This window comes from Brevibacterium album DSM 18261 (assembly GCF_000426445.1).
GTDB classification, from domain to species: domain Bacteria; phylum Actinomycetota; class Actinomycetes; order Actinomycetales; family Brevibacteriaceae; genus Brevibacterium; species Brevibacterium album.
In genome coordinates, this window is sequence record NZ_AUFJ01000013.1 from 170,869 (window position 1) to 227,845 (window position 56,977).

43 protein-coding genes and 1 pseudogene (1 of these 44 cut by a window edge) are annotated in these 56,977 nt (G+C 71.3%); 22 read left to right on the forward strand and 22 right to left on the reverse strand.

The window, feature by feature from the left end; genetic code table 11:
- The 4 genes from K318_RS0111060 to K318_RS0111075 form a co-directional block, all read right to left on the reverse strand.
- Window positions 1-469 carry the 5' portion of a family 1 encapsulin nanocompartment shell protein gene (locus K318_RS0111060; protein ID WP_029089534.1) on the reverse strand. 341 nt of this gene lie to the left of the window's left edge, so the window shows 469 of its 810 coding nt (coding positions 1-469); the start codon lies at window positions 467-469; its stop codon lies beyond the left edge, outside the window.
- Between the two features lie 12 nt (window positions 470-481).
- Window positions 482-1,624, reverse strand: coding sequence for a Dyp-type peroxidase (locus K318_RS0111065; protein ID WP_029089535.1), 1,143 nt, complete (start codon window positions 1,622-1,624; stop codon window positions 482-484).
- A gap of 69 nt (window positions 1,625-1,693) precedes the next feature.
- Window positions 1,694-2,659 (reverse strand): CPBP family intramembrane glutamic endopeptidase, encoded by a 966-nt coding sequence (locus K318_RS21230; RefSeq protein WP_051297892.1) that lies wholly within the window; start codon window positions 2,657-2,659, stop codon window positions 1,694-1,696.
- A gap of 91 nt (window positions 2,660-2,750) precedes the next feature.
- The gene (locus K318_RS0111075; RefSeq protein ID WP_051297893.1) at window positions 2,751-3,560 is read right to left on the reverse strand and encodes a TetR/AcrR family transcriptional regulator; all 810 of its coding nucleotides are present in this window, start codon (window positions 3,558-3,560) and stop codon (window positions 2,751-2,753) included.
- A 173-nt stretch (window positions 3,561-3,733) separates the two neighbouring features.
- Here K318_RS0111075 and K318_RS21235 point away from each other — a divergent pair, with 173 nt between their 5' ends.
- The 4 genes from K318_RS21235 (at window position 3,734) to trxA (ending at window position 8,965) form a co-directional block, all read left to right on the forward strand.
- The gene (locus tag K318_RS21235; RefSeq protein ID WP_084500070.1) at window positions 3,734-4,927 is read left to right on the forward strand and encodes an ATP-binding cassette domain-containing protein; all 1,194 of its coding nucleotides are present in this window, start codon (window positions 3,734-3,736) and stop codon (window positions 4,925-4,927) included.
- On the forward strand, window positions 4,924-5,793 hold the full coding sequence (locus K318_RS0111085) for an ABC transporter permease (RefSeq protein WP_029089537.1): 870 nt from the start codon (window positions 4,924-4,926) through the stop codon (window positions 5,791-5,793). The genes K318_RS21235 and K318_RS0111085 overlap by 4 nt, the downstream gene beginning before the upstream one ends.
- 114 nt (window positions 5,794-5,907) lie before the next feature.
- On the forward strand, window positions 5,908-8,286 hold the full coding sequence (locus tag K318_RS21240; RefSeq protein WP_051297894.1) for a thioredoxin domain-containing protein: 2,379 nt from the start codon (window positions 5,908-5,910) through the stop codon (window positions 8,284-8,286).
- Between the two features lie 232 nt (window positions 8,287-8,518).
- A complete protein-coding gene (gene trxA, locus K318_RS21245; RefSeq protein ID WP_084500072.1) occupies window positions 8,519-8,965 on the forward strand; it encodes a thioredoxin in 447 nt (148 codons plus the stop codon).
- Between the two features lie 340 nt (window positions 8,966-9,305).
- Here the strand turns inward: trxA and K318_RS0111100 are convergent, their stop codons facing one another.
- Window positions 9,306-10,778, reverse strand: a complete 1,473-nt coding sequence (locus K318_RS0111100) for a M18 family aminopeptidase (RefSeq protein ID WP_051297895.1) — start codon at window positions 10,776-10,778, stop codon at window positions 9,306-9,308.
- Window positions 10,779-10,967: 189 nt separating this feature from the next.
- Between K318_RS0111100 and K318_RS25255 the strand changes: the two genes are divergently transcribed.
- Window positions 10,968-12,485: a DUF1684 domain-containing protein gene (locus tag K318_RS25255; RefSeq protein WP_029089539.1), complete on the forward strand. Its 1,518-nt coding sequence runs from the start codon at window positions 10,968-10,970 to the stop codon at window positions 12,483-12,485.
- Between the two features lie 110 nt (window positions 12,486-12,595).
- On the opposite strand, the gene K318_RS0111110 is transcribed toward K318_RS25255, so the two are convergent.
- Window positions 12,596-14,551, reverse strand: a complete 1,956-nt coding sequence (locus tag K318_RS0111110; protein ID WP_029089540.1) for a M13 family metallopeptidase — start codon at window positions 14,549-14,551, stop codon at window positions 12,596-12,598.
- 209 nt (window positions 14,552-14,760) lie between these two features.
- Between K318_RS0111110 and K318_RS0111115 the strand changes: the two genes are divergently transcribed.
- Window positions 14,761-15,405: a copper resistance CopC family protein gene (locus K318_RS0111115; RefSeq protein ID WP_245579869.1), complete on the forward strand. Its 645-nt coding sequence runs from the start codon at window positions 14,761-14,763 to the stop codon at window positions 15,403-15,405.
- 154 nt (window positions 15,406-15,559) lie between these two features.
- Here K318_RS0111115 and K318_RS0111120 read toward each other — a convergent pair whose 3' ends face one another.
- The 9 genes from K318_RS0111120 to K318_RS0111160 all read right to left on the reverse strand — a co-directional run bounded on the left by K318_RS0111120 (window position 15,560) and on the right by K318_RS0111160 (window position 27,615).
- Complete coding sequence (locus K318_RS0111120; protein ID WP_156913937.1) at window positions 15,560-16,684, reverse strand: glycerate kinase; 1,125 nt, start codon at window positions 16,682-16,684, stop codon at window positions 15,560-15,562.
- Window positions 16,685-16,842: 158 nt separating this feature from the next.
- Window positions 16,843-18,102 carry an MFS transporter gene (locus tag K318_RS21250; RefSeq protein WP_051297896.1) on the reverse strand — a complete coding sequence of 420 codons (1,260 nt, stop codon included), beginning with the start codon at window positions 18,100-18,102 and terminating at the stop codon, window positions 16,843-16,845.
- Between the two features lie 102 nt (window positions 18,103-18,204).
- Window positions 18,205-19,845, reverse strand: coding sequence for a phosphoglucomutase (alpha-D-glucose-1,6-bisphosphate-dependent) (pgm, locus tag K318_RS0111130; RefSeq protein ID WP_029089543.1), 1,641 nt, complete (start codon window positions 19,843-19,845; stop codon window positions 18,205-18,207).
- A gap of 153 nt (window positions 19,846-19,998) precedes the next feature.
- Window positions 19,999-21,405: a hypothetical protein gene (locus K318_RS0111135; RefSeq protein WP_029089544.1), complete on the reverse strand. Its 1,407-nt coding sequence runs from the start codon at window positions 21,403-21,405 to the stop codon at window positions 19,999-20,001.
- On the reverse strand, window positions 21,402-21,728 hold the full coding sequence (locus tag K318_RS0111140; protein WP_029089545.1) for a rhodanese-like domain-containing protein: 327 nt from the start codon (window positions 21,726-21,728) through the stop codon (window positions 21,402-21,404). Before K318_RS0111140 ends, K318_RS0111135 begins: the two co-directional genes overlap by 4 nt.
- Window positions 21,729-21,902: 174 nt before the next feature.
- A complete protein-coding gene (locus K318_RS25030; protein ID WP_051297897.1) occupies window positions 21,903-23,789 on the reverse strand; it encodes a class I adenylate-forming enzyme family protein in 1,887 nt (628 codons plus the stop codon).
- Window positions 23,790-23,870: 81 nt separating this feature from the next.
- Entirely contained in the window at window positions 23,871-25,376 is a 1,506-nt protein-coding gene (gene scpC, locus K318_RS0111150) for a succinyl-CoA:acetate CoA-transferase ScpC (RefSeq protein WP_029089547.1), read from the reverse strand.
- A gap of 120 nt (window positions 25,377-25,496) precedes the next feature.
- The gene (locus tag K318_RS0111155; protein ID WP_029089548.1) at window positions 25,497-26,294 is read right to left on the reverse strand and encodes a crotonase/enoyl-CoA hydratase family protein; all 798 of its coding nucleotides are present in this window, start codon (window positions 26,292-26,294) and stop codon (window positions 25,497-25,499) included.
- Between the two features lie 151 nt (window positions 26,295-26,445).
- Window positions 26,446-27,615, reverse strand: a complete 1,170-nt coding sequence (locus tag K318_RS0111160) for an acyl-CoA dehydrogenase family protein (RefSeq protein WP_029089549.1) — start codon at window positions 27,613-27,615, stop codon at window positions 26,446-26,448.
- A gap of 194 nt (window positions 27,616-27,809) precedes the next feature.
- On the opposite strand from K318_RS0111160, the gene K318_RS0111165 reads away from it, so the two are divergent.
- From K318_RS0111165 to K318_RS21255, 4 genes are all read left to right on the forward strand, one after another.
- Window positions 27,810-28,976, forward strand: a complete 1,167-nt coding sequence (locus tag K318_RS0111165) for a thiolase family protein (protein ID WP_029089550.1) — start codon at window positions 27,810-27,812, stop codon at window positions 28,974-28,976.
- A complete protein-coding gene (locus tag K318_RS0111170) occupies window positions 28,973-30,607 on the forward strand; it encodes an AMP-binding protein (RefSeq protein WP_029089551.1) in 1,635 nt (544 codons plus the stop codon). The genes K318_RS0111165 and K318_RS0111170 overlap by 4 nt, the downstream gene beginning before the upstream one ends.
- Before the next feature lie 741 nt (window positions 30,608-31,348).
- The gene (locus tag K318_RS25895) at window positions 31,349-31,861 is read left to right on the forward strand and encodes an RES family NAD+ phosphorylase (RefSeq protein WP_425393442.1); all 513 of its coding nucleotides are present in this window, start codon (window positions 31,349-31,351) and stop codon (window positions 31,859-31,861) included.
- A 459-nt stretch (window positions 31,862-32,320) separates the two neighbouring features.
- On the forward strand, window positions 32,321-33,259 hold the full coding sequence (locus K318_RS21255; protein ID WP_051297898.1) for an HTD2 family dehydratase: 939 nt from the start codon (window positions 32,321-32,323) through the stop codon (window positions 33,257-33,259).
- A gap of 52 nt (window positions 33,260-33,311) precedes the next feature.
- On the opposite strand, the gene K318_RS21260 is transcribed toward K318_RS21255, so the two are convergent.
- The 4 genes from K318_RS21260 to K318_RS21270 form a co-directional block, all read right to left on the reverse strand.
- Window positions 33,312-35,039, reverse strand: a complete 1,728-nt coding sequence (locus K318_RS21260; protein WP_035281583.1) for a class I adenylate-forming enzyme family protein — start codon at window positions 35,037-35,039, stop codon at window positions 33,312-33,314.
- Between the two features lie 158 nt (window positions 35,040-35,197).
- Window positions 35,198-37,210, reverse strand: a complete 2,013-nt coding sequence (locus K318_RS24370; protein WP_084500076.1) for an acyl-CoA dehydrogenase family protein — start codon at window positions 37,208-37,210, stop codon at window positions 35,198-35,200.
- Between the two features lie 116 nt (window positions 37,211-37,326).
- Window positions 37,327-38,142 carry an enoyl-CoA hydratase/isomerase family protein gene (locus tag K318_RS0111195; protein ID WP_029089552.1) on the reverse strand — a complete coding sequence of 272 codons (816 nt, stop codon included), beginning with the start codon at window positions 38,140-38,142 and terminating at the stop codon, window positions 37,327-37,329.
- Window positions 38,143-38,229: 87 nt separating this feature from the next.
- On the reverse strand, window positions 38,230-38,898 hold the full coding sequence (locus K318_RS21270) for a TetR/AcrR family transcriptional regulator (RefSeq protein WP_051297899.1): 669 nt from the start codon (window positions 38,896-38,898) through the stop codon (window positions 38,230-38,232).
- 224 nt (window positions 38,899-39,122) lie between these two features.
- Here K318_RS21270 and K318_RS0111205 point away from each other — a divergent pair, with 224 nt between their 5' ends.
- Window positions 39,123-40,193: an NAD(P)-dependent alcohol dehydrogenase gene (locus tag K318_RS0111205; RefSeq protein WP_029089553.1), complete on the forward strand. Its 1,071-nt coding sequence runs from the start codon at window positions 39,123-39,125 to the stop codon at window positions 40,191-40,193.
- 217 nt (window positions 40,194-40,410) lie between these two features.
- On the opposite strand, the gene K318_RS0111210 is transcribed toward K318_RS0111205, so the two are convergent.
- On the reverse strand, window positions 40,411-41,775 hold the full coding sequence (locus K318_RS0111210) for a D-arabinono-1,4-lactone oxidase (protein ID WP_029089554.1): 1,365 nt from the start codon (window positions 41,773-41,775) through the stop codon (window positions 40,411-40,413).
- A 230-nt stretch (window positions 41,776-42,005) separates the two neighbouring features.
- Window positions 42,006-43,292, reverse strand: coding sequence for an alanine racemase (locus K318_RS0111215; RefSeq protein WP_029089555.1), 1,287 nt, complete (start codon window positions 43,290-43,292; stop codon window positions 42,006-42,008).
- Window positions 43,293-43,524: 232 nt separating this feature from the next.
- Between K318_RS0111215 and K318_RS0111220 the strand changes: the two genes are divergently transcribed.
- The 11 genes and pseudogenes from K318_RS0111220 (at window position 43,525) to K318_RS23765 (ending at window position 56,595) form a co-directional block, all read left to right on the forward strand.
- Window positions 43,525-44,955, forward strand: coding sequence for an amidase (locus tag K318_RS0111220; protein WP_029089556.1), 1,431 nt, complete (start codon window positions 43,525-43,527; stop codon window positions 44,953-44,955).
- Window positions 44,956-45,057: 102 nt separating this feature from the next.
- Window positions 45,058-45,927 (forward strand): transketolase, encoded by an 870-nt coding sequence (locus K318_RS0111225; protein WP_029089557.1) that lies wholly within the window; start codon window positions 45,058-45,060, stop codon window positions 45,925-45,927.
- Entirely contained in the window at window positions 45,924-46,970 is a 1,047-nt protein-coding gene (locus tag K318_RS0111230; RefSeq protein ID WP_029089558.1) for a transketolase family protein, read from the forward strand. Before K318_RS0111225 ends, K318_RS0111230 begins: the two co-directional genes overlap by 4 nt.
- The gene (locus tag K318_RS0111235; RefSeq protein ID WP_029089559.1) at window positions 46,967-48,199 is read left to right on the forward strand and encodes an aminotransferase class III-fold pyridoxal phosphate-dependent enzyme; all 1,233 of its coding nucleotides are present in this window, start codon (window positions 46,967-46,969) and stop codon (window positions 48,197-48,199) included. The genes K318_RS0111230 and K318_RS0111235 overlap by 4 nt, the downstream gene beginning before the upstream one ends.
- Window positions 48,200-48,287: 88 nt before the next feature.
- Window positions 48,288-50,093 (forward strand): dipeptide ABC transporter ATP-binding protein, encoded by a 1,806-nt coding sequence (locus K318_RS0111240; RefSeq protein WP_029089560.1) that lies wholly within the window; start codon window positions 48,288-48,290, stop codon window positions 50,091-50,093.
- An 86-nt stretch (window positions 50,094-50,179) separates the two neighbouring features.
- Window positions 50,180-51,784 (forward strand): ABC transporter substrate-binding protein, encoded by a 1,605-nt coding sequence (locus tag K318_RS0111245; protein WP_029089561.1) that lies wholly within the window; start codon window positions 50,180-50,182, stop codon window positions 51,782-51,784.
- A gap of 3 nt (window positions 51,785-51,787) precedes the next feature.
- Window positions 51,788-52,729, forward strand: coding sequence for an ABC transporter permease (locus K318_RS0111250; RefSeq protein ID WP_029089562.1), 942 nt, complete (start codon window positions 51,788-51,790; stop codon window positions 52,727-52,729).
- A complete protein-coding gene (locus K318_RS21275) occupies window positions 52,729-53,745 on the forward strand; it encodes an ABC transporter permease (RefSeq protein WP_051297900.1) in 1,017 nt (338 codons plus the stop codon). The genes K318_RS0111250 and K318_RS21275 overlap by 1 nt, the downstream gene beginning before the upstream one ends.
- Window positions 53,746-53,791: 46 nt before the next feature.
- Window positions 53,792-56,008 (forward strand): penicillin acylase family protein, encoded by a 2,217-nt coding sequence (locus K318_RS21280; RefSeq protein WP_051297901.1) that lies wholly within the window; start codon window positions 53,792-53,794, stop codon window positions 56,006-56,008.
- Window positions 56,009-56,010: 2 nt separating this feature from the next.
- Window positions 56,011-56,172, forward strand: a pseudogene (locus K318_RS25900) (TetR family transcriptional regulator); the annotation flags it as partial.
- A 6-nt stretch (window positions 56,173-56,178) separates the two neighbouring features.
- Entirely contained in the window at window positions 56,179-56,595 is a 417-nt protein-coding gene (locus K318_RS23765; protein ID WP_245579871.1) for a TetR family transcriptional regulator C-terminal domain-containing protein, read from the forward strand.
- 118 nt (window positions 56,596-56,713) lie between these two features.
- On the opposite strand, the gene K318_RS0111270 is transcribed toward K318_RS23765, so the two are convergent.
- On the reverse strand, window positions 56,714-56,977 hold a 264-nt coding region (locus K318_RS0111270; RefSeq protein ID WP_029089563.1), incomplete at its 5' end, for an aldehyde dehydrogenase family protein.

The following is a 56,977-nucleotide window of genomic DNA, read 5'->3' on the forward strand; positions in this document are numbered from 1 at the left end:
CCACGGCCGAGGGCAGCTCCGTGATGTCGCCGGGCAGCTGGATGGGCTTGTGCGGGCTGTCCGCGATCACGCCCTGGAAGCCGATGCCCTCACGGGTCCCGGAGAACGCGGCGCCGTCCTCGGCCTTCGCCATGAGCTTGGCCGCCTCCTTGGCCGCGTCCCAGTCGGGGTTGGGGTTGCCGCGCGTGACGGAGTCGGCCTCGCTCCGGCTCACGGAGAAGGGCACCCGCAGCTCCACGACGGGCAGCGAGGTGCGGCTGAGGCCGCGCACCTCGGGGACGCCCGTCTGCGTGTGCGCGGTGCGGCCCGTGGTGAGCGCGGAGAAGTCGAACCCGCGCGGCTCCGGCATGTCGAAGATGCGGCGGCCGGCGATGTGCTTCTTGAAGGTCTCGGCGATCTCGCCCTCGAGGTCGGACCAGGCGGCCTCGGAGAGGGGAGCGAGCTCGCGGTGGAGGTTGTTGGCAGTCATGGTGCGTTCTCCTTAGCTGGGTGTGCGGGCGGTGGTCCTGAGGCTGCCGATGCCGAGGCTGCCGGCACCGGCCTCGGCCGGGAGCGAGGGGGAGACCGGCCGGGGCGCGGCGGGTGCCTCGTCTGCGGCGGGTGCGGAGGGGCCTGCCGGAGATGCCGCCGAGGCGGGCTCAGGGGCGGCTTCCGGGGCCGGCCCCAGGGCGGCGGCAGCGGCGGGCGGGAGGTCCGTGAACGCCTCGAGCAGGGCGGTGGGCGGCACGAAGAACATCGCGCCGGTGACCGCGGTCGAGAAGTCGAGGATGCGGTCGTGATTGCCCGGCGGCTTGCCGATGAACATGTTCTCCAGCATCTCCTCGGTGTCCGCGGGATCCCCGGAATAGCCGATGAAATACGTGCCGAACTCGTCCTCCCCCAGCGTGCCGAAGGGCATGTTGTGACGGAAGATCTCCCGCGGTGTGCCGTCCGGGCGGTCGTCGAGGTCGTTGAGCGCCACATGCGAGTTGGCGGGCTTGACCTCGTCGTCCAGTTCGACGTCGTCGAGCTTGGTCCGGCCGATCACCCGCTCCTGCTCCTCCGTGCTCAGCTCTCCCCATGCGTGCAGGTCGTGGAGGTACTTCTGCACGTGCACGAAGCTGCCGCCGGCATACGCGGCCTGCGCGGGGTCCTCGGACTCCGGGATCCGCACGGCGACCTCGGCGTCCTCGTCCTCCGGGTTCTCCGTGCCGTCGACGAACCCGAGCAGATCGCGGACCTCGAAGTAGCGGAAGCCGTGGACCTCGTCCTCGACTTCCACCGCATCGCCGAGGGCGTCGAGGGCCAGCCGGGCGAACTCGAAGCAGAGGTCGAGGCGGTCCGCCCGCAGGTGCAGGAGGAGATCGCCGGGGGTCGAGGGAGCCGAGTGGACGGCGCCGACGAGGGCGGGGAAGGGGTGGAGGCCCTCCGGCCGCGGCGCGGAGGTGAGCCGGTCCCAGGCGGCGGCGCCGATGCCCGTCACGGTGACGAGATGGGCCTCCGAGGCGCGGAAGCCCACACTGCGGGTGAGCCCCGGGATGCCGGTGAGCACCTCGCGGACCCGTCCCTCACCACCGGGGCGGAGGGTGAGGACGAGGAACAGGGACGCCGGCGGCGGGGGCGTGACGATCTTCTGCACGACCACCTGTCTTCTCCTTCTTTTGACTGATTCGAGTCTATGGAGTGCCCGGGCGATGCGCCAGGGAGGACGCACTCAGTGTGGTGAGCCGATCCCAACTCCCGCAGGGGTCTGCTCACCCGCGGTGACGGTCGTGAGCCCCCGTCGCCGCGCCAGGCGCGCGAGGACGAGCACGACGACCGCGAGCAGCGCGATGGGCACGAGCAGGATGGGTCCGCCGACCCCTGCGGAGCGGTCGAAGCCGGCGTCCATCTCGCCCGTCACGGAGGCCAGGAGCAGGAGGAACAGGTTGTTGGCCAGATGGACCGCGATGCCCGCCTCGAGCCCGCCGGTGAGATGGGCGAGGAGTGAGAGGCCCACTCCGAAGGCGAAGTAGTAGCCGATGAGCCAGGGATCGGCGGCGAAATGGGCGATCGAGAAGAGCACGGCGCTCACCAGCGCGCCGATGACGAGGGAGGCCGTGCCGCTCCGCACCCAGGAGCCGGCGGCCCGCTGGACGACCCCGCGGAACATGTACTCCTCCGCCGCGGCCTGCAGCGGGGTCGTGAGGACGACGACGGCGAGGAAGCCGAGGGCCTTCGGATCGAGCGCGAAGTCGCGGTAGGCGGGATCGAGGAGGCTCGAGGCCGCGAAGAGGAGGTAGACCGGTGCCGCCACCGCCAGGGAGGTCAGGAGCCACGGCATCCGCAGCCCGGGGCCGAGCGAGTGGAACCAGCTCACGCGCAGTCCGCAGAGGAAGCGGTGGAGCAGGAGTGCGATGCCGCCGGCCGCGATGAGCGAGAGGTTGGTGGCCAGGAGCAGCAGGGGAGTCATCCGGAGTGCGCCCCCAGGTCCGAGGACCTGTATGCCGGTGACCATGTCGAGCGTGACCGCGATCATCGAGAAGGCGGTCGAGAGCACGAACACGGACGCGAGGATCAGCACGATGCCGATGGCGCCCTTCCACCACCGGGCGCGCGGCGTGCGGTAGCTCGAGGACCAGCGCAGACCGGGCGGAGGTGCGAGCGGATCCGGATGGGAGCTGGCGTGCGGACTGTTCACGCCACTCAGCCTAGGCGCAGGCACGGACGTGCGGCCCGGTGACCCGGCCGGAGTTCGCAGAAGGTTCGCTGTGTGGGCGCCGTCCGTGCCCCTAGCAGTCCTCGTTGCCGACCGCGCGCCTGCGTGCCACGGTCTGCTCCACTCCGTCCAGGAGCAGTGCAAGGCCGAAGTCGAAGTCGTCCTCCCAGGTGAGGTCGAACGTGTCATCGGACAACTGGGCCATCTCCGGGAAGCGGCCCGAGGCCATGGCCGCCGACAGTGCCGGAATCTGGTGGCGCCAGAACTCGTCGTCGGTCATGCCGCTGTCCTCGGCAGCGCTCTGCCACTGGATCTCCTGGCGCAGGGCTCCCATGACATAGGAGTCGACCGCGGAGAGGATGCCCATCTTCTCCTGATCGCTCATGGGCAGCCCGCGCAGACCGGCGAGCCTGCGGTCGAGGCCGGTGAGGGCATTGGGCCCCAGGACGGGGCGCATCCAGGTGGCCTGCATCGTCCAGGGATGGGCGAGGTAGAGCCTGCGCGCGCTCTGGGCGGCCTCCTCGAGCGAGCGGCGCCAGTGCGTGTCCGCGTCTCCGGCGGCCGGGACCGCTGCCGTCTCAGCGGCAGGATGCCCGTCCGCCGGATCGGCCACGACGGCATCGAGCATGAGGTTGAGCAGCTCGGTCTTCGAGGGCACATAGCGGTACAGCGACATCGTGCCGACGCCCAGCTCCCGCGCCAGCGCACGCATCGAGAGGGCCTCGAGTCCTTCGCCGTCCGCGAGGACGACGGCCGCCTCGACGATCTGGGCGAGGGTGAGCCGAGGCCTGGGGCCCCTGTCCGACTCCGGCAGTCCATGCCACAGGAGCTGCAGGCTGGGCGCCAGCGGGTTCTGCTCGCTCACCGGGTTCTGCTCGCTCACATCGGCTCCTGGAGACGGGAACTTGTCTATTGCGGACACTGTACGCTAAGTTTACTGCGTGCGGTGTACCGAGAAGGGTGCGCGGGGACGCGGAGGCGTCCGTGCCGGTGGTGATCCCACTGCTTCCGGTTCCGGATCGCACCTGAGCTGATGCACGAGGAGAGGGGAACCCGATGAGCGCACACAGCGCACCCGGCACCGAACTTGCGGTCGAGACCCACGGCCTGGTCAAACGCTTCGGAGACAACACCGCCGTCGACGGCGTGGACCTCTCCATCGCCCGGGGCGGCATCTACGGCGTCCTGGGCCCCAACGGTGCGGGCAAGACCACTGTCATCCGCATGCTCGCGACGCTGCTGCGGCCGGACGGCGGGCAGGCCCGCGTGCTCGGCCACGACGTCTTCGCCGAGGCCGGGGCGATCCGGGAGAGGATCGCCCTCACCGGTCAGTTCGCCTCGCTCGACGAGGACCTCACCGGCATCGAGAACCTCGTGCTGCTGGGGCGGCTGCTGGGCTTCTCCGGCCGTGCGGCCCGGCGCCGCGGCATGGACCTCATGGAGGCGTTCGGCCTCAGCGAGGCGGCGGGCAGGCAGGTGAAGAAGTACTCGGGCGGTATGCGGCGCAGGCTCGACATCGCGGGATCGCTGCTGGTCACGCCGGAGCTGATCTTCCTGGACGAGCCGACGACCGGCGTGGATCCGCGCAGCCGCAACCAGGTGTGGGACATCATCCGGACCCTCGTGGACGGCGGCACGACGGTGCTGCTGACGACCCAGTACCTCGAGGAAGCGGATCAGCTGGCGGACCGGCTCGCCGTGATCGACCACGGGAAGGTGATCGCCGAGGGCACGCCCGGCCGGCTCAAGGCGCAGGTGGGCTCCGGCGCGCTCAAGGTGAGGGTCGCCGATCCCGCGGACCGCGAACGCGCCGCCGGGCTCATGGGCTCCGCACTGGGTGCGGACGTGATCCGCGAGCCGGACGCCGCGGCGCTCACGGCCCGGCTCTCGGAGGGCCAGGCCGCCGGTCCCGTGCTCGCCGCGCTCGAGGGCGCCGGCGTCGAGGTCGAGACCTTCGCGCTGGGCCAGCCCAGCCTCGACGAGGTGTTCCTCGCCCTCACGGGCCGGCCGGCCGAACCGGAGCAGGGCGAGGGCGAAGAGGGCACCGTGCCCGAGGCGGGCTCCGGTGGCACGGGCGCGGCCGGTGCCGCTGCCGGGGCAGCGGGAGCCGCCGCGGCGGGCGACGCCGGCGCAGATGCGAGGAGCACAGACGAGGACGCAGGCCGGGCGAGGGGAGCCGTGCAGGCTGCCGCAGCCTCGGCGACGGTGTCCGCCAGGGCGGCGGGCGAGAACGGGGGAGAGGGACGATGACCGCACAGACAGCCATGAGGGAGACGGGATCCGCGGGGATCCGCGGCGTGCTGCTGCCGCGCGAGGAGCGGCCCAGCCCCTCGAACCCCCTGAGCGCCTCGCTCACCTACGGGTGGAGGGCGCTGCTGAAGATCAAGCACATCCCGGAGCAGCTCTTCGACGTCACGGTCTTCCCGATCATGATGACGGTGATGATGACGTACGTCTTCGGCGGATCGATCGGGGCGGCGGTCTCCGATGCGCAGATGGGCGGCGATGCCGTGGGCGCCTATGTGCAGTGGCTGATCCCCGGCGTGTTCGCGCAGACGCTGGTGATGATCACGATGTACACGGGGCTGACGCTCAACCGGGACATCTCCAAGGGCATCTTCGACCGCTTCCGCTCGCTGCCGGTCTGGCGGCCGGCCCAGCTGGTGGGCGCGCTGCTGGGGGACCAGGTGCGGTTCACGCTCGCGGGCGTGATCATCCTCGTGGTCGGCTTCATCATGGGCTTCCGGCCCGAGGGCGGTGTGACGGGGGTGCTCGCGGCCTTCGTGCTGCTGCTCGTGTTCAGCTTCTGCCTGTCCTGGGTGTGGACCTCGGTGGCGCTGCTCATGCGCACCGAGCAGGCGGCGATGGGCGTGTCGATGTTCATCCTCATGCCGCTCACCTTCGTCTCCAACATCTTCGCCCCGACGGAGACGATGCCCGGCCCCATCCGCGCGTTCGCGGAGTTCAACCCGGTCTCCACGGTGGTGGGATGCATCCGCGAGCTCATGGCGGGGACCTTCGACCTCGGCTCGATCACGATGGTGCTCGTCTACTGCGCAGTGCTCGTCGTGGTCTTCGGTCCGATCTCGATGGTGATCTACAACCGCAAGAGCTGAGGTGCGGGCGGGTGCGGGGTGCGTCCGGTGCCGCTGCCGCGGGCGCACCCCTGTTGCCCCGCTGCCGCGGGCGCACCCCTGTTGCCCCGCTGCCGGGTGTGCGACGGTGGACGCATGTCCACACAGACGCCCGAGCCCGGCCAGCGACCCGCCGACAACCGCCTCGGCAGCTCCACCAGCCCCTACCTCCTGCAGCACGCGGACAATCCCGTGGACTGGCGGCAGTGGGGGCCGGAGGCCTTCGCCGAGGCCGCCGAGCGCGATGTGCCCGTCATGGTGAGCATCGGCTACTCGACGTGCCACTGGTGCCATGTCATGGCCGCGGAGTCGTTTTCCGACCCCGTGATCGGCCGGCGGCTGCGCGAGGCGGTGGTCGCCGTCAAAGTCGACCGGGAGGAGCTGCCCGGCGTCGACGCCCACTTCATGGACGCGCTGCTCGCGATGCGCGGTCAGGGCGGCTGGCCGCTCACCGTCTTCACCACCCCGCAGGCCCGCCCCTTCTTCGCGGGGACGTACTTCCCTCCAGAGCCGCGGCAGGGGATGCCCGGCTTCGGTCAGGTCATCGGCGCCGTCTCCCGCACCTGGAGCGAGCAGCGTGAGCGCGCCGAGGAGATCGCCGATTCCCTGCAGGAGCGTCTCAGCCGTGTGAGCCCTCTTGACGTGGGCCTGCCGGTGGGAGCCGGAGGTCGGGGCGCGGCTGGTGCGGGGCTCACTCTGCCCGCTGCGCCGCTGCCGGACCCCGACTCCCTCACCGCGGCCGTCGAGTCGCTGCTCTCCGCGGAGGACACCGTGCACGGGGGATTCGGCACGGCACCCAAGTTCCCTCCCCTCATGGCCCTCATCCAGCTGCTCCGCCGCCGGGAGAGGTTCGCCGGTGGGGCTGCGGGCGAGGGCGGCACAGGTGAGGGCGCCGGCGGAGCTGCGAGCGGTGCCGCGGACGAGGCCGATCAGCTCCTCGGCACCGTGCGGAGGGCGTTCGCAGGCATGGCTTCGGGCGGTCTGCGCGATCACGTGGGCGGCGGCATCGCGCGGTACAGCGTCGATGCGCGCTGGGACGTGCCGCACTTCGAGAAGATGCTCTACGACAATGCCCTCCATCTGCGTGCCGCGGCGGCTTGGCACCGGGCTGAGCGCTCACGTGAGCCCCGCTCCCGCTTCGCCCGGCTGGCCCGCCGCGAGGCATACGACACCGCGGCATTCCTCCTCGCCGAGCTCCGGCTCCCGGACGGCACCTTCGCCGCGGCCCTGGACGCGGACTCACTCGACGACCGCGGCGAGCACTCCGAGGGCGCCTACTATCTGGAGGCCGATCTGCCCGCGGCGCGGTCGCAGGAGGCGGAGGCCGTCGGTGCGGACGCGGGCGGGGCGGACAATGCCGAGGAGCACCCGGTCGAGACGTCGGCCAGTGTCGACACCGCGAGTGCACCGGTCGGCGGGGAGAGAGGACCGGTCTCCCCGTTCGTCCTCCTCGAAGCCGTCGAAGCCGCGGACCCCGCACGCGCGCATCCGGTGGGCGTGCCCGCGATCCGCGACTGGGTGTTCGGGGAGCATACAGCCGGGTCCGCCTCTCGCGACCTCGCCCCGTGGGAGCGTCCGGCGGCCGAATCCGTCCGCCGGGCACTGGCGGTACGGCGGCAGGAGCGCGCCCGTCCGGGCCGCGACGACAAGGCCGTGAGCGAGTGGAACGCCCTCGCCGTGATTGCGCTCGCCGAGGCGGCCGAGGAGTTCGCGGAGCCGGAGTGGGCCTCGGCGGCTGCCCGCGCATGTGCGGCGATCCTCAAGGCCAACACGGATGACGGCGGCCGTCTGCTGCGGAGCAGCACGCACGGTCTGCACGGACCGGGAGCGGCGAGCCTTGCGGACGTCGCGGGCATGCTCGCGGCCTGCCTGACGGTGCTGCGGGCGGGAGGTGAGGCAGGGGGTCGGCCTGCTGGCGTCGCCCCCGCTGGTGGGGGACGGCCTGCTGCCGCCCGGGCCGGCGCTGACACTGCTGCCGGGGACGCCGCTGCCCGGGATGCTGCTGTGGCTGCCCCTGACGGTTCTGTCGGCGGTGAGGGAGTGGCCGGCGCGGACCTGCAGGCGCACGTGGGCCCGCTGCTGCGGCAGGCACTGTCCTTCGTGCAGTCCGCGCGCGCCGAGGACGGTACGCTTCACACGGTGCTGTTCGACTGCGAGGGCGACGGGATCGTGCCCGCCCGCGGCTCCGACCCGCTCGACGGCTCACAGCCCTCGGGGCGTTCGGCGCTGACGGAGGCGCTGCGACTGGTGCTCGTCGCCGAGGCGGACCTCGGCCTGGAAGAGGGAGCTTCAGCCGGGGGTGATTCGGGCCAGGGCGCTCTTGACGGCGGCGGGCTCACGGCCGAGGAGCTCGCACGCCTGCGGCGGCTGCTCGTGTTCTCCGCGGCTCAGGCGATGGCGCAGGCTGCGCGTTCGGCGGCGTGGATGCTCGCCGAGGCGGAGCTGCTCGTCGCCGAACAGCGCAACCCGGACTGAACCCCAACTCACCACCCACCCAACTCACCCACCCGCCCACCGAGTGAGCGGTTTCCGTCGGTTTGCGACGCTCAGACCGACAGGAACCGCTCACCCGATGGATCAGGGACGGTTGCCGGTTCCGGCGGGGCCGCCGGCCGATGCTGCAGCAGGCAGGAGAGCGGAGGCCTCGGTCACGGGAATCCCACGGGACGGTGTGCGCGCACGGAGGGTTCTCGCGTAGCGTGGCCGCATGGCTACTACGACCATCACCACTGACAACCTGCAGTCGACGATCCAGGACAACGACATCGTCGTCCTGGACTTCTGGGCGGAGTGGTGCGGTCCCTGCCGCAGCTTCGCCCCGGTCTTCGAGGCGGCCTCGGAGACCCACGACGACATCGTGTTCGGCAAGATCGACACGGAGGACCAGCAGCAGCTCGCCGGTGCCTTCGGCATCTCCTCGATCCCCACCCTCATGGTCTTCCGTGAGGGCGTGGGCGTGTTCCAGCAGGCGGGGGCGCTCGCGGCACCGCAGCTCGAAGAGCTCATCTCCGGCGTGCGCGGCCTCGACATGGAGGACGTGCACAAGCAGGTCGAGGAGCAGAAGAAGCAGATGGCGCAGGAGCAGGAGCGTCAGCAGTCCGGCACGGCCGGCGAGCCCGGTTCGACTCCCGGCACCTCGCCCGCGGACATCTGAGCAGCTGACCCGCACCGGAATTCCGGCCACAGCGTTCAGCGCCGGGGCTTCACCTCACCTCCGACACTGTGCCTCCGGGGCCCACCTGAACTGCGGGTATGCGCCCGACTGCCGGATCCGCACTGAGCCTCCGCGATCACACCTCACCTCCGGGTGCGCGCACTGATTCTCCGGACCGACATGCTGCAGCGTGTCGATCCGGAGAATCAGTGCTTGGGGCTCGGTGCGCAGATCCGGCGCGCACAGGGACGCCGTGCGGCGGGACGGACCCACCGCCGCGGGCCGTTCACCTCGGCCGCCTCGACCGCGCGCCCACACCGCTCACCCAGCGGCCGCGCTCTCACCCGCGGAGGAACGCCTCCACGGCGTCGCGGAGAGCAGTGAGATCAGCCGTCGCGCACATCTCGCGCGCCGAATGCATGGACCACAGGGCCAGACCCACATCCACCGTGGTCATCCCGAGACGCGTCGCGGTGAGCGGTCCGATCGTCGAGCCGCACGGCACCGTGTTGTTCGAGACGAACTCCTGGCTCCGCACCCCCGCATCCGCGCAGGCGCGCGCCCACACCGCCGCCCCCACCGCATCCGTGGCGTAGCGCTGCTGGGCGTTGATCTTCAGCAGGGGACCCGCGCCCAGCCGCGGGCGGGTCACGGGGTCGTGGTGACCGGGGTAGTTGGGGTGCACCGCGTGGCCGGCATCCGAGGACAGGCACACCGACCCCGCGAGAGCCCGCAGATGGTCCTCCCGCGACGCACCCAGTGCCAGCGAGATGCGTTCGAGCACATCGGAGAGGAACGGGCCCGAGGCGCCCGAGCGGGTCTCAGAGCCCACCTCCTCGTGGTCGAAGGCGGCGAGGACGGCGATGGTCTCGAGCTCGGCCGGATCGAGAGCCTCGAGCGCACTCGTACCCGCCCAGACGGAGGAGAGGTTGTCCAGCCGCGGCGAGGCGAGGAATTCGCTGTGTGTGCCGAACAGCGCAGGCGCCTGCACCGGGAACGTCACCACGTCCGTGCCGGCGATCTCTCCGGGCTCGACGCCCGCCGATTCCGCCAGCAGCCGGAGGACCAGGGACGACGCCCCGGCCTCGGTCTCGCCGCCGTCGGCCGTGTTCACCGACTCCGCCGGTTCGACGGCGAGCATGTCCGCGAGGCCGATGACGGGCTGCGTGTGCCGCTGCCGGTCGAGGGTCAGCCCCTCATTGGCCTTCCGGTCCAGGTGGATCGCCAGCTGCGGAATCCGGGCGATGGGTCCGGTGCGGGCGAGAACGGTGGAGCCGTCGCGGAGCACGAGGCGCCCGGCGAAGCACAGCTCCCGGTCCAGCCACGAGTTGAGCAGGGGGCCGCCGTAGACCTCGACGCCGGCCTGCAGCGCGCCCTCGGCGGTGAAGTCCGGATCGGGGCCCAGCTTGAAGGCGGGCGAGTCCGTGTGCGCACCGAGGACGCGGAACGGCGGCAGCGCCGCGAACCCGGCGGGCGCGGAGTCCGTCTCGGCTGCCTCGGCGGGGTTCGCCGCCGTGTTCCCGCCGGGTGCCTCGCCCCCGTGCACCGCCTCGCCCCCGCCGGCCGCCTCGGGGAGGACGAAGGCGATGACGGCGCCGTCCCGGACCACGGTGTACCGGCCGCCCGGTTCCAGCTTCCAGGGCTCCTCCTCGAGGAGTTCGGCGAAGCCGGCGGCGGACAGCCGCTCCCTGACGGCATAGGCGGCGTGATAGGACGAGGGGGACTCGAGGACGAACTCGGACAGCTCGGCCGCATGCGCGGCTGAGCGCGCGCGGTCGGGACCGGCCGGTGCGTGGACGGAATGCATGCTCATGCGCCCAGCCTACGTGCGGCTGTCCTCGCGCAGCCGGACCTCATCGTGTGCCGATTGCGACGGACCCGCGCCGGACGCGACGGGACCCGCACGACACCGACCGGGCTCTCAGCCGGAGCCAAGGGATTCGCAGCGGCGTGTCCTAGGATGTGAGGCGTCCCGCAGCTTCCCACAGTTCGAGGTTCTTCAGTGGAACAGTTCGAATCAGAATGGCATGCCTGGCACGACGAGCGCCTCTCCGCGCTGGCGACGCCCTTCGGATTCCTCAGCGTCACCGCCCTGCACTGGCTGGAGGAGGGCGGCACGTCGTGGGAGTCCGCCCCCGGCGTCTTCGAGCGCGAGGGCGACCTCATCCGGTTCCGGGTGGATCCCGGCCGGAGCGTGGGCCCCACCGCGGCGACCCTCGACATCCAGCAGGGCGCTTCGGGGCACCCCGACGCGGAGTTCGGGCGGGAGGACGACGGCACCCCGTGGATCAGGGTGCGCTCACGCGGCTTCTCCCATCCGTGGCTCATCGCCGACCACGTCGTCTACGAGGTCCTCGAGCGGGACGGCCGGCTGGGAATCCGCGTGCGCGACTCCAAATCGGAGCTGCTGCAGAACTTCGTCGAGGTGCCCACGTTCCCCCTCGACCCCGCCTGGACGGTGACGGGCACGTTCACCGCGTTCCCCGAGCCCCGCACGGTGCGCATCGCCACCGCCCTGCCCGGCCTGGAGGCCGATGCCGTCACGGTGGGCACGGTCGCCTTCGAACTCGCGGGCCACACCCACCGGCTCACGGTGACCGGCAGCCCCGAGACCGGTCTGCAGGCGGACTTCCACGACTACACCAACGGCGAGTCCACGCCCGCCTGGCGCACCCTCGGCGTGGGGGTGCCGGATGCGCAGGGCAAGGTCATCCTGGACTTCAACCGCACGGTCGTCTACCCCTTCGCGTTCCTCCCGTGGGCCACGTGCCCCGCCCCCGTGCCGGAGAACATGCTCCCCGTGGCCGTCACCGCCGGCGAGCTCACGCCGCTGCGGACCATCGGGGAGTCCGGCATCAACCATCCGGTGGGCCTCGTCTACCTCTCCCGCGGCTTCGGCATGCCCCATGCGCTGGAATGGCTGGCCGACGCCGGTGTCGACGTCATCCCGTTCCAGGTCAACGAGGGGGTGCCGATCCCCGGCCCCATCGCCGCCGCCGCGTTCATCATCACCGGTGTGTCCGGTGTGCCGGACCACGCGGACGAGAACGCCGTGGCCGCGGTGCGCGAGTTCGTCGAGGACGCGCTTGCCGTCGACACGCCCGTGGTGGGCCTCGGCACCTCCGGGGCGGCCGTGGTCCGTGAGGCCGCACTCGCGGCGAGGGGGAGGGCCGCGGGCACAGCGGTCGCCGAGGCGGCCTCGGGCACATCAGCCGCGCCCGGAGCCGGGAGCAAGGGTGCCGGTGAGGCAGCCTCGGGCACGGTCGCCGGAGCCGGAGCCGGAGCCGGAGCCGGAGCCGGAGCCGGACGCGGGGGCGCGGGGGTACCGCCGGTGGTCCTGAGCGAGTGCCTCGCACAGGACCGGCTGCTCGCACCCTACGTCCGGATCGAGGAGGACAGCGGCCTGGGCCGGCTGGACCCGGGAGTGTTTCCCGATCCTTCTGCGGAGCAGGGGGACGGACATCACCGGATGTGGTTCGAGCTCATCGACCGCTTCGCCCGCCTCGTCCTCACGCGCTGAGGTCTCAGTTCGCGCTCATGTCTCACTGCGCATCGTCGGAAGCGATCTCCGGCGACGCACAGCGAGACACGAGAAGGAACTGAGACACGAGCGGAGACTGAGCCCTCAGCTCACCAGATCGTGACGCGGTCGGCCGGGTCCAGCCACATGCCGTCACCGGGCCGCACGTCGAAGACCTCCGCGAAGGCGTCCATGTTCTTCACGACCTGGTTGCAGCGGAACTCCTCCGGCGAGTGCGGGTCGATGGTCAGGCGGCGACGGCGCTCCTCGGTCCGCATGGTCGAGCGCCAGGCGCGCGCCCACTGGGTGAAGAACGCGCGGCCGTCCTCGGCGGTGATCTCGCGGCCCTGCTGCGCGCGGCGGATGCCGAGGGCCTTCCACCCGATCGTGAGTCCGCCCAGATCGCCGATGTTCTCGCCGATGGTGAGCGCCCCATTGACGTGCTCGTCCGCCTCCAGGCCCGCCGGCACGAGCGCGTCGTACTGCTCGATGAGCGTTCCCGTCCGCTGTTCGAACCCCTCGCGGTCGGCCTGGGTCCACCAGTCCGTGAGCCGCCCGTGGCCGTCGTAGCGCGAGCCCTGATCGTCGAAGCCGTGGCCGATCTCGTGCCCGATCACCGCCCCGATCGCCCCGAAGTTCACCGCGTCCGAGGCCTCCGGATCGAAGAACGGCGGCTGCAGGATCGCGGCGGGGAAGACGATCTCGTTCATCACCGGGTGGTAGTAGGCGTTGACCGTCTGCGGGGTCATGAGCCATTCCGTGCGGTCGATGGGCTTCCCGATCCGGTTCACCTGCCGCGCGTGCTCGGCGGCCGTGGAGCGGCGGACGTTGCCCACGAGGTCATCGGCCAGGATCTCCGCGGGGTACTCGCGCCAGCGGTCCGGGTAGCCGACCTTGGGGGTGAAGAGGGAGAGCTTCTCGAGCGCGCGCCCCTTGGTCTCCTCGCTCATCCAGTCGAGGCCCCTGATCGAGGAGTCGTAGGCGGCGATGAGCGCGTCCACGAGTTCGCCGATGGCCTGCTTGGACTCGGGCGGGAACTCGCTCGCGACGTAGATGCGCCCCACGGCCTCGCCCAGCAGGTTCTCCACGAGGCTCACGCCCCGCTTCCAGCGCTCGCGCATCTGGGGCGTGCCGGAGAGCGTGCGGCCGTAGAAGTCGAAGTTCTCCTCCACGACCGGCGCGTCGAGGTAGCCCGCATACGCGTGCGCGATCCCCAGCATCGCCCAGGCCTTGAGGTCTTCCAGCGGCGTCCTCTCCCACTCCTCGCCGAGGCCGGAGAGGAAACTCGGCTGCGCGACGACCAGGTGCGAGGGCTCGCCCCCGGCCCCGGCGATGTCCGAGGCCTCGAGCCAGCCGCGCAGGTCGAAGGCGCCGGCGCGCTCGGCCGCATCGGCGACGGTGAGCGCGTTGTAGGTCTTCTCCGCATCCCGGCTCGCCACCACGTCCCAGTGGTGGGAGGCCAGCGCGGTCTCGAAGGCGAAGACGGCCTCGGCGAGCTCCTCGGCGCTGCGGCCGGTGCGCGCATCGACGCCGGCGAGCGACAGCATGCGGGCGGCGTGGGCGCGGAAGGCCTCGCGGATGGCGGCGTGGGAGTCCTCGCGGTAGTAGGACTCGTCCGGGAGGCTGAGGCCGCCCTGGTGGAGGTAGAGGGCGTAGTGCTCGGGATCGGCGGCGTCCGCGGAGACATAGGCGGCCAGCGCACCGCCCGCGCCCTCCTTCTCGAGGCGCGCGAGGGCGGCGACGAGGGCATCGCGGTCGGGCGCTGCGAGGACGGCCTCGAAGGGACCCGCGAGCGGCTCGAGGCCGCGGGCGGCGATGGTCTCCTCGTCCATGAAGGAGGCGAACAGGTTCGCCACCTTGGGATCCTCGGCCTCGGCGATGATCGTGCGGACCTTCTCCTCCGCCTCGTCGAAGAGGCGGCGCATCTCGCCGTCGGCGGCGCGGTCGTCGGGGATCACATGGCGCTCGATCCAGCCGCCGTTCACATGGCGGTAGAGGTCGTCCTGCGGGCGGATGCCGGGGTCCCCGGCCTGGGTGTCCTGGGAGGAGTCCTGGTGAGAGGTCATGCGCCCAACCCTACGGCGGTGTGATGTGGGACCCAAAAGGCGGTCGCCGGGGCCGGAGGGGCGGGAACCGCCGGCGACGCGCTCCTCCGGGAGGAGGAACTTCTCAGGCAGATCGGAGACAATCGTGACGTGTGCGCGGTGCGCGGAGCCCACCGTCCTCGGACCCCTTCCGCTGCCGCGCTGACCATGCGATCCCCAGGAGGCAACCCGTGATCTCACGCCTACGACCGGCGGCCGCAGTGCTCGCTGCGCTGCTCCTCACACTGTTCGGGCTCACGCTCGGCAGCGCGGCATCCGCGCACGACCAGCTCGTGTCCTCGAACCCCGCGGACGGAGACGAGCTCGAGACCCAGCCGGAGTGGCTGGAGCTCGAGTTCTCGGGGCAGATCCAGGAGATCGGCAGCGAGATCCGCGTCCTCGACCCCAGCGGTGAGGACGTCTCCGCAGGAGAGCTCACGGTCGAGGGCCGGACGCTGTCCAGTGCGCTGCCGGACAACCTCGGCCCCGGTGAGTACACCGTGCAGTGGCGGGTCGTCTCGGAGGACTCCCACCCGGTCGACGGGACCTTCGCCTTCACGATCGCCGATGACGGCGCGGCCGGCCAGGACGGTGCCGAGGGAGAGGGCGAGGGCGCCCAGCTGGGCGGCGCGGCCGTGGACCAGCCCGAGGAGGGCGCACAGGACCAGGGCACGCTCTCGGACGATGCCGCCGGCTCCGGCATGTCGACGCCCATGATCGTCCTGCTCGTGGTGGGCGGACTCGCCGTCGTGGTGCTCGTCGTCCTCCTGCTCACCCGCAAGAAGAAGGGGCTGCCCGGCACCCCCGGCAACCCGGAGGGCGGCGCGAAGAGCTGATCCTCCCCGCACGGACCCGTGTGCCGCTCGGCCGCTCTCCGGAGCGGTCGGGCGGCCTTCTGCGTTCTGCGGTCGGGGCGGACGCCTGCGCGCGCCGAGGCGTCAGCGGCCGAGGCCTGCCGGCCGCCCCAGTCGAGACGTGCGGCCGGCACGGTCAGGCGAGGCGTGCCGCCAGCGCCGAGGCGGCTTCGGCGAGCACGCGCTCCGGCTCCGCGAGGCAGGTCTCCACGGGAGCGAACTCGCGCATCTCGACAACGCCCGAGACCCCCGTGCCTCGCAGGTCCGCGGCCTCCAGCTCGGAGGCGCCGCACACCACCCACACGGGCAGCCCGCGCTCCTGTGCGCGTGCGATGACCTCGCCCGGGCCCTTCCCGCTGAGCGTCTGCCGGTCGAAGCGGCCCTCACCGGTGACGACCGCCGCGGCCCGCACGAGCTCCGCGTCGAAGCCCACGAGCTCCATGATGTACTCCGCGCCGGGGCGCAGCCGTGCGCCCAGGCCCGCCAGCGCCCCGAAGCCCGTGCCGCCGGCCGCACCCGCGCCGGGGGTCTCGGCGGCCTCGGCGATCGCCCGGGCATCGGCTCCGGGCGCCTGGCCGAGCACGGAGAGGAGGTGTGCGAGCGCGGCATCGAGACGGGTGACGTCCTCGGGCTCGGCGCCCTTCTGAGGGCCGTAGACCGCCGCGGCGCCGCGGGGGCCCAGCAGGGGGTTGTCAACATCGGAGGCGAGGACCACCTCGGCGGCGTCGAGGCGCGCATCGAGGCCGGAGAGGTCCGCCGAGGCGAGTGCTGCGAGGCCGGCCGCCCCCGGGGCGACCGGATCCCCGGCGCTGTCGAGGAGGCGCGCGCCGAGGGCGGTGAGCATGCCTGCGCCGCCGTCCGTCGAGGAGGAGCCGCCCACGCCGAGCACGATCCGCGTGCAGCCGGCGTCGAGCGCGGCGGACACGAGCTCCCCGGTGCCGCGGGTGTCCGCGGCGAACGCGGTGGAGCGCGTGGGGGAGAGGAGGGCGATGCCGCTGGCCTCGGCGAGCTCGATGATCGCGGTCTCGCCCTGCACCGCCCACTGCGCCCGGACGGGATCGCCCAGCGGCCCCGTCACGGTGCTGGTGCGCGGTGAGAACCCGGCGGCGAGGGCGGCGGCGACCGTGCCGTCACCGCCGTCGGCCACGGGCACGGAGGCGGTGGTGTGGCCGGCGGCCTCGAGCGGGGCGGCCAGCGCCTCGGCGACCTGGGCCGAGGTGAGCGTGCCCTTGAACTTGTCACAGGCGAGGAGGATGCGCATGGCCCCGAGCCTATACGGGCGGCGACGTGCGGAAGTCAGAGCCATGACGGCCACACATCTCTCAGCCTGACCGCCACGGTGCGATCAGTGTACCGGAGCTGTACGATCGTTCGGCAACTCGCGCGGCGGGGCGGGGAGAGGCGCGGTGCGGCAGGAGCTCAGACCTCGCGGACCACGGGCAGGGACGAGGTGTCGACGGTCTCGCGGCGGGGGCGGCTCCGGGCGCCGGAGACGCGCTCGGGGTTCATGAGGCGCTGACCGGCGAAGGCCAGGAGGCACGCGAGGGTGGCGCAGACCGCGACGACCCAGATCGCCTCGTGCGCGCCGACGCGGTCGATGATGCTGCCGGACACGGCCGAGCCGATCGCCACCCCGAAGCCGAGAGCCGTCGAGATCCATGCGAGCGCCTCGGTGAGCCTGTGCGGGGGCGCGAGCGCCTGGATGACCGAGCTCACGGCGATGAGGCTGGGCGCGATCGCACCGCCCACCACGAAGAGGAGGAGGGTGAAGGCGAGCATGTCGTCCGCGAACAGCAGGAGCACCCACGAGCCGAGGGCCAGCACGGCGAGCATGAGGACGAAGCGCTTGCGGACGGGCATCGTCCAGTCCATGGCTCCGTAGACGGCGCCGGCCACGAGCGAGCCCGCGGCGAAGGCGCTGAGCGCGACGCCCGCGAAGGCCTTGGCCCCCTGTTCGTCGCCGAAGCCCACGGCCGTCACATCGACTGCGCCGAACAGGATGCCGAGGAACACCTGGCAGACCACCGCGAGCAGGATGCCCGGATGCGAGAGCACGCGGCCGCCGCCGGGGGCCTTCCGCCCGCGGGGGACGGGCTCGGTCCGCTTCTGCGGGTAGAAGAGCAGGGACCCTGCCAGCGTGGCGCAGCCGGAGATGAGCACGCCGGCCGGTGCGAACCAGGTCGTCGCGAGCGCCGTGACGAGCACGGGACCGGTCACGAACAGGATCTCGTCGGCGACGGCCTCCCAGCTGAAGGCGGTGTCCAGCTGTCGGCTGTTCTGGACTGCGGCGTTCCAGCGCGCCCGCACGAGTGAGCCGATGCTGCCGATGGTCGAACCGGCGAGGCCGGCGAAGGCGAACACCCAGCCGAACCACCAGCCCAGGAGCACGGCTGCGAGCAGACCGGTGAGAGCCGTGATGTGCACGCAGACCACCGGCACCATCACGCGAGCCTGCCCGAAGACGTCCACGAGGCGGGCGATCATGGGGGTGGTGAGCGCCTGCACCACCATGTAGCAGCTGGTGACGAAGCCGGCGAGCTCGTACGACCCCGTCTCGCCCTGGATGAACAGGACGATGCCGATCCCGAGCACGGCGATGGGCAGCCGCGCCACGAGGCCCGCGAGGGAGAACTGCAGGGCTCCCGGCAGACGGAAGATCTCGGAGTACTTGCTCAGCATAGAGCCAGAGTCTATGGCCGCAGCGGCCCGGGAATCCTCGCGATCCGGGGTCTCGGGGACGAATGTGCCACGAATCTCAGCAGGCCGCCCCTGAGCCGCTGCTCAGCCGATCACGCTGTCCACCAATCCGCGCGCCTCCTCCTGGACCCGCGCGAGGTGGTCCTCGCCGCGGAAGGACTCGGCGTAGATCTTGTAGACGTCCTCCGTGCCGGAGGGACGTGCGGCGAACCACGCGGAGTCCGTGCTCACCTTGATGCCGCCGATGGGCGCGTCATTGCCCGCCGCGGTGGTCCGCACCTCCGTGATCGCGTCACCGGCCAGCTGCGTGCTCGTGACGTTCTGCGCGCTGAGCGCGGACAGCGCGGCCTTCTGCGCGCGGGTGGCCGGCGCGTCCACGCGGGCATACGCGGTCTCGCCGTGCTGAGCTGCCAGCTCCGCGTACCGCTGGGACGGGGTCTTCCCCGTGACGGCTGTGATCTCCGCCGCGAGCAGGGCCATGATGATACCGTCCTTGTCCGTCGACCAGGCGGAGCCGTCCCGCCGCAGGAAGGACGCGCCCGCGGACTCCTCGCCGCCGAACCCCAGCGAGCCGTCGCCGAGGCCCTCGACGAACCACTTGAAGCCCACCGGCACCTCGTAGAGGCGGCGGCCGGAGGCGGCGGCCACGCGATCGATGAGCGCGGAGCTCACGAGGGTCTTGCCCACGCCCGCATCCGCGGGCCATTCCGGCCGGTGCGAGAACAGGTGGTCGATCGCCGCCGCGAGGTAGTGGTTGGGGTTCATGAGCCCGGCGTCCGGGGTGACGATGCCGTGCCGGTCCGCATCCGCGTCGTTGCCGGTCGCGAGGTCGTAGGAGCCGCGCGCGGAGATGAGCGAGGCCATCGCGTACGGGGAGGAGCAGTCCATGCGGATGCGCTCGTCCCAGTCCAGCGTCATGAAGCCGAAAGCCGGGTCCACGTCCGGGTTGACCACCGTGAGGTCGAGGTCGAACCGCTCTCCGATCTCCACCCAGTAGTCGATGGAGGCCCCGCCCATCGGATCGGCGCCCAGGCGCAGGCCCGCATCCCGGATCGCGGCGATGTCCACGACAGAGGCGAGATCGGAGACATAGCCCTCGGCGTAGTCGAAGTTGTGCGTGTTCTCCAGGTGGAAGGCGCGCTGGAACGGGGTGCGCGGGATCCTCTCCCAGCCGGCCTCCAGCAGGGCGTTCGCGCGGTCCTGGATCCAGCCGGTCGTCGCGGAGTCGGCGGGGCCGCCGTGGGGCGGGTTGTACTTGAAGCCGCCGTCCTCCGGCGGGTTGTGGCTGGGGGTGATGACGATGCCGTCGGCGAGTCCCTGCGCCGTGGCGCGGCTGCGGTTGTGCGCGAGGATCGCGTGCGAGATCGCAGGGGTGGGGGTGAAGCCGTCCCGGGCGTCGATCATGGCGGGCACATCGCCGGCGGCCAGAACCTCGAGGGCGGTGAGGAAGGCGGGCTCGGAGAGCGCGTGCGTGTCCCGGCCCACGTAGACGGGGCCGGTGATGCCCTGGGTCCGGCGGTACTCGACGATGGCCTGGGTGATCGCGGCGATGTGCGCCTCGTTGAAGGACGCGCGCAGACTGGAGCCGCGATGCCCCGAGGTTCCGAAGCTCACCCGCTGCGCCGCCTCGGCGGGGTCGGGGACGATGTCGTGGTAGGCGTCGAGGACCTCGGGGATGTCTGCGAGGTCCTGCTCCGCGGCGGGGTGTCCGGCTCGTGTGCGCATGTGCTCATGATGCCCAATGGCCAAGGCGGTTTCCTGCTCTTCTCGCCATGCGGCCCCGAAGATCCCCCAGTGAGACGCCGCGCCCCGGGACCGGGGCGACACGAGGTGTCACCGCGGCGGTCCCGGGGCGGGGCTGTGCGAGATGCGCAGGTCTCAGGCGTCCGGGGTGTCCCGGCATCCGGTGCCCGAGCCGATGATCGTGATCATCCCGTCGACCGGCGTGCTGTTCATCGTCTCGGTGACGTACCGGTCGCCGTCGTCGTCCACGACCGCCGCCGTCTCGCCGATGTCCTCGCGCACCGCGGAGTCCGAGAAGCCCATGTCCGTGAGCGAGGTCCCCCAGCGCAGGGGCGAGTCGAGGGTGATCTCCGGCGGGATGTCGCCCAGCTCGGCCTCCCAGGCCAGGCACGTGGCCCAGTCCGTGCCCTCCGGCGGGGTGACGAGGCTCGCGGAGAAGGAGCCCCAGGTGCGGGTCCGCTGCTCGTAGCCTGCGTAGTCCGTGTCGGAGACGGTGGTCGTCTCCTCGTCATCGGGCTCGCCGAGGCGCTCCGTGAGCGTCTCGAAGGCCTCCTGTGGGGCGAGGTCCTCCTGTCCCGTGAGCACCGCGCGGTCGCCGTCGGCGCCCACGACGACGGTCTCCTCCGGTCGCGGCACGGTGTCGAGGATGTCCTCGGACCGCTCGAGCTGCACGACGGCACCGGCCTCGGGGTCCCAGTCGAAGGTCGCCCATTCGCGGCCGCTCGGCTCGCCCGCCTCGTCGCCGTCCTGTTCGGGGCGGAGGAAGTAGCGGTAGCCGTCGCCGTTGCGCAGGCTGGAGTGGAGGAAGGCCTCGCCCTGACCGGCAGGGGCGCGGAGGGGGACGGGGGCCGCCGAGGCGGCCTCGGGCCCCTCAGCCGCGGCGGCATCCGTCTGGGCACCGCCGGCCGCGGCTCCGCTCCCGTCCGCCTGCCCCTCGTCGACGAGGGCACCCGCGGTCACGAGCCCCACGACGGTGAGCGCGTCCTCCGTTCCGCCCACGATGATGTGGCCGGAGTCGATGCGTGCGGCATCGCCCTCGGGGGCATCGCCGCCGACGGCATCACAGCGGAACGAGACGCTCGCATAGGCCCTGCCGTCGGGGCCGATCTCCACGTAGTCGGGCGCGTCGGTGAGGCGGATGCGCACTTGTGCGCCGGTGTCCGCGAGCTCTTCCGAGGGCGCGCTGGGGTCGATCGTCGCCTCGCCGCCGGTGAAGGAGACGGGGCCGGCATGCATGCAGGCGGGGAAGGAGCCGAAGCTGCCGCTGCCCACATTCACGTTCGAGTCGCGGGTGATCGCCGCGGGGTGTTCGGGGGTGGGTTCCGGCGCCGGCGCCGAGGTGGTCTCGGCGGGAGCCTCGGGCTCTGCTTCGGCCGGTTCGTCGCCGGAACAGGCCGCGAGCGCGAGCAGCGCGGCCGCGGTGAGGGCGGCGGGGAGAGCGCGGCGCAGCGCCCGGGCGGGCCCCGTCGAGGCGCGGCGCTCCTCCGGCCGGAGTGCGCTGTGCGCCTGATGCGGGCCGGTGCCCGTCTGCGGTGCGCTCATTTGACCCAGGGTTCCTCTCCGGTCTCGGAGACGATGGGCTTGCCGTGGTCGAGGTTCCACGCGCCCATGCCGCCGGAGACGTTGATGCCGTCGAAGCCGTTCTGGTTGAGCCAGGCCACCGCCTGACGGGAGCGGCCGCCGGTGCGGCAGACGACGTAGATGTCGTCGTCGAGGGGGAGCTCGCCGTAGCGGGCCGGGAGGTCGGCCAGCGGGATGTGCTGGGCGCCGTCGATGTGCCCGGCCTCCCATTCGTGGTCCTCGCGGACGTCGAGGATGGGCGCCCCCTCGGGGATCTCTGTGACTGCAACGCTCGGGATGTCCATGCCCACGATTCTACGAGGAGGCGGGCAGGCGGTCAGGACGCACACTGTTCCGGATGCGCAACGCGAAGCAGTGCCATTCCTGCCCTTTCCCGCCGAGTGAGCATCTTCTGTCGGATCCGGACGGCAGATCCGACAGAAAATGCTCAACCGATGGGGGCGGAAGGGGATCCAGCCTCAGAGGAGGGTGCGCAGCTCCGTCTTGAGCACCTTGCCCGCAGCGGAGACGGGCAGCTCCTCCACGAAGTGGAACTCACGGATCTTCTGGTAGGGCAGGACGCGGGCGGCGAACCAGGTCGCCAGTGCCTCGCGCAGCTCCTCGTCGCTCGCTTCTGCGATCCCGGGCTCGGCATCCGGCCCCGCCTCGGTGCCGACGGCCGCGCCGGCAACCGCCTCGACTCCCGGGCGGGCTTCCGCCTCCGCTGCTCCCGCCAGCGCGCCTCTGTCCGCCACGACGAAGGCCACGGGCAGCTCGCCCACTTCCTCGTCCGGACGGCCGATGACAGCGCAGCGCAGGACGGCAGGGTGCGCGCCCAGGACGTCCTCGAGCTCGCGCGGGTACACGTTGTAGCCCTTGTACAGGAGCATGTCCTTGGCCCGGTCGTGGATGCGGCAGAAGCCCTCCGCGTCGATCGAGGCGATGTCCCCGGTGCACAGCCAGCCGTCGACGAACTGCGCGGCGGTGAGCTCGGGCGCCCCGTGGTAGCCGTCCGTCACCTGAGGTCCGGAGACCCAGAGCACTCCCTCCTCGCCGGTGGGCAGCACGGAGAGCCCGTCGGCCGAGCGGATCTCAGCGCGGGTGTCCGGGATCGGGACGCCCACGCTGCCCAGGCGGCGGACTCCGGCCGGCGTCATGTCCGAGGCCAGCACCACGCAGGTGCCCTCCGTGAGCCCGTAGCTCTCGGCCACGACGGCGTTCGGCAGCACCTCCCCGATCCGCTCCAGGGAAGTCGCGTCGAGGGGAGCGGCACCGGAGCCGGCCACCGTCATGCTGGGGATCGTGCGGCCCGTCTTCCTGCCGTATTCGGCCAGCGCCATGAACATGGGAGGGTTGCCCGAGGTGTAGGTCACCTGCCAGCGCTCGCACAGATCGGCGAAGACGTCGGGGCGGAAGCGCCCCGTGAGCACCGTCGTCACACCGCCGAACGCGAACAGCGCGAGGCTCGCGATGCCCTGCGCGTGGAACAGCGGCGGCACCTGTGCGGCCACACCTGCGCCGGGGCGGAGGAAGGGCTCGCCCAGGGCGGGAATCGGGACGAGGGCGAGGCGTCCGGCGGCATCGCGCTCCACCCGCGAGTACAGCCGCCAGGCCGCCATCTGCACGACATTGGACACGACGTTGCGGTGCAGCACGCGCACTGCCTTCGACCGTCCTGTGGTGCCGCCGGTGAACTGGTAGTGCGCCACCGCGTCCGGGTCCGCGAAGCGGGGCTCGAAGTCCTCGGCCTGCTGCGTGAGGGCCGCGGCGAACGACGTGAAGCGCGGCGCCTCGGGATCGGCGATGAGAGCTGCGGCGCGTTCGGCCTGCTCCGGGGAGGCGGGAGCGGCCCAGGTGCCCTCGACGAGCAGGACGCGGTCCACGCCCAGGTCCGTCCCGGCTTCCTCGACCGCGGCCAGATGCGCGGCATGGGAGATGAGCGCGACGGCACCCACCTCGCGCAGCTGCCGGGCGAGGGCGGCCGCGGGCTGCAGCGGGTTCACGAGGGTGACGGCAGAGCCGGTGAGCAGGACGCCCCAGTAGGCGACGGCGAAATGGCGCGAATTGGGCACCTGGATGCCCACGACGCTGCCGGGGCCCGCGCCCTCTGCCGCCAGCGAGGCGGCGAGCGAGCGCGCCTCGGCGAGAAGCCGCGCGAAAGTCAGCCCCTCCTCGCCGTCGACCACCGCGATCTGCTCGGGCCAGCGGGCCGCGGCGGAGACGAGCAGCTCCGGCACCGCGGCCTCGGGGTAGTCGAGGGCGCTGGGCATGCCGGCGGGGAAGCCCGCATCGGTGCGCGCGGCCGTGCCGCCGTCTGCCGGCGCTGCGGTTCCCGCGAACCCTGCCCCTGCTGTCTCGGATGTCATGTCGTCCCCTTCTCTGCGAACCGATTGGGAGCTTACGACTGTCTGATCGTTCGTTCAAGGCGAGGGGAGCGGCGGGGCCTCTCACATGGGCTCGCCGGCCTGCGCGCGCTGGTGCCAGCTCAGCGCCTCGGCGAGGATGTGCGGGGCATGGCGGGCGGTGGGGTTCGCATGCCAGGCGCGGTCGTGGTAGTCGAGCAGCCTCTCCCGGTAGTCCGGGTGCGCGCAGTTCTCGATGATCCGGCGGGCGCGCTCATTGGGCGCGGTGGCGCGGAGGTCCGCGATGCCCTGCTCGGTGACGAGGACGTGGACATCATGCTCCGTGTGGTCGACGTGCGGGACCATCGGCACGATCGAGGACACGGCCCCGCCCTTGGCCGTCGACGGCGAGACGAAGAAGTTGAGGTAGGCATTGCGGGCGAAGTCCCCGGAGCCGCCGATGCCGTTGATCATGCGGGAGCCGTTCACCTCCGTGGAGTTCACGTGTCCGTAGATGTCCGCTTCCACCATGCCGTTGATCGCGATGATGCCCAGCCTGCGCACGATCTCCGGGTGGTTCGACATCTCCTGGGTGCGAAGGAGGATGCGGCCTTTGTAGGACTCGATCTCCTCGTTGAAGCGCTCCGCGCGCTTGCGGCTGAGGCTGAAGCTCGTCGCGGAGATCGCATCGAGCTTCCCGGAGTCCAGGAGGGCCAGCAGGTTGTCCTGGATGACCTCGGTGTAGCTGGTCATGTGCGCGAACTCCGCCTCGGCGAGCCCGGCGAGCACGGCATTGGCGACATTGCCGACCCCGGCCTGGAGCGGCAGCAGACTCTCCGGCAGGCGGCCGGCGCGCACCTCGTGCCGGAGGAAGTCGATGAGATGGCCGGCCATCGCCTCGGAGGTCTCGTCGAACGGCGCGAAGGAGTTGTCGCGGTCGGGGGCGTGCGTGCGCACGACCGCCACGACCTTCTCGGGGTCCACCCGCAGATAGGGGTCGCCGATCCGCTGCAGGGGATCGCGCAGCTCGATGGGCGTGCGGTAGGGCGGGCGGCGGGTGCCGTAGTAGACGTCGTGGAAGCCCTCGTACTCGCGCGGCTGCCAGTCGTTGACCTCGAGGATCACCCTGTCCGCGAGGTCCAGCCAGGTCTTGCTGTTGCCCACGGAGCTCGACGGGACCAGGAGGCCGTTGGGCAGGACCGCCGCGACCTCCACGACCGCGACGTCGAGGCTGCCGTGGAACCCGAACCACACCTGCTGGGCGAGGTGGGAGAGGTGCGTGTCCGTGTACTCGACCTCGCCCGCGTTGATCTGCTGCCGCAGGGTCGGATCGGAGATGAAGGGGGCGCGCTTGGCGATGCCGTGGGCGCGGGCCAGGACGCCGTCGACCTCGTCGCCGGTCGAGGCACCCGTGAGCAGGTTGATCCGGAAGTCCTCGCCCCGGTCGTGGGCAGCCTCCATGTCCGCCGCCAGCGCCGCGGGCACGGCCTTGGGGTAGCCCGCACCGGTGAAGCCGCTCATGCCCACGGTGTCGCCGTGGCGGATGTGCCCAGCGGCCCTCTCCGGAGTCGTGACCTTGGATGCGAGGACGGGATCCGTGATGCGAGACATGAGGTCAAACATGCCCGACGCCTGGCGTTTCCTCCAAACCGAGCGAACGGTTCCTGTCGGCCTGAGCATCGCAGGCCGACAGGAACCGCTCACCCGGCGGGTGGAGGGGAAGGAGTCCGCTCAGCGACCCGTCCAGTTGGGCTCGCGCTTCTCCGCGAAGGCGGTCGCGCCCTCCTTGGCGTCCGCCGAGGTGAAGACGGGGTCGACGATGGGCGCCTGCTTCGCGAACTTCTCCTCGTCCGTCCAGTCCTGGGACTCGACGATGAGCTGCTTGGACACGCGCACGGCGAGCGGCCCGTTCTTCGCGATCCGCTGTGCGAGCTCGAGTGCGCCGTCCAGCGCACCGCCCTCGCCGACGATCGTGTTGACGAAGCCGTTCTCCTTCCCGAACGTCGCGGGGTAGATGTCGCCGGTGAGCGCCATCTCCATCGCCACGGCGCGGTGCGTGCGCTTGGGCAGCGTGACGACGCCGCCGGCCGCGGCGACGAGGCCGCGCTTGACCTCCGGGACGCCGAACTTCGCCGTCTCCGCCGCGACCACGAGATCGCAGGCCAGCATCGTCTCGAAGCCGCCGGCCAGGGCGTAGCCCTCCACCGCGGCGATGAGCGGCTTCGCGATGCGGCCCTCCGTGAGGCCCAGGAAGCCGCGGCCGGGGATCGAGGGGCGCTCGCCGCGCACGAATCCCTTGAGGTCCATCCCCGAGCAGAACGTGCCGCCCGCGCCGGTGATGACGCCCACGTAGAGCGAGTCATCGGACTCCAGGCGGTCGAGGGCCGCGACCATCTGCTGGGCCATCGCCGCGTTCGCCGCGTTCTTGGCCTGCGGGCGGTTGAGGGTGATGACGAGGACGTTGCCGCGGACCTCGGTGAGGACCTCGGCGTTCTCCGCTACCTGGGCCTCTGCGGTGTTCTCTGACATGTGAGCTCCTTTGCCTGTGTCTGCTGTGTCTGGTCGGTGCGTCCCTGGCCCGTGGCGGGTGCCGCCGGAATCCGGCTGGCCCGTCCGGTTCGAGTCAGGTCTGACTGTTCAAGTATGCCAAGTATCGCTGCGACGGGGCAGTGCGCCTGAGTCAGCTGCGGCGGGCGGACAGGCCCATGTCCTTGGCGATGATCGTCTTCATGATCTCCGAGGTGCCTCCGTAGATCCGGGTGATCCGCGCGTCCGCATAGAGCCGGGCGATGGGGTACTCGAGGATGTACCCGTAGCCGCCGTGCACCTGCAGGCACTTGTCGACCACCCGGCCCTGCACCTCGGTCGCGAAGAGCTTGACGCGGGCCGCGTCCGCCGCGCTCAGCTCGCCCGCGTCGTGGGCCTCGAGCGCCTGGTCCACGAAGGCCTGCGCCGCATCCGCCTCCGCCGAGCACTCCGCGAGCACGAACTTCGTGTTCTGGAAGCCGGCCAGCGGCGTGCCGAAGGAGGTGCGCTCGCGGGCGTACTCGGCGGCGTGGCGGATCGCGGCATGTGCCGAGGCGGCGGCGTTGACCGCGATCGTCAGCCGCTCCTGCGCGAGGTTGTGGGAGAGGTACTCGAAGGCACGGCCGACCTCGCCGAGGACATTGGCCTCCGGCACCTCGACCCCGTCGAAGCTCAGCTCCACGGTGTCCTGCGAGCGGATGCCCAGCTTCTTCAGCGGCCTGCCCACGCTGAACCCCGGCATCCCGGCCTCGACGACGAGGATGGTGAGACCGCCTCGGCGGTCAGCCGGATCACGGGGTGAGGTGCGGGCGACCACGAGGACGAGGTCCGCATTCGTGCCGCCGGAGATGAAGGTCTTCTCGCCCGTGAGGCGCCACGCGCCGGAGTCCGTGCGCTCGGCGCGGGTGCGGATGCCGGTGAGGTCCGAGCCGGTGCCCGGCTCCGTCATCGCGATCGCCGCGAGGAAGGTGCCGGCGGCCATGCCCGGCAGCCAGCGGCGCTTCTGCTCCGCCGTGGCGTACTCGAGGATGTAGGGGGTGACGACGTCCTGGTGGACGCGCAGGGTGCCGAGGCCCGTGCCGGCCGCCGCCGTGGCCTCCGTGAGGACGGCGTTGAACTTGAAGCTGGTCTGCCCGCCTCCGCCGTACTCCTCCGGGATCTGCATGCCGATGAGGCCGAGCTCGCCCATCTTCGCGAACACGGAGCGGTCGACGACCCCGTTCTCCTCGAACTCGGCGAAGCGGGGCGCGAGCTCCCGTTCGGCGAATTCGGCGCACAGCGCTCGGAACTCCTCGTGATCGGGCCCGTACACGGTCCTGCGCATGGCGTCTCCATCGACATTGAATCGAACACTCGTTAAGGTAGGAGTCAGGCTACCGAGCCTGTCCCGCACGTGCAAACGGCGGGCGTCCGCGCAGCGGCGGGCTGCCCTCACGGGCGAGCGGCCGACCTGCGCCGGGCGGGAACGGGCGGCCCTGCACGAGACCTGAGAGCGGTCCGACTCGAAGAGGAGACACCATGCCGGAAGCAGTCATCGTCGATGCCGCACGCACAGCCGTGGGCAGGCGCGGGGGAGCCCTGCGCGACATCCACCCGGTCGACCTCAGCGCCCATGTGGTGCGCGGCCTCGTCGAGCGCACGGGCATCGACCCGGCGCTCGTCGAGGACATCGTCTGGGGTTGTGTGAGCCAGGCCGGGGAGCAGGCCGGGAACGTGGGCCGCTGGGCCGCTCTGGCCGCGGGTCTGCCCGAATCCGTCGCAGGCACGACCGTCGACCGTGCCTGCGGCTCCTCGCAGCAGGCGCTGACCTTCGCGGTGGCCTCCGTGGCGGCCGGTCACCAGGAGGTCGTCATCGCCGGCGGTGTCGAGTCCATGACCCGCGTGCCGATGGGCTCCTCCCGGAAGAACGGGCCGGGCAGGCCCTTCGGCCCCTCCATCAAGGAGCGCTACGGGCAGGACGAATTCAGCCAGGGCATCGGCGCGGAGATGATCGCAGAGCAGTGGGGCTTCACGCGCACGGACGTCGACCAGCTCGCGCTCGACTCCCATGCCCGCGCCCAGGCCGCCGCCGAGGCGGGCCGCCTCTCCGGCCACATCCTCCCTCTCACGGGACTCACCAAGGAGGGCGAGGAGTTCGAGTTCGCCGTCGACGAGGGCATCCGCCCCGGCGGCACCCTGGACACGCTGGCCGGGCTGAAGACGGTGTTCCGCGAGGACGGCGTGGTCACGGCGGGCAACTCCTCGCAGATCTCCGACGGTGCCGCCGCACTGCTGGTGGTGACGGAGGCGAAGGCCGCCGAGCTGGGGCTCGAGCCCATCGCCCGCGTGCACACCGCCGCGCTCGCGGCCGCCGATCCCGTCATCATGCTCACCGCCCCCATCCCGGCCACGCAGAAGGCGCTCGCGAAGTCCGGCCTCTCCGCCTCGGACATCGACGTGTTCGAGGTCAACGAGGCGTTCGCGACCGTGCCGCTGGCGTGGATGCGGGACATCGGTGTGGACTGGGAGAAGGTCAACCCCAACGGCGGCGCGATCGCCCTCGGCCACCCGCTGGGCGGCTCCGGCGCGCGCATCATGACCGACCTCGTCCACCACATGCGCGCCACCGGCTCCCGCTACGGCCTGCAGACCATGTGCGAGGCCGGCGGTCAGGCCAACGCCACCATCCTGGAGCTGCTCGGATGAGCGCACAGCCTGCGACGCGCACCACGGGGGAGCTGCTCTACTCCGCGCTCACGCGCTACCCGCGGCGCACCGCCTTCATCGACGGGGAGCGCACCTTCACGTACCCGCAGGCCGCGGCCGGGGTGCAGGCGGTGCGTGAGCGGCTGCGCGCGGCCGGGGCCGGTCTCGGCGACTTCGGATCCGTGCTGGGCGGGAGCCGGCCGGAGACGTTCTTCGCGACCTCGGCGATGTCGATGGAGGGGCTGCGGGTGAGCCCGCTGCACCCGGAGAACGGCATCCGCGACCACCGGCTCTCGCTCGAGCTCGCCGAGGTCTCCTACCTCCTCTACGAGGCCGGCCGCTTCGACGAGACGGCGCGGCAGCTGGCCGAGGAGCTGCCGGGGCTCACCATCGTGCCGCTCACGGTGGGCGAGCCGGAGCCGGGGATCGCCTCGGGCTCCGCCGTGCTGGAGAAGCCGGTGCGGGTGGACCCGGAGGCGCCGGCCTCGATGGGCTTCTCCGGCGGGACGACCGGCACGCCCAAAGGGATCGTGCGCAGCGGCCGGACGATGGTGACGAACGCGCTCTACACCGTCGTCGACTGGGAGTGGCCGGAGGAGAACCGGTTCCTCGTGACGACACCGATGTCCCATGCCTCGGGTGCGATGGCGCTGCCCATCCTGCTGCGCGGCGGGTCGATGGTGATGATGGACAAGTTCTCGCCGGAGGGCTTCGTCGACGCCGTCGAGGCCCACGGGATCACCTCGACGTTCCTCGTGCCGACCATGATCTACCGCATCCTCGCGCTGCCGCCTGCGCAGACGGACAGGCTGCGGTCGCTGCAGACCGTGGTCTACGGCGCCTCGCTCATGGACCCCACACGGCTGGCCGAGGCGATCGAGCGGCTGGGGCGGATCTTCCTCCAGCTCTACGGCCAGGCCGAGGCGCCCAACCTCATCTCGGTGCTGCGCCGGGAGGACCACGATCCCTCCGTGCCGGGGCGGCTGGCGAGCGCCGGCCTGCCCACTGCCTGCGCGGACGTGACGATCCGCGACGATGAGGACGCCGAGGTGTCCGCGGGCGAGGTCGGCGAGATCTGCGTGGCCGGACCCATCGTCATGTCCGAGTACTGGAAGCAGCCCGAGCTCACGGCGGAGACCCTGCGCGGCGGCCGCCTGCACACGGGCGACCTGGGCCGGTTCGATGCGGATGGGTTCCTGCACATCGTGGGTCGCAAGAAGGACATGATCATCACGGGCGGACTCAACGTCTACCCCGCGGAGGTGGAGGTCAGGATGCTCGAGCACCCGGCCGTCGCCGCCGCCTGCGTGGTGGGCGTGTCCGATGCCGACTGGGGCGAGCGCGTGGTCGCAGCGGTCGTGCTGCGCGAGGGTGCGAAGGCGGGTGGTGCTGGGTCTGCTGGTGCTGCGCCTGCCGGGGCCGAGTCTGACGGGGCTGGGCCTGCTGGTGCGGCGTCCGTGGGCGCGGGTGCGAACGGGCTGGTCGAGGACATCCAGGCGTTCGTCCGTGCGGAGAAGGGCAGCGTGCAGACGCCCAAGGACGTGGTGTTCGTCGAGGAGATCCCGGTGACGAAGATCGGGAAGCCGGACAAGAACGCCGTGCGCGCGCAGCTCGAGAAGCTGCTGCGCTGAGCCCTCGCCTCCTCCCCACCCCTTGTGCCGCTGGCCGTTCAGATATGACTGGGCGGCCAGCGGCATATCGGGTGGGAGCGCGGTCAGGAGCGACTCGGCATTGACATGTCGCCGAGGTTGACACGTTGACGGGGTGGTTGCCGGCGATTGCTGCATATTGGAGGTCAGCATGACCACACAGGCCGCGGAAAGCGCACGTGACAGGATCATCTCCGATGTCACACGTCATCTCAAAGACGTGCCTGACTCCGCTCTTGAGGCGCTCGAGCACCCTGAGCAGCTCGGTGAGAAGATGGTCGCTCTCGTGCCGCGCACTCCTGGTGCCTATGGCCGCATCATCGGTCCCGTCTACTCGACCAGAGCGCTCGAAGCCATGTGGGGTATGACGCGAGCAGCGATCAGTCAGAAGGTCCGCACGGGCAAGCTCCTCGCGCTGAAGGTGAAGGGGCGCTCCCTCTTTCCGGTGTTCCAGTTCGACGGCGAACGAGTGCGAGCCGATGTCATCGAGATCGTGCAGGAGCTCGAAGGTGCCGTCGATGCATTCACGATCGCGCAGTGGATGAGGTCTCCGTTGTCCGAGCATGGGGGGAACGCCGTTGGAGCTGCTCGACGCCGCAAGGCTCGATGCTGTCCGTGCTGCTGCGCGGCGGGCCGCTGTGCGCTGGACAGTCTGATGAGGACGAAGCCTCCCATGAGTGACGCTGATCGTAATATCATCGCGGAATGCCTCGATCGTCGAGAATGCAGCGCCCGCCTGCCGAAGGGGCTGAGCTCTCAGCCTTCCCCTTTGAGCAGGTGCGTCAGGGAACCCTGTGGTACCGGGCTCACCGGCGTGCGCTTGGCCCGTGGTTCTATGCCTGCAGCGGGGACGGTCGATTCGATCTCAGCGATCCCGATGGCATCTGCTATCTTGCGGGAAGTGCTGAGAACGCTGCGCGAGAGGTCATCGGCCCTGACATCATGGGGGCGGGAGCTGTGCCATCTTCGTTCGTGGCGCAGCGGCAGGTTTCCTTTCTGCTCATGCCACGCGAGGTGAAACTCGCGCACGTCTCCTGTGACGGGGCTTTTCCCTTCGGAATCACCGGTGAGCTGACGACGATGGATGATTTCGGGGTGCCTCAGCAGTGGGCGGAGGCCTTTCACGCGCATGGCTTCGGCGGCGTCCGGTACCGGCCGCGCTTCTCTCCCCGGGGGCAAGCGTGGTGCCGTGGCTCTGTTCGGGGAAGCAGGAGCGCGCCCGGATGCCCCGCATGACACCCGTCCGCTCGCGCAGTGATCGCCGAACTGGGCGTCAGGGTCGTCGATGTCGACGATCTCGACGAGTTCGAGATCTATGGTGCTCCCCTTCCCGGCCCGGAGGAGTCAGAGGGCTGACCGCGTACTTCGTCTTCTCGCCCGTGCGTCGCAGTCAGAGACATGAAAAGCGTGCCTGGGTGATCATCTGCGATGATCGATGATCCGTGCTGGTCAGCGGACCAAAGCTGCCTTCACTGCACGATCTGCGCTACCTTCACTGCACAAATGAGGGCCTCGCGGGCCCCGTCTTCCTCTTCCACCCCTTGTGCCGCTGGCCGCCCAGATACGACGGGGCGGTCAGCGGCACAAGGGGTGGGAAGGCGGCTGCGTGCCGATGCGCGAGACGTGCAGTCGCCGCCCGGCGGGCGCGGGTTAGCCTGTGGACGGCAGGCAGGCACGACTCGAAGAGGGCAGGACATGGACGTTCAGGCATCATCGACCGCAGGCGGCTCGGCTTCGGCCGCCGGTGAGGACGGGGCTCAGCCGCTCCCCGATTACGGCGAGTGGATCGGCCGCACCGAGACCCTCACGGACACGGCCTCGCGCACCGCGGCGATCCAGCTGGGGGCGATCCTCGACCGCCCCGCCGACCCCGCGCTGCTCACCCCCCTCGGCCACTGGCTGCAGTTCACGCCCACGGCACCCATGAGCGAGCTCGGCCCGGACGGCCACCCGAAGCTGGGCGGCTTCATGCCCCCGCTGCCGTTCCCGCGGCGCATGTGGGCCGGGAGCGAGCTCACCTACCTCTCGCCCATCCGCCTCGGCGCCGCGCTGGAGAAGACCTCGACCATCGAGTCGATCACGCCCAAGGAGGGGCGCAGCGGCCGCCTGTGCTTCGTGGGGCTGCGTCACGACCTCAGCGCCGACGGCACTCCTGCGATCACGGAGCGGCAGACCATCGTCTACCGGGAGGCCTCGCCCGTGGACCCGGACGCGCCCAGCCCGGCGCGCCCGCCGCGCGAGGACCAGCCCGCTCCTGAGGGCTGGGACTGGGCGCGCGCGGTGCGTCCCGGCGAGGTCACGCTGTTCCGCTATTCGGCGGTCACGTTCAACTCGCACCGCATCCACTACGACCTGCCCTACGCCACGCAGGTCGAGGGGTATCCCGGTCTCGTGGTCCACGGCCCGCTCTCCGCGACTCTGCTCGTGGACGCCTTCCAGCAGGAGCACCCGGGCGCGCAGATCGTCGCCTTCGAGTTCTCCGCGCGCAGCCCGCTCTTCGCGAACGAGCAGGCGCACCTCTGCGGCCGGGCCGCGGAGGCCCCTGCGGGCGCGGACGAGGATGTACGCGCGCAGGAGCTCGCGGTCGTCGGTCCCGGCGGCCTTGCGATCACCGCGAAGATCAGCTTCCGCTGAGCACGTGAGCGCCGCGGCCGAGGCGCAGGCGGACACTCCTCACCCGCTCCTCTCAGCGCTCCTCGTCCCGCAGGCTCCTGCGCATGATCTTGCCGGTCGCCGTCTTCGGCATGTCGGCGAGGATCTCGATCCTCCGCGGGCGCTTGTAGGCGGAGAGGTTCGCCCTGCAGTGGGCGATGAGCTCCGCCTCGGCGGCGCTGCAGCCCTCCTTGAGGGTGACGTATGCCTTGACCGTCTCCCCGCGGTAGTCGTCGGGGACGCCCACCACGGCGGCCTCGGAGACGGCGGGGTGGTCGTAGAGGACGCCCTCGACCTCGCGCGGCCACACCTTGTAGCCGGCGGCGTTGATCATGTCCTTCTTGCGGTCGACGAGGTAGAGCCAGCCCTCGGCGTCGCGGACGCCCACATCGCCGGTGTGCAGCCAGCCGTCCGTGATCGCCTCGCGGGTGGCCTCCTCCCGCCCCCAGTACCCCGGCGTGATCTGGGGCCCCTTCGCCCAGATCTCACCCTGCTCGCCCACCGGCACGTCACGGCCGGCGTCGTCGACGATGCGCACCGCGGTCTCGAACACGGGCCGGCCGATCGAGAGCGAACCCGAGTGCGAATCGACGGGAGCCCGCTCCCCGCGCGGCACGGCGATGAGCGGGGAGGTGGTCTCGCTCATCCCGAAGATGTTGTGGATCGCGGTCCCGTAGACGCCCTCGAGCCGCTGCGCGAGCGCGGGGGCGATGGGAGAGCCTCCCGAGTAGACGACCTCGAGGCTGTCGAGGTCGCCCTCGCGCAGGTCCGGCTGATCGGCGAGCGCCATGAGCGCAGTGATGGCCCCGATGGTGAAGACGGGCCTCCAGCGGCGCACGGTCTCGAGCATGGCACGGGGGTGGAAACGGTGGCTGAGGACGAGGGGGCTGCCGCTGCGGATCGCGAAGGCGAGGTGGCCGATGGAGCCCGTGATGTGGAAGAGGGGCGCGATCGCGAGGATGGGCGCTCCCGGAGCGATCCGCAGCAGGTGCGCGAACACCTCGGCGCTGAACACCGCACCGCCGTGCGTGTTGATCGCACCCTTGGGCTGTCCCGTGGTGCCCGAGGTGTAGGTGAGCAATGCGGGATCGTCGGGGGAGGGGAGTGCGGGTTCCTGCGGGACTGCTGCCTCAGGTGAAGCCGCAGCCGTTCCCCGAGCCGAGGCGGTGGGCGCCCCGACCGCGATGCCGTGCTCCGCGTACACCTCCTCGGCTGAGAGCAGGGTGAGGCCCTCCGGTGCCGGGGCGCAGGCGTGCAGGTCCGCGAGGATCTCCTCGATCACGAGGGTGTCGGTCTCGCGCCAGCGGGTGAAGGCGCCCAGGATCGCGACCTCGACAGGGGACTCCGCGACCGTGCTCGCCGCCACCTCGTTCCAGAGGGTCGGCAGGGCGATGAGCGCGCGGGCGCCGGAGTCCCGGAGGTGGTAGGACAGCTCTCGTGCGGTGTTCATGGGGTTGATCGGCACTGCCGTGCAGCCGAGCTTCCAGGCCGCGAGGACGCCCACCGCGAAGAGGGGGTCGTTCTGGGTGTACAGCGCGATCCGGTCGCCCCGGCCCAGACCCTCGGAGGCCAGGGAGGAGGCGAGCGCGCGGGCGCGTGCGTCGACCTCGGCGAAGGTGAGGGTCTTGTCGAAGCAGTGGAGGAAGGGCGCCTCCGGCATGGCGCGCACGCGATCCTGCCACAGCGCGGCCATCGTGGGCTGCGGCGGGGTCACTCGGGTGTCGAAAGGGGGTCGGGGACAGGCGTCGTCGGCTGTATGCATGAGGGAATTATGCCTCAGAAGTAGATAAGTATGTTCAGATTCTCGCGACGGCCTCCCAGCCTCCACCGACTGATCACTTTCACCAGCCGCCTTCGTGCTGGTGGCTGGTGAAAGTGATCAGTCGGGGCGGGGAAGGAGAGTGCGGGGGCGGCGAGGTGTCAAGCGGTCTCCGGCGACGTGTCGGTGAGGACGTCCCAGAGGAACGGCTCGCCGCCGGCGAGCACCGCCTCGCCGAGCTCCACGAGCGCCGCGTGCTCGCTCAGCTGTTCATGCCCATCAGCCGCAGTCTGCGCGCCGTCCCCGGCCTCCGCGGAGGCCCCGACCGTCGCACCGCCGAGGCCCCAGGCCCCGTCCGCCGCGCGTTCGCCGTCGCGGGTCGCCCAGATGAGCGTCGTGAGATGGTGCAGCGGATACTCCGCCGTCACCCCGATCGCCCCGTGCAGCTGGTGCGCCTGCTCCGCGATGAGCGTTCCCGCCTGCGAGGCCAGGGCGAAGGCGGCCAGCGCGGCGAAGCGGGCCGCCGAGGCCGGATCGGCTGCCGTCCCCGCATCTCCGTCCGCGCCGGGGCCCTCCGCGATCGCCGAGGCGCGGTTCAGCGCCGCCACCGCGAGGTCGAGCTGCACTCGCATGGTCGCCACCTGAGACTTCACCGCAGGCAGTGCGGCGAGCGGAGCGCCGAACTGCTCGCGTCCGATGACATAGCGGACCGTGAGCTCGAGGGCGGCCTCGGCCGCACCCACGAGGACGGCGGCGTTGAGGATGGGCACTGCGGCCCCAGACCGCGTGCCGGCCCATGCCGCGGCCAGGCTCTCCGGCAGCCCGCCGGTCCTGCCTGTGCGCGCAAGGCCCCGGACGAGGGCCAGCGCCTCGGCGAGCGTCCCGCCGGAACCGCCCGCGGCCTCGGGCACGGCGACCGTCTCCCAGCCCAGCTCCGCGATCTGCGCCCGCAGCGCCTCCTCGCCCGCGGCGGAGCGATCCGCCTCCTGGAGCCCGCCGCCCACCTGGACGGCGAGCTGTGCGAGCTCGGCGAGCTCGGGGTCCGCGATCCGGGGAGCAGGATCGGCCTGCGTGAGGTCCCGGGGGAGTTCGAGCTTGGCGATGATGCCCAGCAGCACGTCCTCCGCACCGCCGCGGATGCCGAAGCCCGGCGAGGCCAGCTGTGCATCCCTGATGAGCCCCCGCAGGCGAGGACCCGCCCCCGGCGCCAGCCGCCGGGCGATGCCGATGAGGTCCTTCTCGAACCGGTTGCCCAGCAGCTTGGACGCGGCCGCCAACCGGACCGGCGCACCGCCGGCGTCCATCGCCCGCGCCGTTTCGTAGAACGCCTGTCGCAGCCCCGCGAGAACAGCCGCGATCTGCCCCAGCTCGCGGACCGCTCCCTCATCGCGGCGCAGGCCCGGCTCCGCGAGCAGCGCGGGGAGCAGCGCCCAGGTGGACAGCGCCCGCTCGGGCCCGCCCCGCTCGAAGCTCAGCTGTTCCACGACCTGCCGCCAGCCCCCGCCCTCGGCGCCGATGAGCCGGTCCGCGGGGACGAACACGTCCTCGTAGCGGACCTCGTTGAAGTGGTGCTCGCCGGCGAGGTCCACGATGGGCGTCACCGTGATGCCCGGCGCGTCCATGTCGATGAGGAACTCGGACAGACCCTCGTGCTTGCGCTCGCCGTCGGCGGTCCGCGCGAGGATGTACATGTGCGTGGCGCGGTGGGCCATCGTCGTCCAGATCTTGTGCCCGCTCAGCCGCCAGCCGCCCTCCACGGGAGTGGCCCGCGTGCGGACGCTCGCGAGGTCGGACCCGGACTCCGGCTCGCTCATCCCGAGGCCCACGACGAACTCACCCGCGACGATCCCGGGCAGCACCTGCTCCTTGAGCTCGTCGGTCCCGGCGCGCAGCACCGCCGGGCCGATCTGCCGCTCGCCGATCCAGTGCGCCGTCACCGGGGCGCCCGCTCGCAGCAGCTCCTCCGTCACGGCCAGGCGCTCCACGTTCGAGGCCCCTCGACCGCCGTGCTCCACCGGCCAGGTCATGCCCAGCAGTCCGGCCGCGCCCAGGGCGCGGGAGAACTCCGCATCGGGGGCGCGCAGCCAGGAGTCGATGCGGCCGAGGGCCGTGCCCGAGGCGCGCTGCCGGTCGAGGAGTTCCCGCACCTTCGCGCGGGTCTGGGGTGAGCTCATGGGACGTGACCTCCTGTGCACGCGCTCCGGTGCGCGCTGTCTCCGGATGGGTGAGGGTGCTGCGGCGTGAGTTCGGCTGTGTTCGGCGACAGGCTCCGCTCAGAGCTGGATCCCGCTCAGCGGCCGCGGTAGACCGGGGTGCGCTTCTCGCGGAAGGCGGCCTGCGCCTCGGCGGAGTCCTCCGTGGTCTGGATGACGGCCTGCTCCGCGGCCGCGTGCACGAGGTGCTCCGTGAGCGACTGCGACCGCGCGAGCCGCGTGAGGCGCTTGATGGTGCGGATGGCCGCGGGCGGGCCGGCCGCGAGCCGCGCGGCGAGGGCGAAGGCGGCCTCGAACAGCTCCTCGGTGGGATGCGCCTCGAGCGCGATGCCGAGCTCCACCGCCTCGGGCCCGGGCACCATCCGCCCCGTCCACATGAGCTCGAGGGCGCGCTGCTCGCCCACGATGCGCGGCAGCATGTGCGCGCCGCCGTCGCCGGGGACGAGGCCCACGCGGACGTAGCCCTGGCTCAGCCGCGCGGTCTCGCCGATGAGGCGGATGTCGGCCATGAGCGCCATGTCCATGCCCGCACCGATCGCATCGCCGTTGATCGCCGCGATGTACGGCTTCTCGAAGCCCTCGAGCGCCCGGGCGACGGCATGGACGTCGTCAGCGAGGTAGGCGCGGCGGTCGAGCGAGGAGGTGACCTGGGAGAACTCGTCGAGATCCACCCCCGCGCAGAAGCCCTTCCCGGCTCCCGTCACGAGGAGGGCGCGCACCTCGGGATCCGCCGCCGCCCGCGCGATGCCCTCGGCCCAGCCGGCGAGCATCGCGCGGGTGAAGGCGTTGCGCCGGTGCGGGCGGTTGAGGGTGAGGACCGCGACGCCCTCGCGGACCTCGTAGAGGGTGGGGGAGTCGGGGGTCTGTGCGGGTGCGGGAGAAGGGTGCGTCATCGGAACCTCTCTGGTGTCGGGTGCAAGGCGGCCTCGGGCTGATGCGCCGAGGCCGCGGAGCGCCGGGCCGCGCGGTGCGGCCGGGCGTCAGTCTGCTGTGCTGGAGTGGATGATGTCCTCTTCGTCGAAATCGCTGATGGGCAGGGAGAGCAGCCGCTCGAACTCCTCCGGCCCGGGGTCGTGGGAGAGCAGGCGGAGGCTGAAGACGAGGTACTCGCGCTCGAGGTCGCGCGAGGTGAGGGCGCCGTCCTTGGAGAACCACAGCGGGATCGAGTTCACGATCGAGAGGATCGCGCGCGAGGCGGTCTCGGCGCTGTTGACGGAGAAGGCGCCCGCGTCCATGCCCGCCGCGACGGTATGGGCGTAGATGTTGCGGGTCTCGCGCTGGAGGGCGCGAATCTCTGTGAACTTCTCCTCGCTCAGGCGCTCCGTGTCCCGCAGGATGACCCGGCTGATCTGCGTGAAGGTGGAGCGGTACCGGACCGTGAAGCGCACGAGTGCGGCCATGCGGTCGACGGGGTCCTCGCCCACATTCTCGATGAGGCTGGTGGCGCGGTCGTGGAACCAGGTGAAGGAGTTGTGGATGAGCTCGTAGAGCGCGTCCTGCTTGGACGGGAAGTAGTAGTAGAGGGCCGAGAGGCTGAGACCGGCCTCCTGCGCGATGTCGCGGATCGAGGCGCCGTCGTATCCGTGACGGGCGAAGGTGATGCGCGCTGCGCGGAGGATCTCGCTCCGCCCGTTGCCGGAGTTGGCCATGATGTGGGGTCTCCTCGTGCTCGGTTCGCCGGTGCGGGCTGTGACGGACCCGCGGGTGCTCCGCGGCGTCGTTGCCGCGCTGCGCCGAAGACAGCGGTACAGTACCGACTGCCGGTCACATGGCCTTCGCCGGAGGAAGGCGGAGGCTGCAGGACTGGTATTGAGTGATCGTTCGGTCAGTGTCCTTGCGATCCTACCCGATGCGCCCTGCCCAGGAGGAAGCCATGTCGATCCCCACCAAGGTCCTGCAGAAGACCGGGCCGCAGGAGCCCTTCCGCGTCACGACCATCGAGCGCCGGGACGTGGGCGCGCACGATGTCCTCATCGACATCCGGGCCGCCGGCATCTGCCACAGCGACATCCACACCATCCGCAACGAATGGGGTGAGGCGCACTTCCCGCTCACGGTGGGACACGAGATCGCCGGCGTCGTCGAGGCGGTGGGGCCGGAGGTCACCGCATGGCGGCCGGGCGACCGCGTGGGCGTGGGCTGCCTCGTGAACGCGTGCGGCGAGTGCGGGGAGTGCACCGCCGGCTTCGAGCAGAACTGTGAGGCGCAGAAGGTCGGCACCTACAACTCGGTGGACCTCGACGGCACGATCACGCAGGGAGGATACGCCGAGAAGGTCGTCGTGGACGACCGCTTCGTCTGCCGCATCCCCGACTCGCTGGACTTCGACACGGCCGCGCCGCTGCTGTGCGCCGGCATCACCTCCTATGCACCGCTCTCCCGCTGGAACGTGGGGCCCGGAACGAAGGTCGCGGTGCTGGGCCTGGGCGGTCTGGGGCACATGGGCGTGCAGATCGCCCGTGCCATGGGCGCCGAGGTCACGGTCCTCTCCCGCAGCCTCCGCAAGGAGGAGACCGCGCGGCGGCTGGGCGCCTCCCAGGTGCTCTCCACCGCGGAGGAGGGCTTCTTCTCCGCGCACCGCGGCGAGTTCGACTTCATCCTCAACTCCGTCAGTGCCGATCTCCCGCTGAACCGCTACCTGGGACTGCTGGCACCGCGCGGGGTCATGGCCGTCGTGGGTCTGCCGCCCGAGGCGCAGGCGCTGAAGTTCGGCGCGCTCATCGCGGGAGCCAAGGTGCTCACGGGCTCCAACATCGGCGGGATCGCGGAGACCCAGGAGATGCTCGACTTCTGCGCCGAGCACGGCATCGGCTCCTGGATCGAGAAGATCGGCGTGGCCGATGTCGAAGCCGCCTACGACCGCGTGGTCGCAGGCGATGTCCTCTTCCGCTTCGTCATCGACACCGCGACGTTCGCGGAGGCGGAGGTCGCGGAGGCCGGCTGAGGCGGGGCGGGCCTGCGGGTACCGGCATACAGGCCCACCGCCGCCCCCTGCTGCCTGGCCGCACGCGGTTGTCGTCTGCCGTGCGAACGCGATTCTGCGCGAAACGCGTTGGCACGGCAGACCACTTCCGTGGGTGCGGATGGAGGGTGCGGGCACACTGACCTGCGGCGGGCCATTCCCGCGGGTGCGGGGTGGCCCCGCGGGCGCGCCCCCGGCCTCAGTCGCCGAACACGCGGCGGATGTGGTCGTTCGCGAACACGCCGGCGGGATCGAGTTCGCGCCGCACGGCCTGGAACTCCTCCCAGCGGGGGTACAGCCGCGCGAACCGGTCCGCGTCGAGGTCGTGCCATTTGCCCCAGTGCGGCCGCCCGCCGTGGGCCAGCGCGATCTCCCCGAGCCCCGCGAAGAACCCCCGGTGCTCGATGCCCTCGGACACGTGCGCGGCGATGTAGCACGTGTCCCGCCCGTAGGAGGAGCTCAGCAGCGAGTCCTCGTCACCCTGGACGAAGCGCACCTCGAAGGGGAAGTTCACGGGCAGATTCCTGCTCTCGACGAAGGCGCGCATCTCCGTGAGGACGGCGGCCGCGGCGGCGCAGGGCAGCGCCCATTCCGTCTCCACGAACCGGTCGTTGCGGGCGGAGATGAGGATCCGATGCGAGGGGCCCTCGAAGGTGTGGACGCCCACGGAGGCGCTGAGCCTGCGGTTGAGCTCGGGGATGCGGGAGGGGTCGGCCCGTCCCAGGGCGACGGCCTCGGCCATCGTGAGGTGGTCGGCGGGTGCGACCTCGGTGCGGGACCGCACCTCGCCCCCGCCTGCCCCGGCCGTGCCGCCGCCCCCAGCAGCCCCGCCGGGCCCGTCGGCGAGGTCGATCCGCTTGACCATCGCGCTGTCGCTGTACGGGAACGTGAAGAATTCGAAGTGCCGGTGGGCGTCGGCCTCGGCGTCGAGGCGGGTGAGCAGCTCGTCGAGAGGCTCGGTGCTCAGCCGCTCCCGCAGGCGGTAGGCCGGTGCCACGCGCAGGGTGTACGCGGTGACGACGCCGAGCGCCCCGTTCGTCAGCCGTGCCGCGCGCAGCAGGCGGGGATCGTCGGCCGTGCATTCGATGACCTCGCCCGAGGCCGTCACCAGCTCGACCGCCTCCACGAGGGTGGGCAGGCCGCCCATGCCGGCGCCGGTCCCGTGCGTGCCGGTGGAGACTGCGCCCGCGAGCGACTGGCGGTCCACATCTCCGAGGTTGATCATGGCCAGGCCGTGCCGGTCGAGCTCCTCGTTGAGCTCCCAGAGCCGCGTGCCTGCCGCCACCCGCACCCGGTGGTCCTGCGCGTCGACGTCGAGCAGCCCCTTCATGCCGTCGAGGCTGAGCAGGGTCCCGGGGGTGGCGACGTTGTCGCCGAAGGAGTGCCCGGCTCCCACCACTCGCAGGGGCTCTCCGGCCGAGGCCGCGGCCGCGACGGCCTCCCGCACCTCGGCGAGGCTCGCGGCGACCGGTGCCCTGGCCGGGAGGCAGCTGACGGTCCGCGACCAGTTCTGCCACTGTCGGGCGGTGCCGGCGTCCTGGGCCGGCGGTGGGGCCTGTTTCATGTGTCATCACTCTCCTGATGTCGATGCGGCGCGCGACCGCATCCGTGTCGACGGGTTCGCGTCCGCGTGCTGGTGTGCGGGGCTGTCGCACTGGGCGCAGATGTTCTCAGTGCGGGGCCGCCGGGCCGGGTGCGGAGTTCCTCGGCGCAGAGCTGTGCGCAGGGCCTCGCGAAGTGGGCGCGGGAGCGCTCGCCGCGCCCGCTCGCCGCCTCCGCGCAGGAGCGACTGCCTCAGAGGAAGCACCGGCCCTCGCCGCGGTACGTCGGCAGCGCGCCGAGGAGCCTGCCCCCGTCCGCGGAGTCGATGAGGCGGACGGCGGGCACGTGCTCGGCGAGCTCGCCGGACTTCGTGTGCCGCAGCCAGACGCGGTCACCCACCCGGAGCGCTTGGGCGGCCTCACCGCGCAGCGGGGTCTGCACCTCGCCGGCACCCTCCGTGGGGGTGTATTCGAGGCCTGCCGGCCACACCGGCTGCGGCAGCCGGTCCGGCCCCGGCGAGCCCGAGGCGATCCACCCGCCGCCCAGCAGCGTCGCGATGTCCGGGGCGGGCTTCCGGACCACGGACAGGGCGAATGCGGCCGCGGGTGCGGGGGTGAAGGCGGTGTAGTGATCGAACAGGTGGGGGCCCAGCAGGCCGGAGCCCGCGGCGACCTCCGTCACGCTCGGGTCCTCGCGGGTGGTCTCGATGGACCCGGTGCCGCCGCCGTTGACGAACTCGAGGTCGTGCCCGGCCGCCTGCGCGATCTCGCGGACCCGGGCCACCGCCTCGGGCCTGCGGACGGCGAGCTCTGCGACCGAGGCGCGCTTCATCTCGCGGATCGCCTCGGCTCCGGGGCCCTCGTCTGTGACTCCGGCCACCTGCGCCTCATAGGACATGAGGCCGACGAGGCGGAAGCCGGGACGCCGCGCGACCTCCTGTGCCAGCGCGGCCAGGTCGTCTGCGCTGTGCAGCGGGGAGCGGTGCACTCCGGCGCGCCGCGTGCTCCCGTCCGGCTGCTCCATGAGGAGCGAGGCGTCGAGGTCGAGGGCCACGCGGACCCTCGCGCGCCCGGCCGGCGGCGCGAGCTCGTCCACGAGGTCGAGGTGTGCGGGATCGTCGACCATGATCGTGACGGCCGCGGCGAGTGCGGGATCGGAGGCGAGGCGCCGGAGGGCCGCGCGGTCCGCGCTGGGATAGGCCACCACGATGTCGTCGAAGCCGGACTCCGCGAGCCACAGGGCCTCCGGCAGGGTGAAGGCGAGGACGCCCCGGTAGCCGGGGAGCGCGAGCACCGCCTCGAGGACGGCGCGGATGCGGACGGATTTGCTGGCCACGCGCACCGGCATGCCCTGTGCACGCCTGAGGATGTCGTGCGCGTTCCAGGCCAGGGCGCCGCGGTCGAGCACTGCGAAGGGCGGGTCCAGCTCCGCGGCGGCGGCGTCCACGGCGGCCCAGTGCGCGGCGGGGTCTCGGAGGGCCTCGGGGACTGCGGCGGCGGCCGGGAGCCGGAGGTCGAGAAGGGGTGCGCGGTCGTTCATGGAGGCCTTTCTGCCGGCCGGGTCCGTGCGGGGAGGCTCCCGGGGACCCTGGATGTGTCGGGAATCACGTGCTAGTGTTCCATGTTATTGGTCGGTCGTCCAATATAAAACACTGAGCCTCGCACGGGAGCAGGGCGGGGCGGTCGGCACATGAGAGCGGGCGGTGGCCGAGAGCGTCCCGCCGCCGGCGCCGGGGGCCTGTGGCGCCTCGGCGGACGAGGGAAGGGGAGACATGGCCGGTGAACTGACGTGGCTGAGCACTCGCGAGCTCGCGGCGCGCATCGCGGCGGGGGAGGTGAGCGCCGTCGAGGCGGTGCGGGACCACCTCGCGCGCATCGACGAGGTGAACGGCGAGCTCAATGCCGTCATCGCACTGGACGCCGAGACCGCCCTCGAGCGGGCGGCCGCCGCCGATGCCGCACGTGCGGCGGGTGAGCCGCTCGGCCTGCTGCACGGCGTGCCGATGACGCACAAGGACTCCCATGCCGCGGCGGGACTGCCGACGACCTGGGGCTCGCTCCTGCTCAGGGACGCGGTGGCCGCGGAGGATTGCCTGCCCGTCGCCCGGCTCAAGCGCGCCGGGGTGATCACGACGGGCAAGACCAACCTGCCCGAGCTCGGCGCTGGCTCCCACACGTTCAACCCGCTCTTCGGGACTACGCGCAACCCCTATGACAGGAGCCGGTCGGCCGGAGGCTCTTCCGGTGGTGCCGCGGCCGTGATCGCGGCGGGCGTGCAGGGCTCGGGCGACGGCTCGGACATGGGCGGCTCGCTGCGCACCCCGGGGTCCTTCAACAGCATCGTGGGCTTCCGGCCTTCGAACGGCAGGCTGCCCAATGTCTCGCCCAATCCCTGGTCGTGGATGACCCAGTCCGGGTACATGGCGCGCGAGGTCGGGGACGTCGCCCTGCTCATGCAGGCCACGGCCGGTCCCCATCCCGCCGGCCCGGGCTCGATCCACGAGGGCGGCGAGGTCTTCGACCTCCCCGAGTTCGCGCTCGGGGCGGCCTGGGAGCCGGGACTCGCCGACCTCCGGGTGGGGTTCTCCGCGGACCTCGGCGGGCTCGTGGAGGTGGAGCCGGAGGTGCGCGCGGTGGTCGAGGGCGCGGCCGGGGTGCTCGCCGGCCTGGGTGCCGAGGTCGGGGCCGCCGCCATCGACCTGCGGGACGCCGATGAGGTGTTCCGCGTCCAGCGCGCCTATGACTTCTTCTGCGGGTTCGGAGAGCTCGCCGAGGCGCACCCCGGCGGGATCAAGGACTTCGTCGCGGAGAACATCGAGCTCGGGCGCAGGCTCACGGCGGCGGATCTGCGGGACCGCGACCGGGCGCGGACCCGGCTGGCCGCCGCCGTCCACGCGTTCTTCGCGGACCACGACGTCATGGTCTGCACCAGCAGCCAGGTGCTCCCCTTCGACGCTGAGATCGAGTACCCGGTCGCCGTGAACGGGGTCGCGATGCCGGACTACCTGGGCTGGATGCGGGCGGCCACGCTCGTCTCGGCGACGGGGTGCCCGGCCGTGTCCGTCCCCGGCGGCTTCAGCGCGGGCGGGCTCCCCGTGGGCGTGCAGATCGTCGCCGCGCCCGGCCGGGACGTCGAGCTGCTCAGGGTCGCGCACGCCTTCGAGGCCGCGACCGGGCATGGCAGGAGGCGCCCCAACCTCTGAGCGCGACCGGGCGGGGTCTCTGCTGCGCGCGGCGTCTCTGCGAAGGCCTTTCCACACCCTGTCTATATCGGTTAACCGAAGAAATCAGAAGGAGAATTCACCATGTCCATCGCGACGCCCGTCCGGGAGCTGCCGGGCCGCTCGAAGGTCCCCTTCGAAGTGCTGGAGGAGAAGGCCCGCTTCATCCGGCTCGAGACCGTCCGCCTCACGAGGATCGCGGGGGCCGGGCACTACTCGGCCGTGTTCTCCTGTGCGGAGCTGCTCGCGGCGCTGTACTACCGCGAGCTGCGCATCGACCCGCGCGAGCCGGCGCACCCCGCCCGGGACCGCTTCGTCCTCAGCAAGGGCCACGCCGCGATCGGGCTCTACCCCGTGCTCGCGGACCTGGGGTTCTACGAGCCTGAGCTGCTGGAGTCCTTCACCCGCATGGGCAGCCCCTTCGGCGATCACCCCGACATGAAGAAGATCCCCGGCATCGACTTCAGCTCCGGCTCGCTGGGCCACGGGCTCTCGGTGGGAGCGGGCATGGCGCTCGCCACCCGTCTGGCCGGGCACTCCGCGAACGTCTGGGTCATGACGGGCGACGGAGAGCTGGGGGAGGGGCAGATCTGGGAGGCGGCGATGGCGGCCGCCCATCACCGCCTCGGCCGCCTGCGCGTGATCGTGGACGCCAACCAGCTGTGCATCGACGGCTTCACGCGGGACGTCATGGCGGTCGAGCCGATCGACGAGCGCTTCCGCGCCTTCGGCTGGGACGTGCATCGGATCGACGGTCACGATCTGCCCGCGATCCTCGCGACCTTCGATGCCCTGCCCTCCCAGGATCACGGCGCGCCGCAGTGCATCATCGCGGACACCGTCAAGGGCAGGGGAGTGGCGCGGATGGAGCTGAGCCCCGACTGGCACGTGGGCAACCTCGTGGGGCAGGACTATGACGATGTCGTCGCGGAGCTGGAAGGGGGCCAGGGATGAGCACGCAGCCACTCACCGGCACGGGCGAGCAGGACTGGCAGGACCAGTCCGAGGTCTTCAACGGCACGGCGGACACCGGGCTCAGGGACGCGCGCTCCTCAGACGGGAACGACACCCGGCAGATCCCGGCGTTCGTCTTCGGGGAGGAACTCGCGGACCTCGCGGAGGAGGACCCGCGCATCGTGGTCCTCACTGCGGACCTCGGGCGGGCCAGCCGGGCGAACGACTTCCGCGAGCGGCACCCCGAGCGCTTCTTCAACACCGGCATCGCGGAGAAGAACATGATCACCATGGCCGCGGGCATGGCGAGCGCGGGATGCGTCCCGTTCGCCAGCACCTTCGCGTCCTTCGCCGCCCTGCTCGGGGCCGAGCAGATCCGCACCGACTGCGCCTATCCCCGGATGCCGGTGCGCGTGGTGGGCCACCACTCCGGGATCTCCCTGGGCTTCTACGGCACCAGCCACCACAGCCTCGAGGACCTCGGGATCATGCGGACGATCGCGGACCTCACGGTCGTCGCCGCGACGGATGCGAACCACCTGCGGGCGGTGCTCCGGGCCGCGGTGGACCACCCGGGCGCGATGTACATCCGGCTGGGCCGCGGGCGCGATCCCCAGGTGTACGAGACCCCGCCGGAGGTCCGGTTCGGCCGCTCCCTGACCGTGCGGGAGGGGGGCGACCTCACGATCATCTCGGTGGGCTCCACCGTGCACCCCGCGCTCGAGGCCGCCGCGCGGCTGGGCGAGCACGGCATCGGTGTCCGTGTGATCGACATGTACTCGATCCGCCCGCTCGACCGGGAGGCGATCGAGCGGGCCGCCCGGGAGACCGGGCGCATCCTCGTCGTCGAGGAGGCGAACCTCACGAACGGCCTCGGCACCGCGGTGGGCGAGGTCCTGCTGGAGCTCGGCCTGCCCGGCGTGCGCTTCAGGAAGCACGGGGTCCCCGACGAGCATGTCCCGGTGGGCCCGCCCGCCGCACTCTATGCCCACTACCGGCTCGACGCCCCCGGCATCGAGGCCGTCGCGAAGGAGCTGCTGTGAGCGCCGGGGACGGCAGGCCGCAGGACCGTGAGTGGAGGCGCCGCGCCGCAGCCGTCCTGCCTGCGGGGATGTACGGGCACATGGCCGCGCAGAAGCTGCCCGAGGGATACCCCCAGTTCATGGACCACGGCGAGGGGTGCCGGCTCCGGGACGTCGACGGCCGCGAATTCATCGACTTCATGTGCGGCTGGGGACCCATCGTGCTCGGGCGCAGGCATCCCGAGGTCGAGGAGGCGGTGCGCGGGCAGCTCTCCCGCGGTGACGTGATGAACGGGCCGACGCCGGTCATGGTCGAGCTCGCCGAGGTGCTCACCGGGATGATCCCGCACGCGGACTGGACCGTGCTCGCGAAGAACGGCACCGATGCGACCACCGCCTGCGTCTCCACGGCGAGGGCGGCCACGGGCCGGCGCAAGATCCTCGTGGCCGCCGGCGCCTATCACGGGGCCGCGCCGTGGTGCAGCCCCTCCCTGGGCGGCGTGCTGCCGGAGGACCGCGCGCACCTCGACTTCTTCGAGTACAACGACGCGGCCTCGGCGGAGGCGGCCGCGGACCGCGCAGGCGACGACCTCGCCGGCATCATCGTCTCTCCCGTGCGCCAGGAGCTGGGCAGGCGGCAGGAGCACGCGACGGCCGAATTCGCCCGCGGACTGCGCGGGATCGCGGACGCGCGCGGTGCCGCGCTCATCCTCGACGACGTGCGCTGCGGCTTCCGCCTCGACCTCGCGGGCAGCTGGGAGCCCCTGGGGGTGCGGCCCGACCTCGCCGCGTGGTCCAAGGCGATCGCCAACGGCCAGCCGCTCGCGGCGGTGACCGGCCGCGAGTGGCTGCGTGCAGGCGCGGAGGCCATCTACGTGACCGGCTCCTTCTGGTACTCGCCCGTCCCGATGGCCGCGGCGCTCGCCACTCTGCGAGTGCTCCGCGAGACCGATGCCCTGGAGCGCATCCGCGCCGCCGGGGAGACGTTCGCGAGCGGGCTGCGCGCGCAGGCGAGCGCGCTCGGCCTCGAGGTCGAGGTCTCCGGGCCCGCGCAGATGCCGCTGCTGCAGTTCGCGGGCGATGAGCACCAGGAGCTCTCCCGTGCGTTCGCGGATGAGGCCGTGCGTCGCGGCGTGTACCTGCACCCGACGCACAACTGGTTCCTCTCAGCCGCGCACGGGCCCGAGGACATCGCACGGGCCCTCGAGATCACGGACGAGGCCTTCGCCGCACTGGCGGCGCGCGTCTGATCTCAGGTCTGCGACATGAGTCACAGATATCTCTAGACAATGTCGGTCATCCGATGAAGAATAAAGCGAACGGAACGAGGAGGGATGCATGGGTTTCTTGGAGCTTCGCGACTTCGGGGTCGACCTCCTGACGGACGAGGGCAGCAGCCGGCTCGTCGCGCAGGTGGACCTCTCGCTGGAGCGCGGTGAGCTGCTGTGCATCGTGGGGGAATCGGGCAGCGGCAAGACGCTGACCTCCCTCTCGCTCGCGCGGCTGCTGGAGTACACCTCGGCGACGGTTCCGGTGGGACATGCGGCGCTCGACGGCGAGGACCTCCTCGGCCTCGACCAGACCGCGATGAACCGGATCCGCGGGAGCGAGATCGGCGTGGTGTTCCAGGAGAGCATGGAGGCGCTCAACCCCAGCTGCCGGATCGAGGACCAGCTCGTCGAGGCGGCGAGGCGGATGGACCGCGAGGCCGCGCGGGCGAAGGCGCTGCGTCTCATGGAGGAGGTGGGCATTCCGGATCCGGCGGGGACGCTGCGGAAGTACCCGCACCAGCTCTCGGGCGGGATGCAGCAGCGGGTCATGATCGCGATGGCGCTCATCAACGATCCGAGCCTCCTCATCGCGGACGAGCCGACCACGGCGCTCGACGTCACGGTTCAGGCGGAGATCCTCCGGATCATCAGGAACGAGCAGGCCACGAGGGACATGGCGTGCATCTTCATCACCCACGACATCGGCGTCGCCGCCTATATGGCCGACCGGATCGCCGTCATGTACTCCGGGCGAGTGGTCGAGGCCGCGCCGGCGCAGGAGCTCCTGGAGAACCCGCGGCATCCCTACACGCGCAGGCTCCTGGAGTGCATGCCGAAGGTGGGGAGGACCGGCGTCTCCCGGTTCGAGACGATTCCGGGGAGGGTGCCCAACCCCTCGCTCGAGATCATCGGCTGCCGGTTCCAGGACCGGTGCGCGTTCGCCACGGACGTGTGCCGGACCGAGACCCCGCAGCTCCTGCCCGTCTCGGCCCAGCACGAGGCCGCGTGCTGGAACCAGGAGGCGGTGGCCGCAGCGGGGTTCGCCGAGGACGCCGGGGCGGAGCCCGGCCGCAGCGAGGACACCGCCGGGCGCGCGGTGATCGCGCGTGCGGAGGACGTCTCGAAGAGCTATCGGAGCAGAGCGTCCCTGCGGCGCTCGCACGTCACTCGCGCCCTCGACGGGGTGAGCCTCGAGATCAGGGAGGGCGAGTTCCTCGGTCTGGTCGGCGAGAGCGGTTCGGGGAAGACGACGCTGGGCCGGATCCTCGCCGGGATCGAGACCGCGGATGCGGGAACGGTCTCGGTGCAGGGGCACGAGCACTCGCGGAGGAGGGCGGCCGTGCGGGAGCTCAGGCGGAACGTGCAGGTGGTCTTCCAGAACCCGCACGGCACGCTGGACCCGCGCCTGACGATCCGCGAATCGGTGTCGGAGCCGATGATCCACCTCGGCGGGCTGTCCAAGCGGCAGGCGCATGCGCGGGCGGCGGAGCTCATGAGCCAGGTGGGGCTGCCCGAGGAGTACCTCGACCACGTCCCGGACGCCCTCAGCGGCGGTCAGAAGCAGCGGGTCTCGATCGCGAGGGCCATCAGCATCAGCCCCGCCCTGCTGATCGCCGACGAACCGACCTCGGCCCTCGACGTCTCCGTGCAGGGGCAGATCATGAACGTGCTCCTCGATCTGCGCGAACAGACCTCCGTCTCCTATCTGTTCATCACTCACAACCTCAATCTCGTCCTCAACGTGGCCGACCGCGTCGCGGTGATGCACGGCGGCCGGATCGTCGAGGTCGGCACCCCCGAGGAGATCATCGGCAGCCCGCGGACGGAGTACACCCGCAGGCTGCTCGCCGCGAACGTCGAGACTTCGATCTGACCCCATGGCCTCCGGCTCCGTGCCGGGGCCCACGAACTCTGCGACCGCAGCGACGCGGATCGCCGTCATCCGAGAAGGAGAACACCATGAAGAGAACAGCGAAGGCGGCAGCGCTTTCGGGCCTGCTCGCCTCGGCTCTGCTGCTGAGCGCCTGCGGGTCCTCGGGAGGCGCGGGCACCGCAGCTTCCGGGGCGGGCGGCGGTGAGCCCGCACAGGGCGGGACCGTCCGCGCCGCGATCGCCGGCGACCCCACGACGCTGGACATGGGCCTGAACACCGGTTCGCTCACCATCGTCCCGGGCATCAACATCTTCGAGAACCTGTTCGCGATGGACGAGAGCTTCGTCCCGCAGCCCATGCTCGCCGAGAGCTATGAGGTCTCCGAGGACTCGAGGATCTACACGATCCGGCTCCGCGAGGGCGTGACCTTCCACAACGGCGAGCCGATGGAGGCCGAGGACGTGGTCGCGAGCCTCGAGCGCTGGCAGCAGATCAGCGCGACGGGCACGGCCGCGGCCGCGGCCATCGAATCGGTCACCGCCGATGACGCGTCGACCGTCACGATCCAGCTCACGCAGCCGCGCTACTCGCTGCTGGCCGATCTCGCCGGCGCGATCCAGGGCGCGATCATCATTCCCGCGGAGGTCGCCGAGGCGGCGGGCGAGTCGCCCATCCCGACCGAGGAGATCATCGGCACCGGTCCGTTCGAGGTCGAGTCCTACACGACCGGCACGGGGATCAAGCTGGTGCGGTACGAGGACTACGCCCCCTCCGAGGCCGAGTCCAGCGGCCTCTCGGGTGAGAAGACGGCGTATGTCGACGCCATCGAGTACTCGTTCGTCGCGGACCCCAACCAGCAGCTCAACGGCCTCAAGGCCGGACAGTACGACTGGGCGCAGTCGATCTCGGCGGACCAGTACGAACCGCTCCAGAACGATCCGCAGCTGGACGTCTTCACCGTGAAGTCGAGCCTCATCGCGACCGTCCTGCTCAACCACAACGAGAATTCGGCCTTCAGCTCCGTCGAGGCGCGCCGAGCGCTCAACAAGGCGATCGACAAGAAGGCGATGGCACAGGCCTCCTTCGGGCCCGAGGACCTGTGGTCCCCGCTGAACGGCTCCTTCGCGCTCCCGGAGAACGCGCCCATGCACTCCGAGGCGGGCAGCGAGGTCTACGAGGAGCACGATCCCGAGGCCGCCGCGGCGGAGTTCGCGGAGCTCGGGATCGACCGGCCCATCCGCATCTTCACCTCGCAGACCTACCCGAAGTACTACCAGATGGCGGTGGTCCTGCAGAGCGTCCTCGAGGAGGCCGGACTCGAGGTCGACGTGCAGATCTACGATTTCCCGACCATGATCTCGAAGCTCACGGAGGAGCCGGAGAGCTGGGACATCTCGATGACTGCCTTCTCCGGCGCGGTGTCCGCCCCCTCCCAGGTGCTCTTCCTCTCGCCCAGCTGGCCCGGTGAGTACAGCAGCGAGACGATGGACGGCCTCATGGCCGACTACAGCGCCTCGACCTCGGAGGAGGAGGCGCGGGCCGCCGTCGATGCGATCCACGAGGAGATCTGGAACGATCTCCCGGCCATCTCGATCGCTCCCAACCGGACCCTGGGGACCAAGTCGAAGAAGCTCCAGGACATGAGCGACTTCTCCAGCGGCATCTTCTGGAACGCCCACCTCGGTGAGTGACCCATGCTGATCACTGTCCTGAGACGGCTCCGGGATCTGGTCCTCGTCCTGCTCCTCGTGGGGACGGCGGCGTTCCTGCTCATCCACATGATCCCGGGGTCGCCGGCGGCCGCGCTGCTGGGCCCCTATGCGACCAAGGAGCAGATCGACGCGCTGACGGCGTCCATGGGCCTGGGCGCGCCGCTGTACGTGCAGTACCTCACGTGGCTGGGCAACCTCGTGAGGGGGGACCTGGGCTTCTCCAGCTCCTTCTCGCTGCCCGTGCTCGATGTGATCGCCGCGCATGCGATGCCCACCGTGACGATCGCGATCGCGAGCACCGTGCTGAGCCTGCTGATCTCCGTTCCGCTGGCCGTGTACTCGGTCGCGAAGCCGCGGTCGGTGATCTCGCGCTTCGTGCCGGGCCTCAGCGCGGTGTTCCTGGCGATGCCGACGTTCTGGTTCGCGCTGCTGCTCATCCTGGTCTTCGCCGTCACCATCCAGATCTTCCCGACGGCGGGATACGTCCCGCCGGGGGAGGGGCTGGGCCTGTTCGCGCTGCACATCGCGCTGCCCACGGTGGTGCTCGCCTCGCATCAGGTGGCGCTGTTCGTCTCCACGCTCCGCGAGGGGGTGACGGGCGAGCTGCTCAAGAGCTATGTGCGGACCGCCCGTGCGAAGGGCCTGGGGGAGACCGCGGTCCTGGTCCGCCATGTGCTGAAGAACTCCCTGCTGTCCCTCATCACGGTGGCCGCCAACAGCTTCGGCGCGCTGCTCGGCGGGGCGGTCATCACGGAGACGATCTTCTCCATCCCGGGCTGGGGGCTGACCATGTACAACGCGATCACGGCGCGCGACTACGCGCTCGTGGTGGGGCTGACCATGACCTTCGCCCTGCTGTTCGTGGTCGTGAACTTCGTTGCCGACCTGCTCTACGGAGTCGTGAACCCGAAGGTGCGTGTGTGATGACCGAGATGACGACTGCGGCGGCGGGAGCGGGAGCATCCGTCCCCACCGCCGGACCGGCCGCTGCGGCGGCGCGGGCGAGGAGACCCGGCCAGCTCGTGCGGTTCGTGGTCAGGGATCCGTCCACGGCGTTCTGGTCCGCGGTGTTCGCGGCGATGGTGCTGCTGAGTCTGCTGGGGCCGTTCGTGCTCCCCTCGCACTCCGCGATGGAGCCGGCCGACCGCCTGCTGGGGCCCAGCGGGGAGCACTGGTTCGGCACGGACGAGTACGGCCGGGACATCCTCGCGCGCACGGTCTACGCGGGCCGCGTCTCGCTGGGCATCGGCCTCCTCGTCACCCTCATAGCGGTGGTCTGCGGTGTGCTGCTCGGCGCGATCGCGGCCTGGTGGAAGCCCACCTCTGCGGTGGTGCTGCGCCTCATGGACGGGATCCTCGCCTTCCCGCCCATCGTGCTCGCGATGGCCCTGCTGGTGACGCTCCAGAACGGCATCATCAGCGTGGTCGTGGGCCTGGGGATCGTCTTCACCCCCTACATCGCCCGCGTCGTGTACGCGCGGGTGCTCGCGCTCAAGGAGGAGGGCTATGTGACGGCGGCGACGGCCTCGGGCGTCTCCCCGGTGCGGAACATCCTCGTCCACATCCTGCCCAACTGCGCGCCGGCGATCTTCATCCAGGCGATCTTCGTGTACGCGAACGCGCTCATCGCGGACGCCTCGCTCAGCTTCCTGGGCCTGGGCGTCCAGCCGCCGACCCCCACGTGGGGCAACATGATCGGCGAGGCGCGGTACTTCCTGTCCGTCGCGCCGACCTTCATCCTCTTCCCGGGCATCGCGATCATCGCGAGCGTGCTCGCGCTCAACCTGGCCGGCGACGGGCTGCGCGCGCTCATCGATCCGCGTGCGCGCGCCGTCAGCAGCCTGCAGTACATCCGGAGGAGGGCGGCGCGCAGGCGGCGCGGCGGGCGGGACGCGGCCTCCGGGGCGGCCGAGGCGGTCTCCGGGGCGAGTGCGCGATGAGGCACACCGGACAGCAGACGACGATCTTTGTGAAAGTGAGCATCCGATGACGGCACGCATCCTCAAGGACCCCTATGGAATCGCCCACCTGTGGGCCGAGACCGACCCCGAGGCGTTCGAGCTCCAGGGCCACCAGCACGCGCGCGAGCGGCTGTGGTCGATGGAGGTCTCACGCCTGCGCGGCGAGGGCCGCTGGGCCGAGGTGGTCGGGGCCGAGGCGGTGGCCGGGGACGCACTCGCGCGGCGCCTGGGCGGGCGTGCGAACTCCGAGCGCGACCTCCTCGCGCACTCCCCGCAGACGCGGGAGGTCCTCGAGGCGTACGCCTGCGGGGTCAACCGCTGCATCGCCGAGCGCGCCTACGATGCGGCCGAGTTCGAGCACCTCGGCTGGGAGCCTGCGGAATGGACCCCGGCGGACTGCCTCACCGTGGCGCGCCAGCGCGGGTTCCTCATGGGGTCGGTGTGGTTCAAGCTGTGGCGGGCGATCGTGGCGCTGAGCCGCCCGGACCTCGACGTGAGCCGCTTCCGGTACCACGCGGCTGACGAGGAGCTGCGGGTGGTGCCGGCCGGCAGCAGAGCGCCGAGGGCGACCCTCTCCGCCGAGGCCGCGGCCTCCCTCGCAGAGGCGCTGCGCGGGCACTTCGTGCCGCAGGAGACCGGGGGCGGCTCGAACAACTTCGTGATCGCCGGCTCCCGGACTTCCACGGGCATGCCGATCGTGGCGGGCGATCCGCACCGAGCCTTCGAGTTTCCTGCCATGTACTACCAGATGCACGTGCGGGGCGGGACCTTCGACGCCATCGGCTTCACGGTCCCCGGTGTGCCCGGATTCCCGCACTTCGCCCACAACGGCACCGTGGCTTGGGGGCTCACCCACACGTTCGCGGACATCCACGATCTCTACGTGCACGATCTCGGGGAGCTGGAGGAGCGCATCGAGCAGCGGCCGGAGGAGTACCGCGTGCGTGAGGAGACCCTCCGGGTGCGCGAGGGCGAGGACGTCCGGATCGAGGTCGTCGACACTCCGGAGGGGCCGCTGGTCACCGAGCGTGGCGGCGCCGGTGGCGGTGCGCTCAGTCTGAAATCGGCGCAGTTCCGCGATGCCGACAGGAGCCTCGACATCACCCTGCCCATGCTGCGGGCGCGCACCACGACGGAGTTCATCGACGCAATGGAGCCCTGGGGGGTTCTGGACAGCAACCTCGTGTGCGCGGACCTGTCCGGGGACATCGAGTACGGGGCCCGGGGACGGGTGCCCGTGCGGTCGGCGGAGAACGGGCTGCTGCCGGTGCCGGCCTCGGACGAGGGGCACCGCTGGCACGGGTACGTGCCGTTCGCGGACATGCCCCGGGAGAAGAATCCGGCCTCGGGCTTCCTGGTGACGGCGAACAATCGGGTCTGCGATGCGCTGCCGGACGGCACGTACTTCTGCACGGATGCGCACCCCTCCTACCGTGCGGACAGGCTCTCGCAGCTGATCGCCGAGGCAGACGAGGTCAGTCCCGCACAGGCCGCGGGGTTCCTCGAGGACACGAGCTCCGCCGTCGCGCGCGAGGTGGTCGCCCTGCTGGCGGACCTGTCCGGTGAGGCCGTGGCCTCCGGGAGCGACAGGGGAGCGGCCGGGAGGCTGGCCGCTCTGGTCGCGTGGGATGGGGAGATGGCGGCCGAGTCGACGGCCGCCGCGGACTATGCGCGGATCCGCTGGACGCTGGCCGCCCGGGTCTTTGCCGAGCTGGGGATCGACTGCGGGCTGAACCCCGCGGGCGCTGCCCTGCCGGTGGCCGAGGCTCAGGGGGTGACGGAGGTGTGGTGGATGCTGCCCGTCCTGCTCCGGGACCCCGAAGGCGTGATCGTCCGGGAGCGCCTGTCCGCACTCGCGGCGGAGGCGATCGCGGAGGTGCTGACCGGCACGGAGGTCTGCCGCTGGGATGCGCTGCACACGGTGCGCTTCCTGCCGCTGTCCGGTCCGAGCCTGTTCGCCGAAGTCAGGCCGGAGGGTGCTGCCGTGGGAGGGGACAACGAGACGGTCCTCGCCAACGGGTGCGTCGCAGCGGGAGGGCTGCGCGCCGTCTACGGTCCGGTGGCCAAGTACGTCTTCGACCTCGCGGATCTGGCGCACGGCAGTCGGTGGGTCTCGCTCACCGGCACTGCGGGCTCACCCGTCCGGGCCGAGTCGATGAGCCAGCACGCGAACTGGGCACAGGGCGACCTGGTGCCGATGATCTATGATTGGGAGGACTGCAGAATAAAAGCGGAGGCCTGAGAATGCCCAAGATCATCGATCACGACAAGAGGCGAGATGAATTCGCCGAGGCTGTCTGCCGACTGATCGTGCGAGAAGGGGCGGCGCAGGTCACGACTCGACAGATCGCCGCCGAGGCGGGATATTCGACGGGCATTCTCGCTCACTATTTCGCTGACAAGAGCGAAGTGATGAGATACGCGCTGATGTACTCCCACCGGGAGATCTACAAATTCGTGGATCCGGGTTCCCTGAAAGGGCTCGAAGGGCTCTACGCATTCATGCGGGCATGTCTTCCCCTCGATGAGCGGAGGGTGTTCCTCGCCCAGGTGGAGGCGAGCTACTTCGGCCTCGCGGTGGGCGATGGCGGCATCGGGCGGGTCGTGGTGAAGGAGTTCGAGGCGTTCAACAGCATCGTCGCCGATCTCATCGAGTCCGCGGTGGAGGAGGGCACGCTGATTCCCGCTGCCAAGGACGGCGATCTCGTCTCCACCCTGCGGCTGGTGATGGACGGGATCAGCTTCCGGGTCGCGGTGGGCAGGCGGCTGTCCCCCGAGGCGCAGCTGAAGATGCTCGACCGCGTGGTGGACGAGTACCGGAGGGAGTGAGCCTCCGCTCCTGCGCTGTCCCTTCCTCATGCCTCCCGCTCCTCCGAGCTGCGTCTGCGCACCTGCCGTTCAGCACGGCAGGTGCGCAGATGTCATTCTGGTGGGTGCGAGGGGTGCCTCAGCCCTTCGAAGCGGCCTCGGCACGGGAGAGCTGCGCCTGTCCTCGCAGAGGTTCGCTGCCCCCGCGCTTGTACACGAGCTGCTTGTTCACGAACTCGTCCATCGCCAGCGGGCCCAGCTCCCGACCCACACCCGAACGCTTGACCCCACCGAAGGGCAGGAACTCCCGCGACCCCTCCGGAGTATTCAGAAACACCATCCCCGCATCGATCCGGGAACCCACACGCTCGGCCCGCTCCACATCCTCCGAGAACACCGCCGA

Bases quoted from the DNA above. Each gene is read 5' to 3' on its own strand.
- K318_RS0111215 (WP_029089555.1), bottom strand. From the start codon at position 43,292: ATGAACGACCGCGCACCCCTTCTCGACCTCCGGCTCCCGGCCGCCGCC.
- K318_RS25030 (WP_051297897.1), bottom strand. From the start codon at position 23,789: ATGACATCCGAGACAGCAGGGGCAGGGTTCGCGGGAACCGCAGCGCCG.
- K318_RS0111120 (WP_156913937.1), bottom strand. From the start codon at position 16,684: ATGCGCATCCTCCTCGCCTGTGACAAGTTCAAGGGCACGCTCACCTCG.
- K318_RS21235 (WP_084500070.1), top strand. From the start codon at position 3,734: ATGAGCGCACACAGCGCACCCGGCACCGAACTTGCGGTCGAGACCCAC.
- K318_RS0111155 (WP_029089548.1), bottom strand. From the start codon at position 26,294: ATGTCAGAGAACACCGCAGAGGCCCAGGTAGCGGAGAACGCCGAGGTC.
- K318_RS0111100 (WP_051297895.1), bottom strand. From the start codon at position 10,778: ATGAGCATGCATTCCGTCCACGCACCGGCCGGTCCCGACCGCGCGCGC.
- K318_RS0111160 (WP_029089549.1), bottom strand. From the start codon at position 27,615: ATGCGCAGGACCGTGTACGGGCCCGATCACGAGGAGTTCCGAGCGCTG.
- K318_RS21275 (WP_051297900.1), top strand. From the start codon at position 52,729: ATGACCGAGATGACGACTGCGGCGGCGGGAGCGGGAGCATCCGTCCCC.
- K318_RS0111205 (WP_029089553.1), top strand. From the start codon at position 39,123: ATGTCGATCCCCACCAAGGTCCTGCAGAAGACCGGGCCGCAGGAGCCC.
- K318_RS25895 (WP_425393442.1), top strand. From the start codon at position 31,349: ATGCAGCGCCCGCCTGCCGAAGGGGCTGAGCTCTCAGCCTTCCCCTTT.
- K318_RS21250 (WP_051297896.1), bottom strand. From the start codon at position 18,102: ATGCTGAGCAAGTACTCCGAGATCTTCCGTCTGCCGGGAGCCCTGCAG.
- K318_RS0111240 (WP_029089560.1), top strand. From the start codon at position 48,288: ATGGGTTTCTTGGAGCTTCGCGACTTCGGGGTCGACCTCCTGACGGAC.
- K318_RS0111110 (WP_029089540.1), bottom strand. From the start codon at position 14,551: ATGACCTCTCACCAGGACTCCTCCCAGGACACCCAGGCCGGGGACCCC.
- K318_RS0111225 (WP_029089557.1), top strand. From the start codon at position 45,058: ATGTCCATCGCGACGCCCGTCCGGGAGCTGCCGGGCCGCTCGAAGGTC.
- K318_RS24370 (WP_084500076.1), bottom strand. From the start codon at position 37,210: ATGAGCTCACCCCAGACCCGCGCGAAGGTGCGGGAACTCCTCGACCGG.
- K318_RS0111195 (WP_029089552.1), bottom strand. From the start codon at position 38,142: ATGACGCACCCTTCTCCCGCACCCGCACAGACCCCCGACTCCCCCACC.
- K318_RS0111230 (WP_029089558.1), top strand. From the start codon at position 45,924: ATGAGCACGCAGCCACTCACCGGCACGGGCGAGCAGGACTGGCAGGAC.
- K318_RS21240 (WP_051297894.1), top strand. From the start codon at position 5,908: ATGTCCACACAGACGCCCGAGCCCGGCCAGCGACCCGCCGACAACCGC.
- K318_RS21270 (WP_051297899.1), bottom strand. From the start codon at position 38,898: ATGGCCAACTCCGGCAACGGGCGGAGCGAGATCCTCCGCGCAGCGCGC.
- pgm (WP_029089543.1), bottom strand. From the start codon at position 19,845: ATGCGCACACGAGCCGGACACCCCGCCGCGGAGCAGGACCTCGCAGAC.
- K318_RS23765 (WP_245579871.1), top strand. From the start codon at position 56,179: ATGAGATACGCGCTGATGTACTCCCACCGGGAGATCTACAAATTCGTG.
- K318_RS21280 (WP_051297901.1), top strand. From the start codon at position 53,792: ATGACGGCACGCATCCTCAAGGACCCCTATGGAATCGCCCACCTGTGG.
- K318_RS21260 (WP_035281583.1), bottom strand. From the start codon at position 35,039: ATGCATACAGCCGACGACGCCTGTCCCCGACCCCCTTTCGACACCCGA.
- K318_RS0111135 (WP_029089544.1), bottom strand. From the start codon at position 21,405: ATGAGCGCACCGCAGACGGGCACCGGCCCGCATCAGGCGCACAGCGCA.
- K318_RS0111250 (WP_029089562.1), top strand. From the start codon at position 51,788: ATGCTGATCACTGTCCTGAGACGGCTCCGGGATCTGGTCCTCGTCCTG.
- trxA (WP_084500072.1), top strand. From the start codon at position 8,519: ATGGCTACTACGACCATCACCACTGACAACCTGCAGTCGACGATCCAG.
- K318_RS0111170 (WP_029089551.1), top strand. From the start codon at position 28,973: ATGAGCGCACAGCCTGCGACGCGCACCACGGGGGAGCTGCTCTACTCC.
- K318_RS0111210 (WP_029089554.1), bottom strand. From the start codon at position 41,775: ATGAAACAGGCCCCACCGCCGGCCCAGGACGCCGGCACCGCCCGACAG.
- K318_RS21255 (WP_051297898.1), top strand. From the start codon at position 32,321: ATGGACGTTCAGGCATCATCGACCGCAGGCGGCTCGGCTTCGGCCGCC.
- K318_RS0111085 (WP_029089537.1), top strand. From the start codon at position 4,924: ATGACCGCACAGACAGCCATGAGGGAGACGGGATCCGCGGGGATCCGC.
- K318_RS0111140 (WP_029089545.1), bottom strand. From the start codon at position 21,728: ATGGACATCCCGAGCGTTGCAGTCACAGAGATCCCCGAGGGGGCGCCC.
- K318_RS0111220 (WP_029089556.1), top strand. From the start codon at position 43,525: ATGGCCGGTGAACTGACGTGGCTGAGCACTCGCGAGCTCGCGGCGCGC.
- K318_RS0111165 (WP_029089550.1), top strand. From the start codon at position 27,810: ATGCCGGAAGCAGTCATCGTCGATGCCGCACGCACAGCCGTGGGCAGG.
- scpC (WP_029089547.1), bottom strand. From the start codon at position 25,376: ATGTCTCGCATCACGGATCCCGTCCTCGCATCCAAGGTCACGACTCCG.
- K318_RS0111245 (WP_029089561.1), top strand. From the start codon at position 50,180: ATGAAGAGAACAGCGAAGGCGGCAGCGCTTTCGGGCCTGCTCGCCTCG.